This is a genomic window from Gardnerella sp. Marseille-Q9691 (genome assembly GCF_046507715.1).
Taxonomy (GTDB): domain Bacteria; phylum Actinomycetota; class Actinomycetes; order Actinomycetales; family Bifidobacteriaceae; genus Bifidobacterium; species Bifidobacterium greenwoodii.
Window position 1 is genome coordinate 71,150 of sequence record NZ_JBKFXI010000001.1, and the last position, 57,671, is coordinate 128,820.

55 protein-coding genes (1 of these 55 cut by a window edge) are annotated in these 57,671 nt (G+C 38.1%); 41 read left to right on the forward strand and 14 right to left on the reverse strand.

Annotated features, from left to right (window positions below; genetic code table 11):
• The 4 genes from ACLD6A_RS00425 to ACLD6A_RS00440 form a co-directional block, all read left to right on the forward strand.
• Nucleotides 1-1,939 (forward strand): BspA family leucine-rich repeat surface protein (locus ACLD6A_RS00425; protein WP_410313272.1); only part of this gene is annotated, 1,939 nt, incomplete at its 5' end.
• Nucleotides 1,940-2,568: 629 nt separating this feature from the next.
• On the forward strand, nt 2,569-5,202 hold the full coding sequence (locus ACLD6A_RS00430) for a hypothetical protein (RefSeq protein ID WP_410313273.1): 2,634 nt from the start codon (nt 2,569-2,571) through the stop codon (nt 5,200-5,202).
• A 244-nt stretch (nt 5,203-5,446) separates the two neighbouring features.
• A complete protein-coding gene (locus tag ACLD6A_RS00435) occupies nt 5,447-7,375 on the forward strand; it encodes a SpaH/EbpB family LPXTG-anchored major pilin (protein WP_410313274.1) in 1,929 nt (642 codons plus the stop codon).
• 480 nt (nt 7,376-7,855) lie between these two features.
• A complete protein-coding gene (locus ACLD6A_RS00440) occupies nt 7,856-8,755 on the forward strand; it encodes a class C sortase (RefSeq protein ID WP_410313275.1) in 900 nt (299 codons plus the stop codon).
• Between the two features lie 363 nt (nt 8,756-9,118).
• Here ACLD6A_RS00440 and ACLD6A_RS00445 read toward each other — a convergent pair whose 3' ends face one another.
• From ACLD6A_RS00445 to ACLD6A_RS00455, 3 genes are read right to left on the reverse strand one after another with little or no spacing between them, the layout of a single operon-like run.
• On the reverse strand, nt 9,119-9,883 hold the full coding sequence (locus tag ACLD6A_RS00445; protein WP_410313601.1) for an ABC transporter permease: 765 nt from the start codon (nt 9,881-9,883) through the stop codon (nt 9,119-9,121).
• A gap of 13 nt (nt 9,884-9,896) precedes the next feature.
• Nucleotides 9,897-10,622 carry an ABC transporter permease gene (locus ACLD6A_RS00450; RefSeq protein WP_102155501.1) on the reverse strand — a complete coding sequence of 242 codons (726 nt, stop codon included), beginning with the start codon at nt 10,620-10,622 and terminating at the stop codon, nt 9,897-9,899.
• Nucleotides 10,619-11,383: an ABC transporter ATP-binding protein gene (locus ACLD6A_RS00455; RefSeq protein WP_004138603.1), complete on the reverse strand. Its 765-nt coding sequence runs from the start codon at nt 11,381-11,383 to the stop codon at nt 10,619-10,621. Before ACLD6A_RS00455 ends, ACLD6A_RS00450 begins: the two co-directional genes overlap by 4 nt.
• Nucleotides 11,384-11,523: 140 nt before the next feature.
• Between ACLD6A_RS00455 and ACLD6A_RS00460 the strand changes: the two genes are divergently transcribed.
• The 7 genes from ACLD6A_RS00460 to ACLD6A_RS00490 all read left to right on the forward strand — a co-directional run bounded on the left by ACLD6A_RS00460 (nt 11,524) and on the right by ACLD6A_RS00490 (nt 17,654).
• Nucleotides 11,524-12,225, forward strand: a complete 702-nt coding sequence (locus ACLD6A_RS00460; protein WP_165847560.1) for a response regulator transcription factor — start codon at nt 11,524-11,526, stop codon at nt 12,223-12,225.
• A 6-nt stretch (nt 12,226-12,231) separates the two neighbouring features.
• The gene (locus ACLD6A_RS00465; RefSeq protein WP_410313276.1) at nt 12,232-13,635 is read left to right on the forward strand and encodes a sensor histidine kinase; all 1,404 of its coding nucleotides are present in this window, start codon (nt 12,232-12,234) and stop codon (nt 13,633-13,635) included.
• Between the two features lie 504 nt (nt 13,636-14,139).
• Entirely contained in the window at nt 14,140-14,280 is a 141-nt protein-coding gene (locus ACLD6A_RS00470; protein ID WP_196218478.1) for a hypothetical protein, read from the forward strand.
• Nucleotides 14,281-14,520: 240 nt separating this feature from the next.
• Nucleotides 14,521-14,952 carry a hypothetical protein gene (locus tag ACLD6A_RS00475; RefSeq protein WP_032837822.1) on the forward strand — a complete coding sequence of 144 codons (432 nt, stop codon included), beginning with the start codon at nt 14,521-14,523 and terminating at the stop codon, nt 14,950-14,952.
• Nucleotides 14,953-15,082: 130 nt separating this feature from the next.
• Nucleotides 15,083-15,379 carry a type II toxin-antitoxin system RelB/DinJ family antitoxin gene (locus ACLD6A_RS00480; protein WP_410313277.1) on the forward strand — a complete coding sequence of 99 codons (297 nt, stop codon included), beginning with the start codon at nt 15,083-15,085 and terminating at the stop codon, nt 15,377-15,379.
• Between the two features lie 13 nt (nt 15,380-15,392).
• Complete coding sequence (locus ACLD6A_RS00485; RefSeq protein WP_410313278.1) at nt 15,393-16,661, forward strand: YcxB family protein; 1,269 nt, start codon at nt 15,393-15,395, stop codon at nt 16,659-16,661.
• Between the two features lie 348 nt (nt 16,662-17,009).
• Complete coding sequence (locus ACLD6A_RS00490) at nt 17,010-17,654, forward strand: helix-turn-helix transcriptional regulator (protein WP_004134776.1); 645 nt, start codon at nt 17,010-17,012, stop codon at nt 17,652-17,654.
• A 23-nt stretch (nt 17,655-17,677) separates the two neighbouring features.
• On the opposite strand, the gene ACLD6A_RS00495 is transcribed toward ACLD6A_RS00490, so the two are convergent.
• Both ACLD6A_RS00495 and ACLD6A_RS00500 read right to left on the reverse strand, forming a co-directional pair.
• Entirely contained in the window at nt 17,678-18,079 is a 402-nt protein-coding gene (locus ACLD6A_RS00495; RefSeq protein WP_004134774.1) for a hypothetical protein, read from the reverse strand.
• On the reverse strand, nt 18,076-18,279 hold the full coding sequence (locus ACLD6A_RS00500) for a helix-turn-helix transcriptional regulator (protein WP_004134772.1): 204 nt from the start codon (nt 18,277-18,279) through the stop codon (nt 18,076-18,078). Before ACLD6A_RS00500 ends, ACLD6A_RS00495 begins: the two co-directional genes overlap by 4 nt.
• A 209-nt stretch (nt 18,280-18,488) precedes the next feature.
• Between ACLD6A_RS00500 and ACLD6A_RS00505 the strand changes: the two genes are divergently transcribed.
• Nucleotides 18,489-18,794, forward strand: a complete 306-nt coding sequence (locus tag ACLD6A_RS00505) for a type II toxin-antitoxin system RelB/DinJ family antitoxin (protein WP_004134770.1) — start codon at nt 18,489-18,491, stop codon at nt 18,792-18,794.
• Complete coding sequence (locus ACLD6A_RS00510; RefSeq protein WP_410313279.1) at nt 18,791-19,111, forward strand: type II toxin-antitoxin system RelE/ParE family toxin; 321 nt, start codon at nt 18,791-18,793, stop codon at nt 19,109-19,111. Before ACLD6A_RS00505 ends, ACLD6A_RS00510 begins: the two co-directional genes overlap by 4 nt.
• Before the next feature lie 225 nt (nt 19,112-19,336).
• Here ACLD6A_RS00510 and ACLD6A_RS00515 read toward each other — a convergent pair whose 3' ends face one another.
• Nucleotides 19,337-19,672, reverse strand: coding sequence for a DUF4143 domain-containing protein (locus ACLD6A_RS00515; protein WP_080576773.1), 336 nt, complete (start codon nt 19,670-19,672; stop codon nt 19,337-19,339).
• Between the two features lie 268 nt (nt 19,673-19,940).
• On the opposite strand from ACLD6A_RS00515, the gene ACLD6A_RS00520 reads away from it, so the two are divergent.
• From ACLD6A_RS00520 to ACLD6A_RS00530, 3 genes are all read left to right on the forward strand, one after another.
• Complete coding sequence (locus ACLD6A_RS00520; RefSeq protein ID WP_004134762.1) at nt 19,941-20,927, forward strand: helix-turn-helix domain-containing protein; 987 nt, start codon at nt 19,941-19,943, stop codon at nt 20,925-20,927.
• A 373-nt stretch (nt 20,928-21,300) separates the two neighbouring features.
• The gene (locus tag ACLD6A_RS00525) at nt 21,301-21,786 is read left to right on the forward strand and encodes an NUDIX hydrolase (RefSeq protein ID WP_410313280.1); all 486 of its coding nucleotides are present in this window, start codon (nt 21,301-21,303) and stop codon (nt 21,784-21,786) included.
• Nucleotides 21,773-21,919: a hypothetical protein gene (locus ACLD6A_RS00530; protein WP_246904811.1), complete on the forward strand. Its 147-nt coding sequence runs from the start codon at nt 21,773-21,775 to the stop codon at nt 21,917-21,919. Before ACLD6A_RS00525 ends, ACLD6A_RS00530 begins: the two co-directional genes overlap by 14 nt.
• 238 nt (nt 21,920-22,157) lie before the next feature.
• Here ACLD6A_RS00530 and ACLD6A_RS00535 read toward each other — a convergent pair whose 3' ends face one another.
• Entirely contained in the window at nt 22,158-22,409 is a 252-nt protein-coding gene (locus tag ACLD6A_RS00535) for a type II toxin-antitoxin system Phd/YefM family antitoxin (RefSeq protein WP_004134757.1), read from the reverse strand.
• A 560-nt stretch (nt 22,410-22,969) separates the two neighbouring features.
• Between ACLD6A_RS00535 and ACLD6A_RS00540 the strand changes: the two genes are divergently transcribed.
• The 6 genes from ACLD6A_RS00540 to ACLD6A_RS00565 all read left to right on the forward strand — a co-directional run bounded on the left by ACLD6A_RS00540 (nt 22,970) and on the right by ACLD6A_RS00565 (nt 28,727).
• Nucleotides 22,970-23,476: a GNAT family N-acetyltransferase gene (locus tag ACLD6A_RS00540; protein ID WP_004134756.1), complete on the forward strand. Its 507-nt coding sequence runs from the start codon at nt 22,970-22,972 to the stop codon at nt 23,474-23,476.
• 10 nt (nt 23,477-23,486) lie between these two features.
• Nucleotides 23,487-24,440 (forward strand): hypothetical protein, encoded by a 954-nt coding sequence (locus ACLD6A_RS00545; RefSeq protein ID WP_019260915.1) that lies wholly within the window; start codon nt 23,487-23,489, stop codon nt 24,438-24,440.
• Between the two features lie 309 nt (nt 24,441-24,749).
• Entirely contained in the window at nt 24,750-25,160 is a 411-nt protein-coding gene (locus ACLD6A_RS00550; protein WP_004134752.1) for a hypothetical protein, read from the forward strand.
• Nucleotides 25,161-25,182: 22 nt separating this feature from the next.
• A complete protein-coding gene (locus ACLD6A_RS00555) occupies nt 25,183-26,178 on the forward strand; it encodes a type II toxin-antitoxin system antitoxin SocA domain-containing protein (protein WP_375168975.1) in 996 nt (331 codons plus the stop codon).
• Nucleotides 26,179-26,190: 12 nt separating this feature from the next.
• Nucleotides 26,191-26,424, forward strand: coding sequence for a DUF2188 domain-containing protein (locus ACLD6A_RS00560; protein WP_375168974.1), 234 nt, complete (start codon nt 26,191-26,193; stop codon nt 26,422-26,424).
• A gap of 443 nt (nt 26,425-26,867) precedes the next feature.
• Entirely contained in the window at nt 26,868-28,727 is a 1,860-nt protein-coding gene (locus ACLD6A_RS00565) for a DUF262 domain-containing protein (RefSeq protein WP_410313281.1), read from the forward strand.
• Between the two features lie 385 nt (nt 28,728-29,112).
• Here ACLD6A_RS00565 and ACLD6A_RS00570 read toward each other — a convergent pair whose 3' ends face one another.
• Nucleotides 29,113-29,388 carry a type II toxin-antitoxin system RelB/DinJ family antitoxin gene (locus tag ACLD6A_RS00570; RefSeq protein WP_375168972.1) on the reverse strand — a complete coding sequence of 92 codons (276 nt, stop codon included), beginning with the start codon at nt 29,386-29,388 and terminating at the stop codon, nt 29,113-29,115.
• A 478-nt stretch (nt 29,389-29,866) separates the two neighbouring features.
• On the opposite strand from ACLD6A_RS00570, the gene ACLD6A_RS00575 reads away from it, so the two are divergent.
• The 6 genes from ACLD6A_RS00575 (at nt 29,867) to sstT (ending at nt 36,718) form a co-directional block, all read left to right on the forward strand.
• Nucleotides 29,867-30,973: an ABC transporter ATP-binding protein gene (locus ACLD6A_RS00575; RefSeq protein ID WP_375168971.1), complete on the forward strand. Its 1,107-nt coding sequence runs from the start codon at nt 29,867-29,869 to the stop codon at nt 30,971-30,973.
• A gap of 10 nt (nt 30,974-30,983) precedes the next feature.
• The gene (locus tag ACLD6A_RS00580) at nt 30,984-31,763 is read left to right on the forward strand and encodes an ABC transporter (protein WP_375168970.1); all 780 of its coding nucleotides are present in this window, start codon (nt 30,984-30,986) and stop codon (nt 31,761-31,763) included.
• Nucleotides 31,760-32,698: an ABC transporter permease gene (locus tag ACLD6A_RS00585; protein WP_375168969.1), complete on the forward strand. Its 939-nt coding sequence runs from the start codon at nt 31,760-31,762 to the stop codon at nt 32,696-32,698. Before ACLD6A_RS00580 ends, ACLD6A_RS00585 begins: the two co-directional genes overlap by 4 nt.
• Nucleotides 32,699-33,123: 425 nt before the next feature.
• Nucleotides 33,124-33,711, forward strand: coding sequence for a hypothetical protein (locus ACLD6A_RS00590; protein WP_375168968.1), 588 nt, complete (start codon nt 33,124-33,126; stop codon nt 33,709-33,711).
• Nucleotides 33,712-34,021: 310 nt separating this feature from the next.
• Nucleotides 34,022-35,326 carry an MFS transporter gene (locus ACLD6A_RS00595; protein WP_375169570.1) on the forward strand — a complete coding sequence of 435 codons (1,305 nt, stop codon included), beginning with the start codon at nt 34,022-34,024 and terminating at the stop codon, nt 35,324-35,326.
• Between the two features lie 135 nt (nt 35,327-35,461).
• On the forward strand, nt 35,462-36,718 hold the full coding sequence (gene sstT, locus ACLD6A_RS00600; RefSeq protein ID WP_375168967.1) for a serine/threonine transporter SstT: 1,257 nt from the start codon (nt 35,462-35,464) through the stop codon (nt 36,716-36,718).
• Between the two features lie 177 nt (nt 36,719-36,895).
• On the opposite strand, the gene epsC is transcribed toward sstT, so the two are convergent.
• Nucleotides 36,896-37,735: a serine O-acetyltransferase EpsC gene (gene epsC / locus ACLD6A_RS00605; RefSeq protein WP_410313282.1), complete on the reverse strand. Its 840-nt coding sequence runs from the start codon at nt 37,733-37,735 to the stop codon at nt 36,896-36,898.
• 115 nt (nt 37,736-37,850) lie between these two features.
• Complete coding sequence (gene cysK, locus ACLD6A_RS00610; protein ID WP_410313283.1) at nt 37,851-38,783, reverse strand: cysteine synthase A; 933 nt, start codon at nt 38,781-38,783, stop codon at nt 37,851-37,853.
• A 627-nt stretch (nt 38,784-39,410) separates the two neighbouring features.
• On the opposite strand from cysK, the gene ACLD6A_RS00615 reads away from it, so the two are divergent.
• From ACLD6A_RS00615 to ACLD6A_RS00635, 5 genes are all read left to right on the forward strand, one after another.
• The gene (locus tag ACLD6A_RS00615; protein WP_410313284.1) at nt 39,411-39,830 is read left to right on the forward strand and encodes a GNAT family N-acetyltransferase; all 420 of its coding nucleotides are present in this window, start codon (nt 39,411-39,413) and stop codon (nt 39,828-39,830) included.
• A gap of 1 nt (nt 39,831) precedes the next feature.
• Nucleotides 39,832-40,818 (forward strand): DUF3137 domain-containing protein, encoded by a 987-nt coding sequence (locus tag ACLD6A_RS00620; RefSeq protein ID WP_410313285.1) that lies wholly within the window; start codon nt 39,832-39,834, stop codon nt 40,816-40,818.
• 126 nt (nt 40,819-40,944) lie between these two features.
• A complete protein-coding gene (locus ACLD6A_RS00625) occupies nt 40,945-41,511 on the forward strand; it encodes a LemA family protein (RefSeq protein WP_410313286.1) in 567 nt (188 codons plus the stop codon).
• Nucleotides 41,512-41,893: 382 nt separating this feature from the next.
• On the forward strand, nt 41,894-43,660 hold the full coding sequence (locus ACLD6A_RS00630) for an ABC transporter ATP-binding protein (RefSeq protein ID WP_410313287.1): 1,767 nt from the start codon (nt 41,894-41,896) through the stop codon (nt 43,658-43,660).
• 61 nt (nt 43,661-43,721) lie between these two features.
• A complete protein-coding gene (locus ACLD6A_RS00635) occupies nt 43,722-43,889 on the forward strand; it encodes a hypothetical protein (protein WP_410313288.1) in 168 nt (55 codons plus the stop codon).
• A 42-nt stretch (nt 43,890-43,931) separates the two neighbouring features.
• On the opposite strand, the gene ACLD6A_RS00640 is transcribed toward ACLD6A_RS00635, so the two are convergent.
• Complete coding sequence (locus ACLD6A_RS00640) at nt 43,932-44,258, reverse strand: type II toxin-antitoxin system RelE/ParE family toxin (protein ID WP_410310488.1); 327 nt, start codon at nt 44,256-44,258, stop codon at nt 43,932-43,934.
• Complete coding sequence (locus ACLD6A_RS00645; protein WP_410313289.1) at nt 44,245-44,517, reverse strand: type II toxin-antitoxin system Phd/YefM family antitoxin; 273 nt, start codon at nt 44,515-44,517, stop codon at nt 44,245-44,247. The genes ACLD6A_RS00640 and ACLD6A_RS00645 overlap by 14 nt, the downstream gene beginning before the upstream one ends.
• A gap of 593 nt (nt 44,518-45,110) precedes the next feature.
• Between ACLD6A_RS00645 and ACLD6A_RS00650 the strand changes: the two genes are divergently transcribed.
• The 6 genes from ACLD6A_RS00650 to ACLD6A_RS00675 all read left to right on the forward strand — a co-directional run bounded on the left by ACLD6A_RS00650 (nt 45,111) and on the right by ACLD6A_RS00675 (nt 51,672).
• Nucleotides 45,111-46,097, forward strand: coding sequence for a DUF3137 domain-containing protein (locus ACLD6A_RS00650; RefSeq protein ID WP_410313290.1), 987 nt, complete (start codon nt 45,111-45,113; stop codon nt 46,095-46,097).
• Nucleotides 46,098-46,154: 57 nt separating this feature from the next.
• Nucleotides 46,155-46,721: a LemA family protein gene (locus ACLD6A_RS00655; protein ID WP_116793912.1), complete on the forward strand. Its 567-nt coding sequence runs from the start codon at nt 46,155-46,157 to the stop codon at nt 46,719-46,721.
• 284 nt (nt 46,722-47,005) lie between these two features.
• On the forward strand, nt 47,006-49,078 hold the full coding sequence (locus ACLD6A_RS00660; protein WP_410313291.1) for a hypothetical protein: 2,073 nt from the start codon (nt 47,006-47,008) through the stop codon (nt 49,076-49,078).
• Nucleotides 49,079-49,261: 183 nt separating this feature from the next.
• Nucleotides 49,262-50,071 carry a nucleoside phosphorylase gene (locus ACLD6A_RS00665; protein WP_410313292.1) on the forward strand — a complete coding sequence of 270 codons (810 nt, stop codon included), beginning with the start codon at nt 49,262-49,264 and terminating at the stop codon, nt 50,069-50,071.
• 155 nt (nt 50,072-50,226) lie between these two features.
• Entirely contained in the window at nt 50,227-50,832 is a 606-nt protein-coding gene (locus ACLD6A_RS00670) for an abortive phage infection protein (RefSeq protein WP_410313293.1), read from the forward strand.
• Complete coding sequence (locus tag ACLD6A_RS00675; protein ID WP_004136406.1) at nt 50,833-51,672, forward strand: nucleotidyl transferase AbiEii/AbiGii toxin family protein; 840 nt, start codon at nt 50,833-50,835, stop codon at nt 51,670-51,672.
• A 200-nt stretch (nt 51,673-51,872) separates the two neighbouring features.
• Here the strand turns inward: ACLD6A_RS00675 and ACLD6A_RS00680 are convergent, their stop codons facing one another.
• Together ACLD6A_RS00680 and ACLD6A_RS00685 are read right to left on the reverse strand one after the other, a co-directional pair.
• Nucleotides 51,873-54,389, reverse strand: a complete 2,517-nt coding sequence (locus ACLD6A_RS00680) for a hypothetical protein (RefSeq protein WP_410313294.1) — start codon at nt 54,387-54,389, stop codon at nt 51,873-51,875.
• 625 nt (nt 54,390-55,014) lie between these two features.
• Nucleotides 55,015-56,355, reverse strand: a complete 1,341-nt coding sequence (locus tag ACLD6A_RS00685) for a Na+/H+ antiporter NhaC family protein (RefSeq protein ID WP_410313295.1) — start codon at nt 56,353-56,355, stop codon at nt 55,015-55,017.
• A 547-nt stretch (nt 56,356-56,902) separates the two neighbouring features.
• On the opposite strand from ACLD6A_RS00685, the gene ACLD6A_RS00690 reads away from it, so the two are divergent.
• The gene (locus tag ACLD6A_RS00690) at nt 56,903-57,670 is read left to right on the forward strand and encodes an ATP-binding cassette domain-containing protein (RefSeq protein ID WP_410313296.1); all 768 of its coding nucleotides are present in this window, start codon (nt 56,903-56,905) and stop codon (nt 57,668-57,670) included.
• Nucleotides 57,660-57,671, forward strand: partial view of a YhgE/Pip family protein gene (locus tag ACLD6A_RS00695; protein ID WP_410313602.1) — the beginning only. It continues 2,067 nt past the right edge of the window; only the first 12 of its 2,079 coding nucleotides appear in the window; the start codon lies at nt 57,660-57,662; its stop codon lies off the right edge, out of view. The genes ACLD6A_RS00690 and ACLD6A_RS00695 overlap by 11 nt, the downstream gene beginning before the upstream one ends.

Below are 57,671 nucleotides of genomic sequence, written 5' to 3' on the forward strand. Positions count from 1 at the left end.
TTGGGCAGCAAAGGTCGGCAATGTTACGAACATGTCTAGCTTGTTTAGTGGTTGTGAATTGTTGGTGAACATTAGTGATTTGAAAGATTGGAATGTTGGCAATGTTACGGATATGAATAACATGTTCAACGGTTGTAAGAGCTTAAGTAGCCTTTCAGATTTAAAAGACTGGAATGTTGGCAATGTTACGAACATGTCTGGCATGTTTGCGGATTGTAAAAAGCTTACTAGTGCAGAGAAGTTGAGTAATTGGGCAGCAAAGGTCGGCAATGTTACGAACATGTCTAGCTTGTTTAGTGGTTGTGAATTGTTGGTGAACATTAGTGATTTGAAAGATTGGAATGTTGGCAATGTTACGGATATGAATAACATGTTCGGCTGGTGCAAGAGTTTAAGTAGCCTTTCAGATTTGAAAGGTTGGAAGGTTAACAATGTTACTGATATGCATAGCATGTTCGAGGAGTGCATTGGATTAAGTAATCTTTCAGGTCTAGAAAACTGGAATGTTGGCAATGTTACGAATATGCGTGATATGTTCAGCCACAGCTTTGTTGAAGGTACCGATAAGTTGACTGATATAAGTGCATTGAGTGGCTGGAATGTTAGCAATGTTAATGACATGTCTAGCATGTTTGCGGATTGCAAATCGCTTACTGGCACTGCTGATTTAAGCAAGTGGGATATTTTAAAAGTTACGAATCTTAGTTTAATGTTTTCCAATGCAGGAGCAGAAAGTGGCGACAACTTCGTATTAGATTTCAGCAATAAGACTTTTACAAAATCGAAGACACTTGTGGCTAATGCTGACCCTGATGATCCGAGCAAGCATTACTTTTCTGTTGATGGTATGTTCGATGGTTTTAAAGGAACATTGATTGCGAATAACTTGCGGTCTAGTAGTTTTGAGAATAATCCTGATGATGATCCTATCGCAAAACATTTTGCTATTGGTGACATATTCTCCCTCGATGAGAATGGTCACAGCAATAATATAGTCGTAACTAATAATGTTACGATTTTAGATACAATTTCAAACAATGATGATCTTAAAAATATTGCATACTACATTCCTGTTAAAGCCAAGCTAATGGAGCCTGGAGAGATGGGTTCGTGTAAGTGTGGTAGTAGCGGTGACTCGGGTGGTACTACTTATACGTACTATGTTCATGCACTGTATAATTCGAGTAATTTAGAGAAGAAACAGGATGAAAAATCGCAGGATTATGCGTACAGAATTGTAAAAAATAGTTTCGCTTCAAAGTTTAGAAGTGCTATAGATTCTCAATCGGGCAAGGAACCTAGTGAAGAAACTAGTGAAGAAACTAGTGAAGAAACTGATTCTGACACGCGAATTGCAAAGTTGAAATCGCGTGTAAAGAAATTGCAATCCGCAAGAGAATCGCGATCTGTAAGTGATGGCAGTGATGAAGAAAGCGGAGAACCTGGAGGTACCGAAGGACAGGGCAGTACTTATAAAATCTTGTTTAAGAAGTCAAGCGGAAGTACTTGCACTTGGACAGAACTTGGCGATAAAGATGGTGCTGTGCCTGTTAGTGATCCAAAGTCGCCTTTAGTGTTCTTCACTACAATGTACTATTTGGAGACCTTTGTTCAGCCAGTGCCTTTGCCGCATACTGGCGGCCAGTCGGCTGTTATGTTTACGTTCTTGTCTATTGGACTGTTCTCAATGTTCGCTGTTGCTGGCGCGTTCGGTCGTCATGGATGGGTCGCGTCTGTGCTTCCAAGCACCGCTTTGGCTGGGTTTGCAAAAGTTTTTAGCGGCGGTGCGCTCGATGTTGCCTCTGGTGCTAAACACTGCTTTGCACATTCTGTTGTAAGTGGTTCTATGCTTAAAACCGCTGTAAGTGCAGCAATCGGCTTCTTTGCTCGGTTCCGAGGCGACGGATCCACCTTCTGCAAGCATGCTAAGCAGCTTTAATATCGCTGCGCTCCTACCTGCTTGAGAGCGCAGAGCACAAGAGCGTAGCGCGCGCGAAAGCAACTCGTAGCGCTGAGCTTGCTCAAAGTTGATGAAAGCGCAGTGTGCTTTTAACGCGAGTGAGGTCTGCCTTCGTCTCGATTGATGCAGGCAGTGATAGTGGTAGTTGGTGGTACTGGTATTGGTAGGGGTAGTGGTACTGGTAGTGCTAAAACGAGTGTACATTTGTCTGCTTGTAATACTAACCAGCATATATTGTGGTTATGTTTATTTTAATTGACTGTATTTAGTAGTTTGTGACACGCCCGAAGTTTATAGAACTAAAATCGTCCACGGTAAAATATTCTAAAAACATGTGTTATTTTGAATATTTTTTAACGTATTTTGCGATTATTTTCATAGAAAATAGTGATTTTCAAAAAGATTGTCAAATTCATGGATTTTGCTTGAAATCCAGCATGGGGGGGGGGGTATACTCACAGCTGTACATTACATGGAGGTTTTTGATCGTACTGTTTAACAGTTTTCATGGCTGTGCTTGCAGTAAAGACAATTACCTTTAGCCTTTATTTATTGTGCAATGCGAGGGAGCGTATATATAGCAGTTAAAGGAATATTAAGGAATATTTATGAATATTCAGAAGGTTTTATTAAAAGTTTGGCGGGCGATTAGAGATTTTGTTGCTCGCTGCATTGACTCTAGCGTTGCGAGAGAGTCTAAAAAGGCTTCTTGCGCCGCTTTGCGCTCAAACGCGTCTAAAAACGCGTTCGTAAAATCATCCAAAAATGCGTCTCAAAAAGCGTGTGGTTCGTGCACGCGTCGAGCGTTACTTTCGTTATTGGTAGCATCTGCAACGTTGCTTGCTACTTTTGTGATTGCTCCAACTTCTGCTTTAAGTGCTGGTGAGAGTGCTGGTGAGAAAGTTGGTACTGAGAAGGCTGAGGGTGCGCAGTCTGGTTCTGCTAAAAATGATGATGAGAAGAAGCAGCAGACTAAGCAGAGTGAACCTAATAATACTGAGCCTGATAAGAAAAATACTGGCTCTTCAAGTACTTTAACGAATAATAATAATAAGGAATCGAATCCTGTTGAAAAGCAGAACCCTGATAGTAACAAGGTTGATGATAAGGCTAAGGCTGATGAGGCTGCTGTAAAGAAAAACGCTAAAGATGCTAAAAATAAAGCTGCTGATTCTGCGAAAGCTGTTAAAGGCACTGACAGAGGCGCTAATGATGAGCCTCAGCTTCCGGAAGCGTGCAAGAGTAATATGAAGGAATTTGGTACTTTAGCAACATGTTACGCTATTAATTACAGTAGAGCAAAACTTGGAAAAAATTATACTCAGGTTAATCATATTCTTACTCCAACAATAAAAGTTGCTGGTAAATCGCAGAAAAAATTTGCATTACCTGGTGGCGCGTGGCTTGAAATAGGTCATAAAGATAAAGCGGACGAAGATGGTAAGGATGGATACGATTTAGCTTTTTTCAAGGATAAGGATGGTAACTACATTACTAAATCTACGAAGAATATAGATAGTAGTGATGGTTCTATACGTTTTTTTGCAAACAAATGGCTTGTAGCTGGGAAATATAAGTTTACAGTTGCAATACATTATACAAATGGTTCCGAATCCAAAGCCAAGAAAATTACAGTAGAACTTAATGAAAAGTATTTACCTAAGGTTAAGCCTGGTGATTTAACGCTGAGTGTATACGATTTTGTGAAAGAGCAGGATGGTGTTGCGGTAAGTGGTAATAAAATTACTATAAAGCCAAAGTCTAGTAGTCAAGGTGCTAGCGGAGGTACTACTGGCAGTACTGATAAGAAAGACGTTTACGATTCTATTAATAATAAGCTTTTTATTGAATCGCAATCGAAAGATAAGGTTGGTTTTATCTATCATCATATGATTTGCAAAACTGGTAGTGGTAATAATGCCAGTTACACGGTAGATAGTGTTAATGGTTTGAGCTTAGGTGCGCAGACTCAGTTCGAGCATAAGGAAAATCTGATTCGTCCAAAGGATGGCACTGCAAAAGATTCTGCTGTATATGAGAATGATCCTTATACTGAGCGCTCTCAAAGTTGGATTACTGGTAAGCCACAAAATGATGGAACTTTTGAGTGCAAAGTGTTTGCTGTTAAAGATGTTGAGCTAAAACGTAAATTTGTTGGTAGTGGTGGCCCTAAAGATGTAAAATATGAATACTCTACTGTGTCGAAAGAATTTAATAGTAGAGTCGAAGCTGATAAGCAATCCCTATTTGATAATCCAGAACAAAACATTGTTGAAGATAAGTGGACTAATAAAGCGTCTATTAAGCAAGGCGTTGACTGGGATTATAAGTCAGTTACGATTGAGGTAAAGTCGAGTAAGCCTCAAAAGCCGGAGCCTCCAAAAATTGGTGATAATGATCTTACGCTGAAAGTGTATCCGTTTAATGGTAGTCCTACGGAATTGTCTGACAAGAATCCTGGCAAGAATAACAGTATTTCTGCAATGCTCGGTATGGAGCTTAAGCCTTATATTGAAGCCACTTCTTCTGCGGATAGCACGAAGAAGATTACGTTGCGCGTGCTGTGCTCTAATGGCGAGAAGAAGAAGGATAATGCTGCCGGCGGTAGTGGTGCTTCGACCGGAGGTGCTGGCTCGAGTGGAAGTGATTCTGCTGTAAGTGGCTCAAATGGCGCTAATACTGGCACTGGCTCGCAACCTGGGAAACCTTCTGGTTCGTCGCAATCTGCGGAGGATTTTGAATACAAGACTTGGAGTAGTAATCTTGCCGAGCTTGGGCTGAGTGTGCCTGAGGATACGAAGCAAACTAGATGCAATGAAGCAGGGAATGGTGATAAAAAATGTACTGCAGCGAATGTTGCGTCGCAAGCTTCTATGGAAGTGACCTTGAAGCCGACTGAGGTTGGCGATTATCAGTGCGTTGTGTTTGCGTTAAAGCCTAAGGCACTCGAAACGTTTGATGGTCTAAAAGGCAGCTTAACGCCTACGTCGATAAGCTCTACGCTAACCACTGCTCCAGCATCTTTTAAAGAACATAAGGATTTTGCTGCTTTTACGTTCAATATTCACTTGGTGAGTAATTTTACTTTGCCGCACACGGGTGGGCAGAGTTGGAATTTGCAGCTGGGTATTCTTGCAGCGCTATTGGTGAATCTGCTGGCTGCTGGCTTTGTGGTAAGTCAAAGTGAGCGCGGTCGCAAATTAATTTTGGGAAGGTGGCGAGGCTTATGCAATCACGTATAAAGCAGTTGTATATGCATTTACTCGCCGTGCTGCGCATAAGGCGACTGCGTACGCATTTGCGCATAAAGCCTTCCTGTTTCGCGCATTGTTTTATTGCGTATTGTTTTATTGCGCAATCTTTCGGGATTTGGGAGCGTGATAACACAAGGTAAATGCTAAAAATTTTAAAACTTTACTCGTATGAGCATTATTAATGCAAACTAATTCTCTAGTTGCCGTAAAACGGCAAATGAAAGGAGTGAACATGAAAAAGTTCACTAATAAATTCGTGGCGGCGGTGGCGTCGCTTGCGATGGCTGGCACGCTGTGCGTCGCCGGCGCTGTAACCGTATCCGGAGTTGCGTGGGCTGCTGGTCCTAAGCGAGATCCTAACGCGCATACTGCACCTGCTGCGCCAGCTCCGTGGGAGCAGGGTGCTCCAAAGAATGGCACTATAACCATCCTTAAGTGTGTGGAGAAAAAGAAGGATGGTAAAGCTACTTCTTCTTCTAATACACCAACAGGTCCTCAATGCAAAGCTGGTTACGAGCCACTTAACGATGCTACTTTCAAATTGACTAAAGTCACTTCTGTTAAGGAAGGCAGCCAGTATGTTACTTTGGATCTTAGCAAATTTGAGTCTTGGCAGAAGATTGCGAAGCTTGTTACTAAGCTGAACGATCACACTATTACAGATACTGGCGCTGATGCAGAAGTCAAGCTTGATACTAATAACGTTATTGGTCCGAAGAACACTGATAAAGATGGTATAGCCAAGTTTGGTACTAATGATTCTCCTATTGATCTTGGCTTGTACAAGGTTGAGGAAACTAACGCGCCTAAGGGCTATGGTGTTTCTGATCTGCAATCCTTCTATATGACTCTTCCTTTGCCAGAGTACACTACGACGAAAGTCGAGAATAGTAACGAAACCAAGACGACTGTGGCTTATAACTATAATCCTACTGTTAAGCCGAAGAATAAGGATCTCTCGACTACTATTCAGAAGGTTTACGATAAGACTAAGTTCGCTAGCGTTAAGGATAAAGTGCCTTTCACGATTACTGCCGGAGTGAACATAGCTAAGCGTGATGACAGGAATTTGACTGCTAACGATCTTCAGGGATATAAGGTCTTCGATGATGCTCCAACCGCTGCATTCAAGACTATTGATGCAAGTGTTGTGAAGAAAGTTAAGATTAACGGCAAAGATGTGACTAATGACACTACGACTACTTATTACAAGGTAGAAGATCCTGTTGTGAACAGTACTCAAACAGACAAAGCGAATGATGATGCTACTGAAAATCAGAGAGGTCTTGCTGCTGGTCACACTCGTATTTCTGTTAAGTTCGAAAAAGCAGGTCTTGACAAGATTGCTGAAGAAATAAACGGTTGTAAAAAAGCAGGAGACACTATTGATGTTGAAGTAGATCTTGAGTTTGAGCTTAATTCTGATTACCAGACTGGCACTGCTCCAACCGAATCTAAGCCAATGTCTGAGGATGATAAGAAGAAGGATGAGATTGTAAACAAGTCCGGCTTCTTCCCAGCACATCAGAAGGATACTAGTGCTTTGCCGCCAATCATTCCTGAGAATAAGAAGGCTCAAGCGACTATTGACTTTGGTTTCCTTAATGTCCATAAGTACTACATGAAGGACGGCAAGCAAGAACCGCTTAAAGATGCTGAGTTCAGGATTTTTGCTGATGAGAAAAAGGCAAATGCTTGCGCTCAAGGTCTGAAGGAAAATAAGGAACTTAGCGCTATTGAAGATTGCAAGGTTGCGTCAACTATTAATGATGCTACTGCAAATGCTGGTTCTCAACCTGCTGGCGCTGCTACTACTGATGTGCAGACTGCTAAAACAAATGATAAAGGTAACTTCGCGAAGGCATACAAGACTCGCGCTAGTGTTCCTGTTTATCTTGTTGAGGTTAAAGCTCCTAAGGGTTATGCGATTTCTCCTGTAGTTCATGCTGTGACTGTTACTAAGGATCAGACTAAGACTGAGGAGTTTGAGGACTTCCCACTTAAGGGTGGCGAAGACGGCAAGAGCTTCTGGTTCAATCTTCCTGCAACTGGTGCTGCTGGCGTGATTCTGTTTGCGCTTGCTGGCATGGGCTTGATTGCGGCAAGCGTGTTCCTCTACATGCGCAATCGCAAGGAAGAAGAACAGCAGCAGAACGCTTGATCAATGCGTTAGCCGATGTTGATTAGATGACGTTCGGCTTAGCGTTCAAAAGATTTAGGCACTTTGTACCAGGACACGCCAGCGTAGAAACAAAATGCTAAATGCATTTTGTTTTAAACGCTGCGGCGTGTCTTCTGGTACAAAGTGCTCTAATCTTTTGCGCACTACATAGGTTGAATGCATTACGCCAAGTGTGGCAGAGATTCGAGATTTTTCGCCGCGAACGAGGTGAGCCTCAGCATCGCTAGATGGTGACTCGCCGAGAGAGCAAGAAAAATCAAGAATCTCGGTGATGAAAGATACGCAAAAGTTTTAGATATTCAGAAGGTTTGATGTATTTCTATACGAGCAATAAAAGAGGAGCGTAGCGACGGGACTTGCGAGGAGAGAAATACTCAAACCCCGCGCAACACCAAGTAAGAAAACCGCGCACTACACAAATCTGCATTAAAACATTTGCATCCGCACATTGGAGTAGGAATGAAGCCTAATAAGAAGGAAAAGCAAGTAAAACGCAAGAAATCGCATTTGCGCCGTATTTTAGAGCCAATCGTTCTCGCGCTTGCAGCAATTTTGTGCTTCACGTATCCAGTTGCGTCAACGTTGTGGAATAACAAGGTGTCGAAGGAGATTTCTGTTGCTTATGATCGGTTGAGTCGTAAGCAGACTGCGGGCGCTAGAGAGAAGATTTTGAACGCGGCTCGTCGTTATAATGCGCGCCACAAGTCGATTATTACTGCTGATCCGTACGATGGTACGACGGATTATATGAAGACGCCGGAGTATAAGGATTATGCGAAGCAGTTGGATGAGCCGATGGGGATTATGGGTATCGTAAAAATCCCGAAGATTGGCGTTAAGCTGCCGATTTACCACGGTAGTTCGCAGGAGGTTTTAGCGTATGGTGCTGGGCACTTGTATGGCACGGATTTGCCGGTTGGTGGTAAAACTCGTCACGCGGTTGTGACGGCGCATACTGGTTTGCCTAATGCGACTATGTTTGATGATTTAGTGGAGTTGAAGAAGGGTGATTTCTTTTATTTTGACGTGCAGGGGGAGACGCTGCGTTACAAGGTGTTCCGCATTAGCGTGGTCGATCCGCATGATATTAGGTTGCTTCAACGCGAGAAGGGGCGCGACTTGGCGACGCTGCTTACATGTACGCCGTATGGTGTGAATACGCAGAGGCTGCTGGTTGCGGGGTATCGCGTGCTACCGGATCCGGTTTCCGCGCCGGGCGATAAGTTGCAGTGGCCGCTTTGGATGACGATGTTCGTGCTCGCGCTTATAGGGTGTTTCGTGATTCTTGCCACGATGATTATTGCCGCGGTTCGCAGGCATCGTAAGAATATTGCGCCGCATGGAAGGCATTTAAACTAACGCTAGCTATAGCGCGGTTGTGTGCACTTTGAGCGCATTGTGATGCGGTTTGTTTTGCGCGATTGCGTTTGCTTGCGAGCGTGAAAATGATTGGTGTTAATAGAATGGATATCATGCTTAAAATCAAGCTATCAAGCCAATCTAAATTTTTTGCGATAGTACCTTCTTATCGTTAAAAAGTGCACCCACTATCCATAGTGTTCACTCAAAAAAGTGTATAAATACTACGAGTGCTCTCAATGTAGATTGAGAGCACTGTAAATGATGCCAAGCGCAGATTAGCTGGGTGCGCTTCTAATCACGTCTATATTTGTTATCTCGTTTCATTTGTTATCTCACTGCATTGTTATTTAGTACCCCTTGTTATCTCATCTCTTTTTTGCCAAATTGTGTTATTGCAATCAAAAATACAAACACAGATATTGCAATTGCACATGGCAAAAATGGTATAAGATTAAATCCGTTTCCTAATCCTGTTGATGTAACTGCATGTAGAGAGCGGGAAACCATATATCCGCTGTAACAATAAGGATAAACTACCCAAAGTGGAGTATTTGCTATTAATACGCCAGGAATCACAAGAAGTATATTTAATCCAACGGATAACATTGACTTTTCAAAAAGCACAGTAATCGCCCACATGACCATTACGCTTGGAATCATAGTCAAAAACAGATCTAAACACCATTTTAGTAGATACATAATTGGGAGCGTTTCTGTAACTCCTGTGCTACTGGTTGCAAACAATCCTGCTATAACGAATACAGCAAAAAATACAACCATTTCCATAAGCAAATAAAATAACAGTACGCAAAATTTTGCAGCAGAAATCGCGTATCTGCTAACAGGCAGTGCCAGCATTTTTAGTATTCCGTTATTGCTTGTTTCTCGTCCTGCGATCATCACGCAAATAACAATCATACTAAGAGGAAGCAAATAGTATGAATAGACTAATGCGCTTTGAATAAACATAGCAGCCCATGCGTGTGTATATTCTGGAGTGAAGTAGCTATGAAGGCTTGCTACACCAGATCCAACCACAAGTAATGGCGCAATAAAAATCAAAGGAATAATTTTACTACGCTTTACTTTCTTAAATTCGATTCTAAAAAGTTCAAAAAATCTCATTTTCATAATCTCCTTATTCATAGTGCAGGTTCTTAGCCGCCCACAATCCAGAACATAAAAACAGAAGTGTTTCAACTATGGATACGATTACGACCGTAGTATTAGGTTGCGCGCTCATGGCAACTGCTGGTTTTAACATAACGATAAAAGGTGATGCCATAAAAAGCACTATGTCTGAAGAAGCCAATGCCATGCCGCTTAAAAATCCTGCTACACCAATTCCAAGCGTTACCCACATGTTTTCAAATCGTGATGATACAAAAATCATAAAGGACAATACAGGCATTGACGTAATAAATGAATATGCAGCAAAAGATATAAGAGTACTTACATTAAACGTGCCTTGTGGCAAATCTGTTACACCGATTTTTGCAAGTGCTAAATTTTGTATGCAAATAGCGATTAGTAATAGAACAGTCAGCAGCATAAATTTGCATAGGTACATAGCAGGCACACTCATAGGCAGCATATGCATCTTTTTTACTGCATTTCCCTTAAATTCCATGTTGTAGATAATGCATGCGGCGACTATTATGCCGAACATGTTTAACACCATAATCATGCCGTAAAGCTGTGTAAGAAGAATATCCATAGGAGCTAAAGGCAGATTTAATAATGTATTTTTTCGTACAATAAAATTCACAAAAGCGTACGCTGCTCCCATAACGCCAATAGCAATCATAAGAGCTATAAAACCAGTTCTCTTGCATTTTTTTAGTTCGATTACAAGCGTTTTCATAGTCTTGCACTCTGCTTCCTGATCTTATTGTCTTCATCAATCATGGATAGGAACATATCTTCCAAATTGTCGGAAGCAAAACCAGATTGTAATGCATGCTGTCGTAGTTCATCTAAACTACCTTCAAATAACAAGTGTCCGTGATTAAGTATTCCAATATCATCTGCAATAAGCTCAATTTCGGATAGCATATGAGAAGAAATAAGAATCGTGCAATCGTAAAGATCTGGCAGCGACTTAATCAGATTTCGGATTTCGTGTATGCCAGATGGATCGAGTCCATTTGTTGGCTCATCTAAAATCAAAATAGGTGGCCTACCAAGCAATGCTCCAGCAAGACCAAGCCTTTGCTTCATGCCAAGCGAATATTTTTTTGCAAGACGGTCTCCAAACTCAGAAAGACCCACTAATTCTAATGCGTCATCAACTGCACTCTTAGGTAGCGCTAAAATGCGACGTATAATGTCAAGATTTTCTCTACCTGTTAGATTTGCATAAAAAGATGGTGATTCAATAAATGAGCCTATTTCTTTCAAAATAGGTATGCGATCGGCAGGAAACTGTTTTCCGTCGATTGTAAATACACCTTTTGTTGGAGCCGTAAGCCCTAGGAGCATTTTCATTGTTGTAGATTTTCCAGCTCCATTTGGCCCAAGAAAGCCGTAAATGCTACCTTTGCGAATATGAAGTGAAACATCATTAACAGCAATAAATGACTTATATTTTTTTGTTAAATGTTCTGTTGTAACAATATTGTTCATGGCAATATCTCCTTTCAGGATTTATGATATTGCGTCAACCTTTCTACAACATTCTCTTCACCTTACATCTACCTTACATTTTTATGCGAGGTCAAAAAATGAATATTCACATGGCATAATATATGTTAGGGGGGCTCTCCATGAATCTGAATGATTATTTATTGAACAAGCATCTGCTGCTTGTTGATGATGAGCAGGAACTTCTAGATATGGTTGTGTCCATATTAAACGAATACGGTTTTTATAATATAACGACTGCAAAAAGTATAAAAGATGCCGTAGAAGCAACACAAAAATTACGTCCAGAATTAGCAATCCTTGATGTTATGCTCCCCGACGGTAATGGATTTGAGCTAATGAAGCAGATAAAACAATATAGTGATTGTCCTATTTTATTCCTTACTGCTTGCGGTGAAGATGAAGATAAGTTTAAGGGATTTGACTTAGGAGCAGACGATTATATTGTAAAGCCGTTTCTTCCAAAAGAGCTAACGTTTCGCATTATGGCAATTTTAAGACGAAGCTACAAGAACGAAAATCCCATTGTTAAACTGAAAAATAGTCAGATTGATTTTTCTTCTGCCCAAGTAATAAAAAATAACGAACATATTCAACTCACAGCCAAAGAATATGATTTACTTTCTGCACTTTATAGAAATGCTGGATGCATTGTAACAATTGACGCGTTATGTGAAGCTACATGGGGAGCTAATCCTTTTGGATATGAAAATTCTTTAATGGCACATATACGTCGTATCAGAGAAAAAATAGAACTCAATCCATCGCAGCCTGTTTCTTTAATAACAGTTAAAGGCTTAGGATATAAGCTGATTGTGGAGTAAAGCAGAATGAAAAGCATACCAAAACTAATACAACGCTTTATAAGTATTTTTCTACTAAGCTCTGTGCTTATAGTATTAATGAATATTATTGCGTTTATTGTACTTATAGGAAATTACGCTCCCGATAAAGAGATGTCTCCTTATAGCATAGCAAAGGAGACGGGAGAAGCATTACAATTATCCGCAAGTGGGGATTATGCATTATCAAAAAATATGTCTTCCAAATTGACAAATTCTGGCGCATGGGCAATTTTGATTGATAATAATACGTTGAAAGTCGTATGGAAAACAGAAAATGTCCCTGCAGGTATTCCAAACAACTATACTTTGTCTGATATAGCTAATTTGAGCGTTGGTTACATTGATGGTTATCCAACTTACACTGGCAAAAATAAGGATGGAGTTGTTGTAGTCGGATTTCCGCACAACAGCTTTTGGAAACATACGCGACCAAGTTGGAACTACAGTTTAATCTCAAATTTTCCGCAGATTGTTTTAAGCGTATTATTTATCAACATTTTGCTGATTCTTGGAATTTATTTAATAGCTAATATAAAACTACTAAAATCAATTAATCCGATTACAAAAGGGATACAACGTTTATCTAGTGGAGAAAGCGTGCATATTCCAGAAACAGGAGCACTTTCAGAAATTTCATCTAATATAAATTCTGCTTCCGATATTTTGCAAATACAAAAAGAACAATTGAGGAAAAGAGAGACTGCAAGAGCGAATTGGATAGCTGGGGTTTCGCATGATATTCGTACGCCGTTATCTATGGTTATGGGATATGCGGGACAGTTAGAAAATTCTCTCCATATTTTGGAAGAAGATCGTAAAAAAGCAACGATGATTATTAAGCAAAGTGTCAGAATGAAAAATTTGATTAATGACCTTAATCTGGCTTCAAAACTTGAATACAATATGCAACCAATTATGAAAAAAGAAGAAAATGTTGTTGCTGTTGTTAGGCAAGTTGTTGTGGATTTTATGAATATGGGTATGCAAGATGAGTTTTCGATTAAATGGGAAACGGACGAAGAATTAACTGTTTACAATATTAATGTAGACAAAGATTTATTAAAACGAGCAATATCTAATCTTATTCAGAACAGCATATCTCATAATGAAAATGGGTGTACGATTTATGTATCCGTTGCTGCAAATAATAATAATTGTATTATTTGTGTTGAAGATAACGGTATAGGTGTTTCAGATGAAAAAATCGAAAAGCTTAATCATGCACCGCACTATATGATTTGCGATACAAGTACTGCAGAGCAACGGCATGGTTTGGGTTTGCTGATTGTTCAGCAGATTATTGGTGCTCATAATGGAACAGTTGATATAAGTAAAAGCAAACATGGTGGGCTTAAGGTCTCTCTAACGATACCGCAGACTTACATATGAATCAATCTTGTGCAGCATGCATGAACGACCGTTTAATTAAATATTAATATATCGCCTTTTACATTTCCTTGATAGAAGCGCGGAATTGAACCATTTATCAGCAGTAGCAGCGTTGTTTTTTTTTTTACTAGCCAAACCCTTAAACTGTTGGATATAAGCAAACAGTTTGCGGTATGTGTTCATTAGATCTCCTTTTTGGAATTAGCCCTTTTGGGTGGCAAACTTCGCCGCCTAGAGAATCTGCAAAAATGCGCAAATCTCTGACGCAAATTGTCTCGAATAGAAAGCCGATGGGAACTTTCATTCCGACGATTGGCTTTGTTTAGAAATATGGCTGTAAGGACTAAATGTTAAAAGGTTTAGTGTGTGGTGGATTTAAGCTCACTTCTCGAGATTCTAGATGTGATTTTTTGCTATTCTTCTGTCGAGTGGTTGTGCGCTCTAGTTGCTTATATTTTGGGGAACAAATCGGTGTAAAAATTGTAAAAAAGTTCCCTACACTGTTTGATTTCTCATGGTAGGGGCTTGTTGGTTATTCCAGAAAATAATGTTCCTGAGTTTAAGAAGTTGCTTGTTGAGTATTATGAGGGTGAAGATTTGCAGGTGATTGCTTCGTTTATGAGGGAATATTGTTGGAGGTGTTAAACGTGCGCTATTATGTTGGTTCTTCTGGCTTTGTGAACCTTGCTGTTTATGAAAGAGTATAGTTTGCTAGTAAATGAAGAAATTAGTGTCGATAGTCTAGACAAATTAATAAAAAAAAATAGGATATTTATTAAGATTATTACAGTAATCAGAGCGAATAGGAGATCTTGTTTACTTAATAGTCTGTTTTATAATCATTTGATACAAAGTCGTGTTAACGAAAAGGAGGCTAGTAGTGTTATGAGGAGTAAAACTATTTTTTGTAAAAACATTTTTCAAAGTTGTCTTGTTATGCTTCTGCTGCTAGGTTCTATCTTTTCTCTTGCGGGATGTGCTGATGATGAGAAGGCGGAGCTTGCGTCGTATCATTGGGAAACAGTAGAGGTATCTCAGAAAGAATATCGCCTACCAGACGATTACATGAATAAAGGTGAACTGTATCTCTTTGTGTCACGAGACGTTCTTGATTCTCATTATGATTTGTCTAAAGTCACTCTTGGAGATAAGCCCATCAAATTAGTTGACTCACAGTTTAATTTGCCTAGTTCAGGGTATAAAGCTCTATTTTTAGTTGGTAAATTTGATTTAAAAGACAAGCCAAGTTCTGATGTTCTTAAAGTACCAGGACTTAATAAAACAGGTAATGTTGCTGTAGGTTATAAGAAGAAATAGTAGTATTTTGCACTAAATGCTTAGTGTGAATGTTGAAAGTGTTTATATCAGTCGAGGAATCCTATTCATGTAAATTGTGTTGCAATATGCGATACAATAATTTGTGATGTGTGTATGGAGGTTGATCGATATGGCAGTTACTAAAACAGCGAATGTGAATGTGAGAATACAAGAAAATATTAAGCAGCAGGCGGAGCAGATTTTGGAAACTATTGGAATTACTAGGGCTACTGCTATTGACATGTTTTATCGTCAAATCATTCTTAATAAGGGTATTCCGTTTTCGCTTACTATTCCGAAGTCGCTTCCGGCGCAAGATGATATGGATGAGAAAACGTTTAACGCGTTTATGGCTAAAGGTTATGATCAGGCGGTTCATGGTGATAGTTATCCGATAGATGATGTTTTTGAAGAGCTTGAACGATGATTGGAACAGAAAAATGTCAGATTCATCGATGAAAGAGAAGGAAAAGCAGGAACATACTCCCAGAGAGGAGAAAAATCCACTATATTGTGAATCACATGAGCAAATATGTGAGAACCTTAACAGTGCAAATAAGGAATTGCCCAAGTATAAGGTTTTACAATTGAGTGCGGAAATCTTTTCCATCTTAATTATTGTTGGAACTGCTTTTATGGCGTCCAATAAGCTACAGCTTTTTGGATGGATCACTTATTGTTTTGCAATTCTGCTTCTTGTTGTAGTTTCTCTTATTTGGGTTATTTGTGTTATTTGGCAGCGCAATATACATAGTCGTTTTAGGAGTGCAAATGTAGAGCGTAACAAATCTTTTCTTAGCTATGGCAAGCAACGGTGGAAGGGTAGAATCTCGCTGATTCTTTGTTGCTTTTTTGTGTTAAGTGGTATTCTAACTGCATTCTTTGGAATAACTGCGGTACGTCTTCCAAATCAGTGGCTTTTGCAGACTTGGGTATATGTTATATGCGCTGCAATGCCAGTTGTTTGGATGATTACGATTGCTCTTGTATGTGTCTTCTATAATCTCTATCTTATTTCGCGTGTACGGAAGATAGGTATAAGAATTGTACTTCGTTGTCTACATGTTATGCTTTGTGTATTGATTATCTTAGGTCTTGGATTTTTTGACGTTTTGTTTATTGTTGGCAGATATTCTGTGAAACAAAATCATAATGGTACATACACAGAGCACGTGGATGACATGTATGCTCCTTTTGAGTATTATCTTTATAAGTCTGAAGGCCCATTTTTCCTTAAGTATCTTCGACCAATGAAAGATTCAACTGATACTGATCCAAAAATAAGTGAATCTGAGTGGTATCGCAGAATTGATCGTAATAACAGGAAAGATACAAGATTAAAGGTTGAAGAGCCAGATAAAAATTCCGATTTGCATGATTCCGCTGAGCATGATTTAGAATCAAAGAAGGAAAGAAATGCAGCGCTTAAGATATTTGATAAGTATTTTGCGGCACAAGGATTTACGTTCAAGGAGAACTATACTGCCAAGGGGAATATGTATTTTGTTTTGAATGAAAGCCGTTCGGACATTACTTATCTGCAGTATAACAGGGACTCTCAGGATGGAAAATGTGGTCTTTATATTCTGTTTAAGGCTTCAAAATCTTCAAATGGAAGCTGGTCGCCGAGTGATGCTGATATGCAGAGCACCTATACTTATGAATATAGCACTGGGCTAATTGCAAAGAGCAGTAGGGCATATTGGTAGTAGGGCAGATTGGTTGTATGTCAGAATCGTTGGATGCCAAAATCGAAGAGTATCTGAAGATTGCCAGATAGTGATTGCCAGATAGTAGAATCCATATTTGCGTGCTCTAGTTGCTTGTGTTTTTGGGGAACAAATCGGTGGAATAATCGTAGAAAAGTTCCCTACATTATTTGCATTCTTATACTGTTACAGTTGGTAACTATAGTGTTTCACCTTGTTTCTTTTTCCGCTGTAAATTATTTGTTAGTTTGTAATTAGGCGGTATCTAAATCAAATGTTTCAATACTAATTTGGTTTCCGTCAAGTAATTTCATGATGTGTAATAACTGATTTGAAAGGAGTTGTGTCATGAGTAGTGTTATATCTTTGGGAGAAAAAATTAGAAAGGCTCGTCTGGAAGCTGGGTTGACGCAGGAGGAGCTTTCGGAATTATTGATGGTATCTCGTGCTGCTGTAGCAAAATGGGAAACGAATCGGGGTTTGCCAGATATAGAGAATCTGAAATTTATTGCATCTGCTCTAAGCGTGAGTGTTGATTATCTTTTGGATGAGAACAATAGCGTTGATTTTTCTATTACTAAGAAGCCTATTAATCTCAATAAATATGGTTTCGACGGTAGGTTGAGCAGTTTTAAGAAGCTGAAAATTAAAGAGCAGATTGTATTAGATGAATATCCTGACTCAGAAATCAATATGCTAACTGTTGTTAAGACTTATAACAGTTCATCTGAGAAAATGGTGGATAATTTTGTTGGATGGTTTTCTACTCTCCTTGGAGGATTGCCATTGTTTGGCATATATGATTTCAGTAAAGCTGTTGCCACTCTTGTGGCTGATCAGTATTATTTGGTGGATAAAAAAGATAAGCAGTATTTCGTGCTTATAACTGATGAGTATATTATTAGCAGAATTATGGGAGTGGCGTTTAATAGTAAAAAGTTCCGTATTGGAGATAAAGAATTTATGAAAGTTGGTTTGCTTCGTAATAAGTAGTAAATGGGTGGGTGGGTCTGGTTTTAATATTTTTTCTCATAATATTTGTTGATAAAAAACATGATTAATGGAGAAAAGGCGACTGAAATAGCTAAAAGAGCAGCTGGAAAATATGCTTTTGTGATAAATGCAATTATGGCAATTATTCCCATTAGGTGCATCAGTATGAATGCCATTGTTGCATTTACTTTATCTTTTATTTTCTCGTTTCTTTCATCGTTCACATTTATTTTGTAGTTGTGGTCTTTTTCCATCATCTTATAGTGCATGATTTTTACGTGTGAAAGTGAGATAATTGCAACAAAAACAACTGACAGTACAATTTCTACGGATTCGTTCAGTTTAAGAGTCAGTGCAAGAATTAGTCCGCAAATTCCTATTACATATCCTATGTACCAAAAATTCTGGGTTTTCTGTTTTTTCATTTTTTATCTTCCTCGTAGATAAATATTTCTTCGATTGTTAAATCAAAGTACTTAGCAATTTTGTATGCCAATATGATTGACGGGTTGTATCTTCCATTTTCCAAAGAACCGACTGTTTGTCTTGATACTTCGAGTGCGTCGGCAAGTTCTTCTTGGGTTATGCCTTTTTCTTTTCTAATTTGTTCAAGTCTATTTTTCACATTACATTCTCCTTCCTAACGGAAAGCTAGCTTTACATATAAGATAATCGTTTCGAGAGTAAATGTCAAGGTGACTTTCCATTGTATTGAATAAAGATGTGGTGAGCACTTGTCGTGAGTTTTACTTTGCTTGTGCTGATGTTAATGCAGTGCCATTGCAATGCAAATGCAATGTTGTATAATTGCCGTAAGGAATAAGGGGTGATTGTATGGCGAAAACAGCTAACTTGTATACTCGTATTGATCCGGAGTTAAAAGAGCAGGCAGAGTATATATTGAATTCTTTGGGTCTTCCTCCTTCGAGTGCTATTACTATGTTTTATAAGCAGGTTGTTTTACAGCAGGGGCTTCCTTTTGATGTGAAATTGGGTTATAGAGAGCCGCGTGATGTGAGTTCTATGACTCAAGGTGAGTTGAATGATGAGTTGGAAAAGGGTTATAAGTCAGTTTTATCTGGTGATGTGAAGCCTGCGGATAAGGTTTTTGCGTCCTTGCATAGGGAATTTGATTTATGATTTACACGGTGCACATTTCGCGTGAGGCTGAAGAAGACTTGCGTGGTATTTATGCTTATATTGCGTTTAATTTACTGTCTTTGAAAAACGCGCAGGGGCAGATAAATAGGTTGGAGGAAGCAATATTGAGTCTTGATGAGTTTCCTCTTGCGCATCGTTTAGTTAGTTTTGAGCCATGGAGGAGTAGAGGTTTAAGGTTCATGGCGTGTGATAATTTTCTTATTTTTTATTTTGTTTTTGAAGAAAAGTATGAAGTCGTGGTTTCTCGTGTGCTTTATGGGAAAAGAGATATTGAGAAAGTTATAAATGGCAATTAAAGTTTTAATGATATCTTTTTCTATCGTTAAAAGGTGCACCCAATATCCATAGTGTGCACTCAAAAAAGTGTATAAATACTACGAGTGCTCTCAATGTAGATTTAGAGCACTGTAAATGATGTCAAAGGCTGATTAGGTGGGTGCAAGTTTGCCTTTGTGTAGCAGGGATTAGTGAGGGCTATCGTTAAAAGGTTTAATGCGTTGTTGTCAGAGCAAGGCTTCCTATTAGTTTTTTAAGCAGCCAATAGGAACCACGTAAACACCGTCTTTACGGCAATACGCAAAGTCACCTGTTCCAGTTAAAACCATAAGGAAAGATGGCGCGTTCATTTTATCGGTGTCGATTTTATCTTTCATCGCTTTAAGACTTTTTGCACCATCTTCAATGAGTTTGCTGCCTCCGAGTTTAATTTCAATAAGACTGTATTTACCATTTCTTAAATGAATAACCGCATCGCATTCCTGTCCGTCTTTATCTCTGTAGTGATAAACCTCGCTGCCCAGAGAATCTGCAAAAATACGCAAATCTCTGACGCAAAGTGTCTCGAATAGAAATCCGATGGTGAACTTTCATTCCGACGATTGGCGGGTTTTCGTTCCGATGATTGGCGAACTTTCATTCCGACGATTGGCGGCATCAGTGAAGATGGTTGGAAAGTGCGGTGCAAACATGAGAGAAAACGAATTGGCGGTCGGTTGCGCTCATTTGTCGGCAGAAATTGCGCTTTTAAAGGCAATTGCCAACCGTACTTGCTACTACGCAACTGCTGTTTCAGATATAATTTCACCATGATTATGATGAATTCGAGTTTGGAATGGAGATGTTTTTATGATTTTAGCAGATAAAATATTGGAATTGCGTAAACAAAACGGTTGGTCGCAGGAAGAATTGGCGGACAAATTGGGCGTCAGTCGCCAAGCTGTTTCCAAATGGGAAGGCGCACAAAGTATCCCAGATATGGAACGGATAATTGCATTGAGCCGTTTGTTTGGTGTTAGTACAGATCTTCTGGTAAAAGATGAAATTGATGTTATGGGGAAGAACGTCAACGCAGATGAAAATGCCTGCCAGGAAGAAGCCGGCGTTCGCATGCGGGTAATTGAGCTGGAAGAAGCCTCCGCTTATATTGCTCACAGAATATCATTTGCCGCCTATGTTGCTCTAGGCGTTCTTCTTTGTGTTCTGGCGGCAATCCCGTTGGTTGGCAGTGATCTTTTGCTTTCTCACACAGTAAATGCGCAAGTCGGTAAAACTATGGGCTTAGCATTCAGTGTTGCGATTATTACTGTAGCTGTAGCTATTTTTATTATTCAGAATTTCCGCGGAAAGCGTTATCAATATTTGGAAAAAGAGGACTTTGAAACGGCTTACGGCGTTGACAGTGTGCTCAAAGAACGCTTGGAACGTTTCATGCCGTCGTATGTGTTGCGGACGGTCAGTGGTGTCGTTTTATGTATGGTTGCCTTTATTTTTCTTATAATTTCGGATATAGCGCCGGAATTTTATCAACTTTCATCCGGCTTTTTTGTAGTTATCGCTATTGCTCTGGTGGCAGCAGCTGTTTATTTATTCGTACAGGCGAATATTGTCCGCTCGTCCTATTGCCGTTTGCTGCAACCGAAGAAAAAAACTGTCTATCCTGCAAAGATTAGCCTATTCCTCCAAGCTTACTGGCTTATAATTGTCTGCATTTATTTAGCCTACAGTTTCATCACGTCCGATTGGGGAAAAAGTTGGATTGTTTGGCCGTTGGCCGCATTGACTTACGGAGTAATAGAAGTAGTGCTCAAAGCGTGGAGGCTCGGAAAGAAATAAGTGACTTTCAGAGCCGATTTTGTGGCGAATAACAGGTGTTATCCAGACGAAATATGGTATGCTTGCGCTTATATTACCCCCAAGGAGTGAAAGTATGATTAAAAATGTCGTACATATAGGCTTTACCGTCGTGGGTGCGGACATTTTTTAGACAGCCACACCCAGCCTTCTTCTGTTCTCGATAAGATTTATTCCTCCAAGTTATCAAGTTGCTTATTTGCTGACTGGTGAAGAGACTCGTAGTAGGGAATTTGGTGTTTATCGATTGGTTAAGGATAATTGTCCTAAATATGTTTTATCGATGGACGCAATAAATTTTTCACAAGAAGGGATTATACACAAATATTTACCAGATTTTCTAAAGGAGTAAACTATGGAACATAATTGCGGATTTATTAACGATAAAAAAGCATTTAGATATAGAGCAGCAGCCATCATAGTCGAAGAAGGTTGTGTGCTATTTGCAAGAAATGATGAGGACGACTATTACTACTCAGTTGGCGGAGCGGTTCACATGGGCGAGACGTCAGAAGAAGCCGTTAAGAGAGAAGTATTTGAAGAGACAGGTCTTAATTACGAAGTAGATCACCTTGCCGTCATACACGAGAACTTCTTCATCGGCAGCTCTGGCTTAAAAGGAGTAGACTTCCATGAGCTGACATTCTACTACTTGATGAAGCCCATGGGCAAAAGAGATTTTACGAGCAAAAGCACTACAGAGTCAGGTGCTAAAGAGACAATGCATTGGTTACCTATAGATGAGCTTGATAAGTGCAAGGCTTACCCGACATTTATGAAAGAATATCTTAAATCGGAGCATAGTGGAATAGAGCATATAATTTCAGATGAAAGATATTAATGAATCCCGCTATTATGGCAAGAGATCGTTACGTGGAAAATTTGATTTAAAAGACAAGCCAGTATCTGATGTTCTTAAAGTACAAGGTATTGATAAAGCAGGTAATGTTGCTGTAGGCTATAAGGAAAAGTAGTAATATTTTCACTCAAGAATCAAGCTATCAAGCCAATCTTAAACCTTTAACGATAGCTTTTTTAATAACCGTTAGCATAATAATGATTGTTATTAGGGATGGTTATTCCAGTAGTGCGTCAATATTTCGTTTTGAGTATAGAAGTCTTCGCACTTCCATAGTGTCGTCGATGACAACGTAAAAAACAGAAAAGTTGCGTACGTTAATCCTGTAGTAAGGGTGTTCTTGTGTTTTTTGATTAATTACTTCTTGCGCTATCAAAGACGTCGTCTTTAGAAAGACGCGTAGAAGTGTTTGCGGCAAAAGTATCTGCTTCGTCGAGTTTTCTTTCAATGTCGTCAGTGAGAGTGGAGTATTGTTTGATGCTCATGAGAACCATAGTTCCATAACCGTTTTTTGTAAGGAATACTGGTGTATTTGAATTTATAACTGTTTCTTCTACTTCTGGGAATTTGTTTCTTAAATCGGAAACTGGACGAATATTAATCATAGTATCAACCTCCTTTTATCAAAAAAGTATCATAATCTTATCAAGATTACAATAGTTATCGCGCTATCGAACTTTTATTCTGACGTTTGGCGAGATATTGGTACGACGATTGGCTTTGTTTAGAAATGTGGTTGTAAAGACTAAATGTTAAAAGGTTTAGCATGCGGTGGATTTAAGCTCACTTCTCGAGATTCTAGATGCAATTTTGCTATTTTGTCAGTTATAACTTATAAATTATCGATTTTGGCATTAAATTTCACTTATAATTTATAAGCGCGGTGAAAATTCCTGGTTCTGGTTCTAGTTTTGGTTCTGTTTTTGTTTTACTTCTGTTTCTTACATTTGTTCGGATCATACATTTTTTATAGTAAAAGCTGTGATTTATGGAAGAGAAAAATTTTATGGATGCGAAAAGCCTGTACTAATTGAAAAAATTAAATTTTTTCTTTAATAAAGCTTGTATGTGTGGTTTTTTTTTTAATATTAATGCTATGAAAGCTAAACAGACTATTATGGATTCTAATTTTAATAGAATTACATATTGGGAATAAGGAGCACGTATGCGACTAATTAGACCAGATAAGAAATATATCCAAGGTTATATAGAAGCAAATGAAGAAGATGAAATTTTTAGGCCGAATGCTGAAAGACGTTTTAGAAATTATGAGACAATTGTAGAGAGTTCTTATAACTATGAACATGGTATAAATTTACCTGAAAATTATGTTAGAGCCACTACATTTTGGCTGATAGATAATGAAAAATTTATTGGTGAAATCAATATTAGGCATGAATTAAATTCTTTTTTAATTAACTATGGTGGTCACATAGGGTACGAAGTTAGGCAATCTGAATGTATGAAGGGCTATGGAACAAAAATGCTTTCTATGGCACTTACATATTGTAAAGAGACTTTGAATCTACATAAAGTTTTGATTACGTGCGATGATGACAATATCGGCTCAATAAAAGTTATAGAAAATAATGGTGGAATTTTAGAAAACAAAGTGAAAAATAGCCTATCAAGGGGAAATGTTACAACAAGAAGGTATTGGATTAATATATAGAGGAAAGATGATGAGTGAGACGAATGTAAGGCCAGTGCTTTTCAAGCATGCTTTTTGGGATAATGTGATTATAGAAACTGTTGCTGGCATTTGCACTCTTATTATTTCGCTTCTTGTACAGCAGTTCGTAGGGCACCACGTACTAGGTTGGGAAACTGTGGTCATACTCGCGCTGAGTGTTGTGGTGTTTTCGCTGCTAAGTGCAGCGTATCTGCAGTGGTATAGGCATCGTAGACCGGATGACGGGTATTTGCTTATTGGAATCATCGATTTTGTGCTCAGGCTTCTGGTGACTTCTGGTATTGCTTTATTGCTTGTTTCCAATATCACGTTGCTAAGCATTATTATTGGCGCAGCGATTACCAGTGTGTTGCTGTTTGTTTTTGAAAAGCCTTGGCAGCCAGGTATGACGGATGCGCAATTACAGGAAGCTTCAAAGAAATCGGCTGAGCTTGGCGTTCAAATGCTTGAAGAAGAACGCGTAAAGCGCGCCGAGGTGAGAAACAAGATTGCATTACAGCATGCGAGCGCAGGTAAAACAGACACTTCTAGAGGTGTGTCTCTAACATTCTCCTCGTTAATCGTTGCAAATATGCTGATGGAATCAGTATGCGATGTTGTCACATTTTTGCTTGCATTGATGCTGCAATGGTGGATGCTTGGTGCTATCGCTGGATGGCGAACGCTACTCGTCATGTTCTTGGGCAATATGCTATTTTCTTGCGCGGCTGCTGCGGTTATGGTTCTGATGGGCGCATTGAAGGCTGATCAACAGAAATGCCTAACAAAAAGTTGGCCTTTCTTGGTTATTGTTGTACTGCTTCGACTGCTGATTTTCGGTGTTCTCGCTTGGCTGCTTACACCGAGCTTAGTATGGGTAAGCGTAGTCGTTGGTATTGTGCTTACCGATATTGTTCTCGTTATCAAGCAGCACCCATGGAGAAGAACCGCAGTAGCAGCATAAGATTTTATAAGACTGTTTTCTTCTCTTTTGAGCAAAAGGCTCTACGTGCGTGTGGACTATAGTGTTGATGTCAAGGTCTGATTAGATGGGTGCAAGTTTGCTCTTGTGTAGCAAGGCTTGGTGAGGGCTATCGTTAAAAGGTTTAGCGTGCGGTGGATTTAAGCCATTTCCTCGCGATTATTTACGTTAGAATGAGTCGCGCTAATCAACTGTAACAATTCTAATATCACAATGTACTAATTAGTACAAACCCCCTTGATTCCTGAACAACTTTTAGTACAATAGTACATGAAGGGGTTAGGGGGAAGTATGAATCCGCATTATAATCAAAATTACACTAGAAAGCAGATTGAAGATGTTCTTTCGATGATAAAAGAATGTATTGATGCTGGTCGTTTTAATATCGCAATGAATGAAAATCGTCAGGAGAATATAGATTTCATCAACGAATACAACATTTATCCAAGGAAGCGAAAAGAAATCTTAATGCAAATTTCAGTTGATGATTTTTGTCATAGTCTACAAAATATGAAGATAGGATATGAGCGCGAAGTTCTTTATGTTTTCGTTCCTAGAATAACATTGGCTAATGCGTTGGGAAAACAAGAGTTGGTAGACATATATACGAAGTTTAACGTGATTAAAGGTAAGAATGGAAGAAGAACAATTGTGATCTCTTTCCATAAGCTTAATAAGCCTATTAGTTATTTGTTTAGATAGAGAGTTTAAAGGAGAAATTATTATGAGTGTAAGAGTTGTATTTTGTGAAGAATGTAGAGATGAAGTTTCATATACTGTTGAAGAAAAGGAGATGACTGGAACTATTCGTGGTGTTCAGTATCACTATGTTGGCAGGGAAGCAAAGTGCGCTAATTGTGGAGCATATGTAGATGTTGAAGAAATTGGTGAATCTAATTTGAAAGCGCTTTATGATGTTTACCGAAAAGAGAATGGTATCGTTTCTCTTGAAAAGATTCGAGCAATTCCTGAACGTTATGATATTGGTAAGCGTCCACTGTCAATACTTTTGGGATGGGGGGAACACACGCTTACTCGTTATGCAGATGGTGATATACCGACTCGGCAATATTCTGAAACTTTGAATCGACTATTTGATGATCCTGCTTATTATCTGAGTATTTTGGAGGAAAATAAGGGTCGATTGATGTCTCAGCAGACTTACGAGAAAAGTTATAAAGCTGTTTCGGCTTTGATTGGTAATAATGGCATGCTTGATGGCAAAATAAGTGAAGTTGTTGCATATCTTTTAAATCAGTGCGAGGATATCACGCCATTAGCGTTGCAGAAGAGTCTTTATTATATCCAGGGATTCTTCTATGCATTTTTCAAAAAGTACATTTTTGTTGAGGATTGTGAAGCTTGGGCGCATGGGCCTGTTTACAGGGATATTTATGCGAGGTATTCGGATTATCATTTTGATCCGATTTCAAAGGTTGAATCATTTGATTCTTCTATATTTACTGCTCAGGAGAAGGCTATTTTAGATAGTGTGATCCGAAATATTTGTTGTTATAGTGGAAAGATTTTGGAAGACTTCACGCACAGTGAGTCTCCGTGGATTAATACTAGGGGGGATCTTCCAGATGGTGCTTCTTCAAATAAGATTATTGATAAACAGATGATTGGGGATTATTTTATGAAAATTAAAGAGCAGTATGGTATGAATTCTCCTAGAGATATTCAGTTGTATACGAAAGATGTGTTTGCTAGCTTGTAAGGAGGCTTTTATATGGGACGAAGTGAACACCATGTAGTTCATAACCCGAATGGTGGATGGTATGTAAAACGAAATGATTCACAACGCGCAAGCATTCACACTGCAACAAAAGTTGAAGCATTAAAAGCTGGCAGAATAATCAGCAGAAATCAGGGTACTGAATTTATTGTTCATGGTATGGATGGCAGAATTCAGAATTCTGATAGTCATGGGAATGACCCATGCCCTCCTCGTGATAGGAAATAATTTTATTATATTTGTTAATTATCTTCAAAAATATAATATATTAGTTTTTAAGACCTTGAGGTTTATACTTCTGGGTCTTTATTATTGTGTTATAGGCTGAAGGTAAATGCCAATATCAACTGAAGCCATCCGGTTTTTGCTATTTGTAGAAATGAAGAATAGCTTATATACAATCAACGTTTAATGACTATGACGTTATGTTTTACAAGATATTTTTGATAAATTTATATTTGCATTTTGTTTGAGTATATAACACTTAGAAGACGTAGATTTGAATACATAAGAACACGAACAAATATGAGCTTACTTCATGCATGTTTTTTAACTTATGATTCTATGTCAAAATCGAAATATAAACTTACGAGTGGTGTAATGCTATACCTATAAAGTAATAATCGAATATTTACTTTGATATATACAATTTTTCAAGGACGTGATTTTGTATGAGTTTCTCACCGTCTAAGTTAACTGTTAGAAAAATTTTTGATGAGAATAGAACATATAATATTCCAAATTTTCAGAGGGATTTCTCTTGGGATAATGATAATTTCGATGATTTTTTCTATGATCTATTTAGATCAAGCGATTTAGATTTTGATAATTTAGAAGTTGATGAAAAAAGTAAGTATTTTTTAGGAATAATTTTATTAATAGGTGATGAAAATCATCCAAATGAGTTAAAACCTTATGAAGTCATAGATGGTCAACAGAGATTAACTACAATTACTTTATTCTTTGCTGCTATTAGAGATTTGATTAAAAAAATTGATAAAAATTATAAGACTGATTTTGATGTAAGGTTACAAGCGAAGATTGCCAGGAGTGGCAAAGGTGTTTATTGCCCAAGAATAGTAAATAGTGCATTGAATCCTATCCTCCCTGTAGAGATACTTGATATAAATGATAGGAAAAGTAATGGGGCTTGTGTAACGCCTTCATCAAGGTCTCAAGAAGATCTTATTAAACATTATGAATACATTAAAACTAAGTTACTATGTAAGTCGAATGTGCTATCTGCAATAAATGATAAATGTAAAGTACATAAAAATTTATCAGAATTTAGTGATGATGATTATATTAGAATACTAGAGAATTTTGGTAAGCACCTATCAAATTCTGTGATTATATGTATTTTTAGTGATGAGAAAGAGGAAGCATATACACTATTTAGGAATCTAAATTATAGGGGAAAGCATTTAAGTCAATCAGATTTGATTAAGAATGAGATTTACTCTTTAATTGCTAAAGGTGACTGTGATGAATATGTATATACTAAATGGAAAAATATAGAAAATAATATATATAGTGCAGAAGAAAGTATAGAAAAATTTATTTATCACTACATGTGTGGTAGATATGCAGGTATTATTACTACAAAACTTTTTGAAAAATTCTCTAGTAAAGTTCATGAGAAGGATTGCACTGAATTTTTAGAATCGCTTGAACGTTCTTCTGAATATTACAAGGTGTTCACAAAACCTAATGATAACGATACTGTATTCGACATACATAACTACTTTAAAACTGATAATAATCAAGAACTGAAAAGATACTTTGAATTCTTTAAAAATATTGGTATATCTCAGCTAAGGATTTTGCTAATTAGTTTATTTGAATGCAGAAAATATGAATACATAAGTAATAGTACTTTTGCTAAATTTATTAAGATTTTAGCTCTGCATCAGTGTCTGCATGTTCTTGTTAAATCTCCTGCGAATAAGTTAAATTCCGTATACTCTAAATGTTCGCGAAAATTATTAAATCTTAAGGAAGCAGAAGATCAAAAAGCAAAAGATAGTAAAGCCATAGAAATTCTTAATAGCAAAGCCGCAGAAATCCTTAAAGATTTTTCAAAAGATTTAAATGCGAAGATTCCTGATAAAAATATAGTAATTCATGCTGATCTGGAATATGATTGCAGGCCATGCAAAGAAAATAGTTTTTCTAAGAATAAAAATCGTGAGATTATTCGTTTTATTCTTTCTGAACTTTCAGAAAAAGAACAAACTAAAGATACAAATAGAGCTAATGATGGATTAGGATTTATTCATAATTCTACTTTGGAGCATATTATTGATAGACAATCAGGAGAAAAGAATATATATAGTATTGGTAACATACTTCTACTAGAGAGAGACATTCATAAAAATGTATGCGAAAGTAGAAAGAAAGAAATGTATGAGAAGTCAAGGATTACTTTAACTCGTGGATTCTTTGATGACTATAAAGATTTCGATTCTGAAAAGATTCTTTATAGGAAAGAGCGTTTACTCGAAGATTATTACAATCTTGTGAAAGAGTAAATACAAATTTATTTACAATTTATAATTGTTTACAAGGCGTTGAGTACTTGTGATAGTTTCGCTGCTCTTCGCCTTGTTTTTTAATACATTCTTACGTTACGTGTTAGCGCGTAATGTGTACTTCTGTAAAGTTTAATTTGCTTAATAAATATATTCAAATGTTGCTGTATGAGAGATTATAATCCAAAAATTATGTAAATTAAGTTGGTGAAAATTTTGAAATATAAATCGTAGGATTATTTTTTAGCGGATGTCAAACTACAAATCGTATGCAACAACTTTTTGTACATTTATTACGTTTACATATCAAATAAATCTGCGTGACTACCAGTATTGATAAGCGTTAGGTTGAGAATATAAGCATTCGTGAACTTAACGTTGTACATCAGTCTTGCAACAGCGCTTTCTTAAGGTCTTCCATAGAGGAATACGATGGTACGTTAGGGTCTCTGGAAATTCTTCTAGCTTCTTGCATGGCCGCCAGTGTTTCAGCATTGAACTTTGGGATTTCTACTTTAAAAGGAAGTCCTCCATGCAAAACGCATTGGCGTAAGAAGATGTTTACGGCACTTGACATATCAATGCCAAGTTCACTAAACAGTTCATTTGCTTCTGTTTTGACATTACTATCGATACGAATTTGAGTAGGACTTGTTGCCATAGTATTAGCTCCTTTTAAGACGATTATGATACGAACGGTATACGTTGTCAAGTATAAAGAAGAAATAGTAATATTTTGCAAATGTTAAACAAATGTTTTGTGGTTGCTTATATTTGAGTTTTTTGCGGAATGCTCATATAATTTTCCACGTAAAGCACATTTAAGTTTATGAGGTGTTGCGCTATGACTGCCCAAATGATCGCTAGTCTTAAGAACGGTTTGAAAGGCATATAAAAGCACATAAAACAGCTTAAGATACATATTCTTTAGCAGTATTAAACACGCATTGCACATGATGTTTGTCATTATGTTTGCACGTGCGCGTTGGTTTTTACACGTTTTTTGCATGTTTTTGCGCGTTCTTATCGTTCTTGTAAGCAAGCGTTATCTTTTTTATCTAACTGATTTTCATTGTTGAAATTTATTCAATAACAGTAAGAATGAAACTTTAATAACAAGTAAGAACGAAGCAATAATAATGAATAATAATATAGAAAACGCAACTGATAGTCGCGATAACAATAATAAGCAGTCGACTAACAACTTAATATTGCGTATTGATAATGTAACAAGATCTTATTCTCGTGGATTTGGTCATAAGAAGACAACTCGCCAAGTTTTACATAACGTATCTTTTGATATTCATTCTGGTGAAATATTTTGCTTGCTTGGTCCGAATGGTGCAGGTAAAACAACTACTGTAAAAATTGTTGGTACGTTGTTAGCTCCTGATAGTGGTAGTGTTCGTATTGCTAGTATTGATGCTGTGAGTAATCCTCGAGAAGCACGTAAGCACGTGTCGTTACTTCTTGGAGGTGAGCGAGGATTTTATCAAAGGCTAAGTGCATTAGATAATCTTCGTTATTTTGCGGATCTTTCTGCTGTTCCATATAGGGAGCAAGGTAAGCGTATTCACGATGCTCTTGAGCAAGTTGATTTACTTGATAAAGCTCATGATGTTGTTCAAACTTTTTCAAGGGGAATGTGGCAGCGATTGCATATTGCTCGATCGCTGGTTGCTAGAACGGATCTTATGCTTTTAGATGAGCCTACTATTGGTTTGGATCCTGAAAATGCTAGGAAAGTACGTGAAATTATTCATGCTTTACGAGATCAAGGAATAGCGATTTTGTTAACTACGCATGAGATGAGTGAGGCTGAGAAATTAGCTGATACTGTTGCTGTAATAAATCACGGTAATATTATTGCTCAGGGAAGTGTTCAGCAGTTGGCTTCTTTGCAGCATATTGATCATGTAACAATGTATGCGTATGACGGTGAACTATCAAGTGGAACTCCTAGTGTTAAGGAAGAATTGCAAAAACTTGATGGAGTGTTGTGGTGTGATGTTTTTGAATCGCATGGAGTGTTAAATATTACTATCGCGTGGAGTAAAATATTATCTCAAGAACGAAATATTAAAATTCCTGTTGATGGGATTACACGTTTAGGTGATCGCGCTGCAAGTTTGGAAGAAACGTATCTTGCTATTGTGCAAAATGATAATATTTCTGCATCAAATATTTCTACTTCTTCTGCTGCTACGCCGTCTTCTTCGCCGTCCTTACTCCCATTAAGTAAGTAGGAGGTTTAATATGAATACTTCTACTCGTTCATACGCTTTTGTGATTCGTGGCTTGTGGTTTCAGCTTAAAAGTTTAGCGAAAACAACGTTTTTCTTGCAAAATGCGATACTTGCTCCAGTATGTTTTGCGTTGATGAAAATTGTTGCATACTATGGTTTTTCTCATGATTGCGCTAATTGTCTTAATAATATTTGGGTTGATTCTTCTATAGCTGGATTATGGTCTGCTACGACTACTGCTGTTGGAATTATTGGATACCAGCGTTATTTAGGAACATTGCAATATTTAACTTTAAGTGTTATCTCACCTTCTGCAGTGTTTCTTCCTATTGTAGGATCCGCAGCTTTACTTGGTTGTATTGGTATGCCGCTTGCGATTATTACCGTTGCTGTTTTCTGCCATGGGTTCTTTATGATAACATTCACGCAGTTAGTTGGATACTTACTTTCTATGCTCGCTTGCGTAGCTTCTGCTGCATTATTATCTGGAATTTTTGTATTATGCCGTAAAGCTACAGTTTATGAAGGTTTGATTTTAATTCCTGTATGGATGCTTTGTGGAATAGTGATTCCTGTAGAATCAATGCCATTGCCAGCTCGCGTTATTGCGTTTATTCATCCGCTCACGTCTGCAGTGTGGGTGGCTCATGCGCAAGCGTTTAATGCTACTACTGTGTTAGCGATTGTGTTATGTGTTGTATTATCCAGCGTTTTGCTTGTTATTGCAGGTTTTATGTTACGTCATGCTATTCGACTTGCAACGCTTAATGGAAGTTTGAACATAATATGATACGAAATAATAATAAGGTTGAAACTATGCGAAATAAAATTATTCAAAATAATAAGTACGCTGAATTGCATCAATATAATCAATATTCTCAGTATGGTCACGTAAGTGTTTTATCTAGTATACGAACTGGTGCAAGAGTGAGTATACAGAGTATACCTAGCTTAAATAGTTGGAATACTGCTGTTATCCGTATGATTGTTGAGCCTCTTTTATCCACGTTCTTATACGTTTTTCTAGCTGGAGCTGTAATCGGAGGCTTCAATGGAGCAGCTAGTTATGCGACTAGCGCGGGTTTTAATCATAGTTTGATTGCATCAACTCTTGCTGCTGTTATGGGTGCGTGTTCTATTTCCACAAGTATGACTGTGTCAGAAGCACTAGCATGGGACCGTTTTGAAGGCACAACACCATTCGTGCTTACAAGCGCAAAAGTTGCATTACCATTATGGTTCGGTCGTATTATTGCGCTCGTGACTATTTCTTTGGTGAGTGATGCTGTGACTTTGTTTATAACAATGCTTGTAGTAAGCCCGAGTGCTTTCTTTGTGATTAATATGAGTGCGTTGATGCTGTTGTTCCTTATTGTTCCTGTTGCTTCTACGGGATTTGGTATTGCTATAGCTGCTATAAGCATGATGATGAATGATGTTTATACTATTTCTAACGCGCTTAGTGCAATACTTCCTATTGTTTGTGGTGTGATTGCTCCAATTAGCGTATTTCCTAAGATGATGCAATACGTGTTATATGTGATTCCAGTAACTCATGTTACGCAAGTATCGCGTAGTATAGTTGATGGTTCTGTAAATGTTGGCGTATCGCTACTTGTGATTCTTATTGTTGGTGCGTTGTGGGCAATTGTTGGTGTGATCATATGGAATGTTGGTGTGGCGATTCAACGACGTAAAGGTACTTTAACAAATATAGGATTTTAGGTAATAAATATGTGAATTTAGTTAATTAAATAAGGATTTTATTATCGGGTATAGGGGTGGGTAATACTAAAAGCATATTGATTATTGAGTAAGGTTGTTTAGTTATCTTAAACCTTTAACGATAGCTCGCTTCTATTGCTAAAAAGTGCACCCACTTTGCCCACATATCTGTTTATGTATGGAAATAAAATCTTGTGGATTATCGTATGATTTTGAGTTACAATCACTTTATAGTCTGCATATCTGCATTCTTGTCCATAATTTACATCCCGTCAGTTTTATTAAACTCAAAGATGATTTGTACTCCGAGATGAATAAATATTTGGCGGATGATAGTGAAGCATGATAGTGAAGAGCAGAGTGAAGATTGAGCATGAGAATCGTAGCCGCAATTAGGTAAAGATTAAGTTGTAGAGGAGGCGTAAATGAAGCATATTAAGCATTATGCTTTTTTGACTGTGGTAGTTTGCCTTATGTCACTTATTTCAGGTTGTAAGAATCAGAGTAATTTTAGCGATAATAATAGAGAAGTAAAGACAGAAAATCAAAAGTCTGCAAGGAATGAAAAGCACTCAGAAAATAATGAAGATGTTGACTGGAAAGAGGTAAGTAAAAAAGGTGTTGATGAAACTCTGCTCATAAAAAACATAGATGAAAAGGTTCTCACATATGTGGCTAAACAGCTACAAAATCTATGCGACGAGATTGGTGAAAAGGGGGTCAAAGATAAATACTATCGGCTGACAGGATGGTATAACGATGTAGTATATTCTAAGCAATACAAGAGTGTTGTGTCGTTGGGTAAAAAAGCAATGAAACCATTGTTCCTAATAATATATAAAAGCAAAGAGGCTGGAATGTATGAATGGGTTTGTAGTAAAGCGTTAGATGAAATATCTGGTTTTGATTTCTCGGGATTAAACAATGGTGCAGGATGGAGTAATTCTAGAGAATTTTTAAAGGCATTTACCGATAAAATTATTGAACAAAAAATTAGCAAACAAAAAAATTAGCAACTCTCTGTTTACAACTGTCTTGGACGCTTACTGGCAAGGTGAGACTGAGTATTACCAAATCTCTTATTTGATGGCTAGTGAAGAGACTTGTAATAGTTTTAGGATGGTTTCTCGCGGTTTTAGATGCAAATTTTGCTTTTCTTTTAAACAAGAGTATTGTGTTATTAAATTTGTCAAATAAGCTATTTGATTTGTGTAGTTTGTAATGAATTATTTAAGTTAGATAGCGATTTGAAGGTAGTTATGCGAGTTTGCATGTAAGCAGCTATGCAAGTTTGCGTTATTTTGCAAGAGTTTTGTGGGAGAGATGGTTGCTGTGAAGTCAATTTTTAGCAAGAATAATATTTTTATTCGTATGAGATCTATTAGTCCTGCATTGCGATGGGCGCTGGTTGGCTTCTGTTTTTCTATGCTTGGCAATCAAGCGTATGAAGGATCGGTTTTGCCTTCGATTATTATTGTGGGTTTGCCGGCTTGGGTGATTGGTTTTCGTAAGACTTTTATGACGGTTGCCGATTTTCTTTCCCCATGCTCTGGTTGGATAGTTGATAAGCTTGGCGGTTTTCGCGCTCTTGCAATGACTGAAGGCGTAGAAGGCGTTCTCAGTTTACTGCCGCTTCTTATGTTTGGCTCTCCTGCGTGGAAGTGGTCGCTGGTGGCTCTTTCTTGCGCATTGTTGATTACAGGTCAAGTGATTGATATTGCTAGCGAAGTTTTCGAAGTTGATGCTGCAGGCGGCGATGACAGCATGATTGTAAACTACAGCGGCATTGTGAGTATTTTGGCGAGTATCACAGGAACTTTACTGGGCTCTCCATTAGGATCTTGGATTGCAAGCTGGTCTATTCCTGCGGTTTTGATTTTCTCGTCCGTAACTTCTTTTGCGGCTTGTGCTACGCGATTTATTATGAAACAAGACATTGCGCAAGCGTCTTGCGTAGAAGAGGAAGCGTCGCAAGATGTAGAGAATGAATCGTCAGAATCGCAAGAATCGCAAGAATCGCAAGAAAATCAAGCAAATGATGTGTCTAACAAGTCTACATCTAAGCAATCTGCGAATCCATTACTCAAGAGTAAAATCATGCTTCTTGCTGGATCGCTTTTGGTTGCATTTATTCCTGCATGTTCTGTTTCTTATATTCTTCTCGGTATCGGTAAGCAATATAGCTCTCAATCTTTAACAATACTGTATATTTTCACTGGTGTAGGAAGCGTACTCGCGTCAGTTTTGTATGCGCACTCTTCTCAAAAACTCGGTTTAAGAAAAGTTGCGATTTTGGGAATTGCTGTGAGTGCGGTTGCTTATTGCTTTATGTTTATTAATCTTTTGCCAATGATGTGCTTCGCATTCTTCCTTCAAGCGATTGGTGGAATGCTACTAGTAGAGCCGATTATTGTTGCGCGTCAGATTCTGTTTAAAGGAAGTACTCTCGCTAAGTTTTCTGGTTGGGCGCGTCTTGCGTTTGCGATTGGTGCTACTAGCGGATCTTGGATTGGATTTGCATTCTCGTCTACGTTCCAATGGCAGCTTTTGCCTATACTTGCGCTGATTTTCACAGCAGGATTGCTTGTTGTTTTGCCGCAGCTGCCAAACACGAGCTACGCAGATTAGACGATTTGCATATATATGCACACTTATGTATAATCTGTAAAAAATAAAAAATAAAAAATAAAAAATCTTGCGAGTATGAAATACAAATAAAAGAGTATAAAATATTCTGCACAAATCACAATACAGGAGACTCTCATGCACAAGATTATTCAAAAGTGGAATAGCATTGACCTTATTTTGCGTATTGTCATTGGTCTTTTTCTTGGCGCTGCGCTTGGTATTTTTGTGCCAGCTCACGTTTACTTGCTAGATCTTATTGGGAAGCTGTTTGTGAGCGCACTTAAATCTGTTGCGCCGATTTTGGTGTTTTGCTTGGTGATTGGAGCGCTTGCAAAGGCAAAAAGTGTTGGCAACATGAAGCTAGTAATCGTGTTGTACGCACTTTCTACGTTTACTGCAAGCCTTGTAGCTGTATGCGCGGCTATGATTTTCCCTGTTAACTTCACTTTTGCGCATGTTGAAGCAGCGTCTTCGCCGTCTCCTCAAGGAATTGGTGAAGTTCTTAATTCTCTTGTGTTAAATATTGTGGTCAATCCTGTAGATGCTCTTGCTAAGGGAAACTTTATTGGCATTCTTTTCTGGGCAATTGCTTTCGGTGTTGCTCTTCGCTTAGCTGAACCTTCTACCAAAGCATTCTTCGATAATGTTTCGTCTGCTATTGGAAAAATTGTTCACTGGATTATTAATGCAGCACCTTTTGGCATCATGGGTCTTGTTTATACAACGGTTGCAAGTAACGGTCTTCGCATTTTTAGTGAGTATGGTTCCGTTATTGCCTTGTTAGTTTGCACTATGGCTGTTGTTGCTTTGATTGTAAATCCTATTTTGGTTTTCGTCCTTACTGGCAAGAATCCATATCCTCTTGTTTTTAGAACTTTGCGCGATTCGGGTGTTACAGCGTTCTTTATGCGTTCTTCTGCTGCAAATATTCCTGTGAATATGAATTTGTGCGAAAAGCTTGGATTTAACAAAGACAATTACTCTGTTTCTATACCGCTCGGTTCAACTATTAATATGAGTGGTGCTGCTATAACTATTTCTATTATGGCTTTGTGTGCTGCTCATACGCTTGGTATTTACGTTGATATTCCAACAGCTGTGATTTTGTCTGCGCTCTCTGCAGTTAGCGCTGCAGGCGCATCTGGAGTGGCTGGTGGTTCGCTTTTGCTTATACCTCTTGCGTGCTCGTCGTTTGGTATTTCAAATGATATTGCTATGCAAGTAGTTGCTATTGGCCTTATTATTGGCGTTATTCAGGATTCTTGCGAAACTGCACTTAACTCTTCCACAGATGTTCTCTTTACTGCAGTTGGCGAGTATCGTATGTGGCAGCGTGCGGGTCTTAAGTTTAAGATGGGCAAAGACCACGAACCAGTGCAACTTAAAAAGTAGCTGTTGTAGCTGTTGTAGCGGTTGCATCTGTTATTAAGTATTATTATTAGTGCGCGTTCTTACGTTCTTACGTTTTAGATCGCGCACTTTTGCTATGTTTTGCGAGGTGTTATTGTAAATGAATCTAGCAGATGTTCAAATAAAAGAGTAGAAGTGCAATTAGTACTTTATTGTGTATTAGGCTTTAGGGAAGTGGTAGGTTGTGTTTGCAGGAATGCTGCGGTTAATCCAAGCATTTGCTGCGATTATACTTCCGCTTCCTATTGTGGTTTCTCCGCCTAAGATTGTTGCGTTTGCGTAAATTACAACATTATTTCCAATATTTGGATGCCGCTTTCCGCCTTTTACAGGATTCCCATCCTCGTCTAGCGCAAAACTTTTTGCACCCAGCGTTACGCCTTGGTAAAGCTTAACATGCTCGCCGATTACAGTTGTTTCGCCGATTACAATGCCAGTTCCGTGATCAATGCAAAAATATGCGCCAATTTTTGCTCCTGGATGAATGTCAATTCCAGTTTTTCTGTGTGCATATTCGCTCATAAGTCTAGGAATTAGCGGTACGTTAAGTTCGTAGAGTGCGTGAGCTGTGCGGTGAATAAGCATTGCATAAAAACCAGGGTATGCAAGTGTGACTTCTACTTTGCTTGTGCAAGCAGGATCGCCTTCATACATGGCTTGAATATCTGTTAAAAGTAACTTTTTAATTGTAGGAAGAGCATTTATAAATTGATTGCAAGTTTCTCGAATTTTAATTGTGTTGCTTGTGTAGCATTGAAGTTCGTGAAATATAATGCGTTCAATAGTGTCCAAAGCGTTTGAAGTAACAGTATTCAAACTAATATTGAGTTGCGTAGTATCGTTGCTTAAATTGCGCACATGCAACTCAGGCAAAAGCAGCGCCTGAGTCGCATGTATGAGTGCAATAATATTGCGGTAATTAGGTATGAATGTAGCTTGCCTTATGTCTGAATCGTGAATTGAGTTGAGTTTGCTTATAAGGTCAAGGTGATCATTCATACATTTCTCCTATTATTCTCTTGCTTGCTTTATTCGAGTGTTAGAAAGTGCGCTTGTAAATCTACTAAAAACGCACTTTCAAAACATCATTTATTATTATCATTATTGCATAGCATTATTCTGCAAACAAAGGCGTTGACAAGTAGCGATCTCCGGAATCTGGAAGTATTGCAACAATGGTTTTGCCAGAGTTTTCTTCTCTTTTTGCTTCTTGAATTGCTGTCCAAACTGCTGCTCCGGAAGAAATACCTACGAGCACACCTTCTTTTTTGCTTATAAGCTTGCCGTTTTCGATTGCGTCTTCATTCGTTACGTGAACAATGCGATCATAAATATTCTGGTTGAGGACGTCCGGCACGAATCCTGCGCCGATTCCTTGAATCTTGTGTGCTCCTGGCTTGCCTCCTGCGAGCACAGGGGAGTCTGCTGGTTCTACTGCGATTACTTCCAGATGCGGATTTTGTTCCTTTAAATAAGTGCCAGTACCAGTGATTGTGCCGCCTGTTCCAACGCCAGCAATGAGAATATCCACGTTTCCGTCAGTGTCTTGCCAAATTTCTGGACCGGTTGTGTTGTAGTGCGCGTGCACGTTTGCTTGATTAGTAAACTGTCCTGGAGTCCACGCGTTTGGCGTGTTTTCAACGATTTCCTTTGCTTTGGCGATTGCGCCTTTCATTCCTTCTGCAGCAGGGGTGAGCACGAGTTTGGAGCCGTATGCTTTCATAAGTTTTCGGCGTTCAATAGACATGCTTTCTGGCATAACTATAATGCTTTTGTATCCTTTTGTTTGAGCAATCATTGAAAGACCAATGCCAGTATTTCCAGAGGTTGGCTCAACGATTACTGAGCCTGGTTTAAGCGTGCCTGCGTTTTCTGCTTCTTCGATCATCTGCTTTGCAATGCGGTCTTTTACGGAGCCTGCTGGGTTGAAGTATTCGAGTTTTACAAGTATTTTTGCTGCTAGATTGTACTCTTTTTCAATGTGAGTAAGCTCCAGAAGTGGAGTGTGGCCTACGAGTTCTTGCACGGACTTGTAGATGTTAGACATAATATTTCCCCTTACTTGTTTGTTTGTTTTACTTGTTTTTTTGTTTTGTTTAATTTGATTTGTTTTTAATTTTTAAAAACAATTTTTATTAGTAAAGCGACTACCGTTTTATTAGTTGTTTCTAGATATGCCATTTATCTGTTTAATATTTAATCAGTATTAGATTGTTATCTTTTTAAGATTTTATATTCGAATTTTGGCATAAAAAAAGAAACAGCGCGCTGTTTCTTGAATCGTAATTTGCTGTGTTTTAACGTAAATGCTTTTAACACATGCTAGATGTTATGCATACTTAGTGCTTGCAAACATCATTTCGATTAAGAAATGCGCAACAGCATACGTTACAACAACAATTTGTCATCATATTTGTATGATACATGTGCACTCCTTTACTCGTCGAAATGGTGATAAGTGAAGACTATAGCGAATGGATTTGTGTTTGTCAAACTTTGATTTGTACTACTTTTTCTGCGCGAGTGTCTTATTCTGGCTGTTTTGGGACACTGGTGCAGTTGGCGCATTAAAGTCCTATGTTAAAGAGATAGGCGACTTGATATACTGAGTTATTACGCTAGAAAATTTAGGGTTTCAACGTTGATTTCACAGTATTCGGAGGCGTTGTTGTAAATGAATTTAACAGACGTGCAAATAAAAGAGTACAAAAAGTATAATAGCAAAGATATTCCAAAGCTGTATGATTCCGTTGGCTGGTCTGCGTACACAGATGATTTAGTTGCTTTGGAAAATGGTTTTAACAATTCGCTCAAGATTTTAGCTGCTTATAAAAATGATGAGCTAGTTGGCATTATTAGGGCTGTTGGTGACGGGTACACGGTTGTTTTTATTCAAGATATTCTCGTTTTGCCTGAGTACCAAAGGCAGGGGATAGGGTCTGCTTTGTTAAAAGCGATTGTGGATTATTATCCTAACGTTCGTCAAATTCAATTGACCACGGATTGCACTGAAAAAACTATTGCTTTTTATAAGTCAGCTGGTTTTATTGAGTTTTCAGAAATTGATTGCTGCGGTTTTATAAAAGGGAGATGACATGAATGTAAAATATGGTAGCGTATTTACAAATCCAGAAGTTTTAAACAGACTCGCGCGAATAGAACAATCTCCCCAAATACAAGGAAAATTAAGCGCTTTAAAAGAAGGCGTAAAAAATAATTCTTTTGATCCAGTTCGTCTAATTCCATTAATACCGGTAGTAATGGTTTTAGGCGCTTTGTATAACTATTTTCCAAATATTGATTACTCTCGTTACAAATATTATTTGCTAATAGTAGTTGTTTTTGTTGTTTGCTTTGCAGGTAAGTTTTTTGTAAATAATAAGGTTGATGTAGATGCCCTATATTCGGATAATGTTTTAACGCCGATTTTGAATGCGATTCTGCCTGGAACAGTATTAAACAATTCCGAAGGAATGGACAGTAGTATTTTTAATAATCTTCTGCCAATATCTAGTAGGTATTATTCAAGTAAACACATAATTTTTGGTGATGAATTTAAAACTGAATTTTCAAATATGCAAGCAATCCACTTTTCTAGAAGTGAAAGTGGAAAAAGTGTTAAAAAAACGGATTTTTTTGGGCAAGTCTTATTAATAAACTCAAAAACCAACATAAATGGCCACATTAGAATCGTCCCCGTTACTGGAAAGAGCTTTATGGGGCAAAAACTAAATGGATACTATGGTAGAAAAACAAAAGAGGAGAGCGAAGTTCAAACAGAATCCATTGAATTTAACAACTCGTATTCAATCTTTTCTACAGACGATTTTTATACAAAACTGGTATTAGATCCAAGTTTTATAGAAATATTGAATAATTTGCAAAAAAGAATGCGAGTTTGCTTATACCTAGATGGTGAGCATATTATTGCGGCTTTTGACTCTGGTTGGTATTTATTCGGTGCTCCAGGAGAATCTGGAGTAGAAAACTTATCTTTAATAAGAGAATATGAAAGATTTAGAGATGTTTTGGCTGAGTATTACGAAATAATTAACTTAATTAGAGAGAAATTACAAAAGTAAAAATTGCAAAAGTAGAAATTACAAAAGTAGAAACTAGTAAATTGCAATACTAACGAATTGAAAAAGTAGAAATTGCAATACTAGCGAATTGAAAAATTAGAAAATACTAGAACTAAAGGAGACATTATGGGTGACTTTATGGATAAGAACACTGTGCTAATTTGTGTTGCAATAGTGCTTGTAGTGCTTATTGTCTGGTTTATTGGCACGTTAAATAGGCTAAGAAAATATAGGGTGATTATAGAAGAGTCGCAGAAAAACGTTGATATTGCGCTCGCCAAAAGATACGATACGATTTGCCAAATGCTTAAAGTTGCGCAGTCGTTTGCAAAGTATGAAAAAACGACATTAGTTGATTTGGTTAGTTTAAGAGAGGGATTGGGTTCAGCGGATTCTAGTTCGGTAATCAAAAATCAGAATCATGCAATAGGGAAGATTTTTGCTTTGGCGGAAGCTTATCCGGAATTAAAGTCTTCTGAACAATTTTTGAACTTGCAGGAAGAAATAAACGACGAAAATGAGCAGCTTGCGGCGGCAAAAAGAATCGTCAATAGTAATATCAGCACGCTTAATCAAAATATTGTTACATTCCCAGTTTCGCTTATTACAAACTTAAGCGGAATAAAGCAGATGGATTTTCTTAGCGAGGATGATTTAAACGATAAGAAGAATATTGACAGCATATTGAGCTAGATGGAATATTGAGCTTGGTAGTGTATGAAGTGGCCAATCGTTGTAAATTTGCAGCGATTGGCCACTTTGTTGTTAGTTTGCGCATTTGATACGTTTATGCTGATATTACATATCAAATCAGCGATTTGATTTTTTTTTTTAACTCTATGCTTATTATTTCTAGCAAGCATTACGTATAAGTGTGTTTAAGCATTTATAGGTGTTATCAAGCAGATAAGCATGACCAATCAGGATAAGTATGATAGTGTAGCTTTCAATGCTTTGTAGCGAGCGAATCGGCAAAATGGAAACGAAAATGCTAGCTGCGAAAATGCTATTAGCGAAAAATAGTAAAAATAGCAAGAATAGCAAATAGATATAAAGGAAGTGAGAGGTAGCGAGAATGAACAAAACTGACAATACAGCAAATCAGCAATCGCCCGCGAATCAGCAATCATCCAAACTACATCCAGACGTAAAAAATTACGTAAAACTATTTTTCAAGGAAAACAAACTTGTAGCTTTTCTTTCTATGATAGTTTTTATTGCCTTGTCTATGATTTACACTGCTATTTCTTGGATTTTGCAAATTATTTTCGACTATATGGCAGGCAAAGGATCCTTCTCTTTAACTACTATTTTGCTGCTTGTCGTTTCATTTATGCTTTCAATCTCCCTGATTTTCGCGTTGAAGCGCAGTGCGTATCCTCGCTTTCTTGAAAAAGCAATGAATCAGTATAAAGAGTCTGTTATTAAAAAGCTTTTAAAGAAGAGTTATAGTGATTTTTCGCTTGCGAATTCCGGCACGTATCTTTCTGTGCTTACTAATGATTGCGAGCGTATTCAAGAAAAGTATTTGAAGAAGATTTTTGACTTTGTTCAAGACGTTCTTATGCTTGTAAGTTCTCTGGCCCTTATGATTTATTATAGTCCATTGCTCACTGTTATTGCTCTTATTATTTCTGTGCTTCCAATGGCTTGCTCGATTCTTACAGCTAACGGAATTGCCACTCGCGAGGAGCAGGTTTCTAAGTCGAATGAGTCTTATACGGCCCTGACGAAGGATGTTTTGAACGGCGTTTCGGTTATTAAGAGTTTTAAGGCGGAGCAAGAGGTTATTAACCGTTATCAGAATCAGTCTATGGAGCTTGAGCATACTAAGAATCTTCGCGAAAAAACGATGACTACTGTTTCTGCTCTTGGCACAATTTCCAGCCTTGGAACTCAGCTTGGCGTGATGCTTGTTGGTGCTTGGATGGTTAACGCTCATGTTGGTGTTATTACTGCTGGAATGGTGTTAGCTTTCACTAATTTGATGAATGGTGTACTTCAGCCTATTGCAAGTCTTCCGCAAATGCTTGGTGAGATGAAGGGCGCTAAGAAGCTTATTAGCAAGATGGCTGATTATATGAGTAACGCTAAGGAAGATTCTGGCGAGATCATTGATGATTCTATTAAAAGCGTTGTTTTGCGCGATGTTTCGTACGCTTATGATGCGGATCATAAAGTCTTGAAAAATGTAAATCTAACTTTGCAAGCTGGAAAATCTTACGCGATAGTAGGACCTTCTGGTGCTGGTAAGAGTAGTTTGATTAATCTGCTTATGGGCTACTACAAGGATTATGAGGGTAGTGTGCAGCTGAATAATCACGAGCTTAGCAATGTGAGTAAGAGTTCGCTCTACGATAAGACGACTCTTATGCAGCAGTCTGTGTTTATGTTTGATGCTTCGATTTTAGATAATATTACGCTTTTTAAGCCGTTCCCGGATTCGGAAGTTAATCGAGTGATTCATTTGGCTGGTTTGGATGATTTTATTGCTGCTAAAGGCAAGGATTATCAGTGCGGCGAGAACGGCGGTCATCTTTCTGGCGGCGAAAAGCAGCGTATTGCTATTGCGCGAAGCTTGCTAAAAAAGTCTGAGATTCTGCTGGTTGATGAGGCAACGAGCGCGTTAGATAACGAGACGAGCATGAACGTAACGCAGTCTATTTTGGATTTGCAAGGAATTCTTCGACTTGTTGTAACTCACCGCTTGGATGCTAATTCGCTTAAGCAATATGATGAGATCCTTGTGATGAAAAGCGGCGAGCTTATTGAGCGCGGAAGCTTTGAGGAGCTTATGAATCAGAAGGCTTACTTCTACTCGCTTTACACTGTGTCTATGTGAGGCTGTGGAGCTGGTTTGCTTTCAATGCGCTGTGCAATTTAGCGCAATAGATTCTGAGCCAGTGTTAGTGGCCATTAAGTGCGAATTTGCAGTAGTTGGCTACTTTGTTGGTTTAGGCATTTGCAGCGATTGTCTGATTTTGGGTTGGCCATTTGTGTCGGTGAAGAAAATTGCCGCAAACGGCAAAAATCTTCACTGGCGTTTATTAAATGCGTATCTCGATAAATAGGTATATTCCCAAGTAACAGGCTCGTATTCCAATAACTTTAACTTACAATATGTCAACCCAGTTTTGTCTAGCATGAAGTATTCTATGCACCATAACTGTTTTGTTCTCTTCGCAAATTTTATAGAAGATTACATATTTTTTAACGAAGCATCTCCTAAAGTTTTTGCTACTCAGATAATCATCGTTCACCAATCGGTATCGATATGGCATTGTAGATAGGCTTGAAACAGTGGCTTCTACGTTATCGAGGAATTCGGATGCTGTAATTGGGGAGTCTAAATTGTGCGCAATGTAATGGACTATGTCTTGCAAATCTTTATGGTAACTTTGCGAAACGATTATTGCGTATTTTGGGTTATTTTGCGCCATCGTTGAGTTCTTCTCTTAAGTTTCGCATTGATTCTTCAAAAGATAATGTGCGATTGTTGTTAAAATCAGACTCGCTTTGATCAAGTAAGCTGTATAGTTCATATTTGCTCATGAACTTGTTGAATAAGTCAATGCTCATTACTGCTAAGTCTCCGCGACCGTTTTTTGTAATGAAAACTGGTTCTTTTGTTTCGTGGCAGAATGTTGATATCTCGTTGTAGTTATTGCGTAAATCTGTGCTTGACTTAATAGTTGGCATCGTGCAAGTCCTTTGAGATGATTGTTATTTTATTGCTTTGGTGGTTGTCTATTTTTATTATTTTTTTTTTGAATTATCTTATCTAGTTTTGTTTTATGTGCATAAATAAATTATTAAATCAGTCTAATGTATTCTAAAGATATTATATTATTATTTCTTTAGATTGTTGACTTTATAGTTTCGATTTTTGTAATTCTAGTAGCCATTAGGTGCGAATTTGCATTGATTGGCCACTTTTTCATCAATGCAACCTGCTTTCGCGTTACATTTTAAGGAATTACGCTGTTACTTGCAGTGCTTTTTATTTTAAAATTTAGCAAAATAAATTTTATGCATAATCTGTTTTTATTTAATGATTTTGTGTAATTTAGATTGTATAGAGTTAGAGAAAAGGCATGTATGGAACAGTTTAATCAGTATGACTCGAATGAACAGAGTAACTATGATTCAAATAATCAAAATAACTATTACTCTAGTAGTCAGAATCAGCCAATCCCAAACAGCGATACTGTAAATTAAAATCCTACAACGTTGTACATAGTGATTCGCAAAATATGTCAAAAATGCCGAGTGATTTATAAAAGGGAGATGACATGAATGTAAAATATGGTAGCGTATTTACAAATCCAGAAGTTTTAAACAGACTCGCGCGAATAGAACAATCTCCCCAAATACAAGGAAAATTAAATGAGTTAAAAGAAGGCATAAAAAATAATTCTTTTGATCCAATTCGTTTAATTCCATTCATACCGGTAGTAATGGTTTTAGGCGTTTTGTATAACTACTTTCCAAATATTGATTACTCTCGTTACAAATATTATTTGCTAATAGTAGGTGTTTTTGTTGTTTGCTTTGCAGGTAAGTTTTTTGTAAATAATAAAGTTGATGTAGATTCTTTATATTCGGATAATGTTCTAATGCCGATTTTGAATGCGATTCTGCCAGGAACGGTATTAGAAAATTCTGAAGGAATTGATAGCAGCATTTTTAATAATCTTTTGCCAGTATCTAGTAAGTATTATTCAAGTAAACACATAATTTTTGGCGATGAATTCAGAACAGAATTTTCAAATATGCAAGCAATACACTTTTCTAGAAGTGAAAGTGGAAAAAGTGTTAAAAAAACGGATTTTGTTGGGCAAGTCTTATTAATAAACACAAAAACCAATATAAATGGTCATATTAGAATCGTTCCAGTTACTGGAAAGAACTTTATGGGGAAAAAATTAAATGGATACTATGGTAGAAAAACAAAAGAGGAGAGCGAAGTCCAAACAGAATCCATTGAATTTAACAACTCGTATTCAATCTTTTCCACAGACGATTTTTATACAAAGCTTGTATTAGATCCAAGTTTTATAGAAGCATTGAATAATTTGCAAAAAAGAATGAGAGTTTGCATATATCTAGATAGCGAGCATATTATTGCAGCTTTTGATTCTGGTAGGTATATATTAGGAAATCCTGGAAAATCTGGAATAGAAAACCTATCTTTAACAAGAGAATATGCAAGATTTAGAGATGTTTTGGCTGAATATTACGAAATAATCAGCGTAATTAGAGAAAAATTGAAAAAGTAGAAATTGCAATACTAGTGAATTGCAAAATTAGAAAATACTAGAACTAAAGGAGACGTTATGAGTGACGTTATGGATAAGAACACTGTGCTAATTTGTGTTGCAATAGTGCTTATAGCGCTTATTGCTTGGTTTATTGGCACGTTAAATAGGCTAAGAAAATATAGGGTGATTATAGAAGAGTCGCGGAAAAACGTTGATATTGCGCTCGCTAAAAGATACGATACGATTTGCCAAATGCTTAAAGTTGCGCAGTCGTTTGCAAAGTACGAAAAAACAACCTTAGTGGATTTAGTGAGTTTAAGAGAAGGATTGGGATCAGCGGATTCTAGTTCGGTAATCAAAAATCAGAATCATGCAATAGGGAAGATTTTTGCTTTGGCGGAAGCTTATCCGGAATTAAAGTCTTCTGAACAGTTTTTGAATTTGCAAGAGGAAATAAACGATGAAAATGAGCAGCTTGCGGCAGCAAAAAGAATCGTAAATAGTAACATTAGTACTCTTAATCAAAATATCGTTACCTTCCCAGTGTCGCTTATTGCAAGCTTAAGCGGAATAAAGCAGATGGCTTTTCTTGACGAAGATGATCTAATCAATAAGAAGAATATTGATAGCATACTGAGCTAGTGAAAATGTTTAGCTAGTGAAAATGTTTAGCTAGTGAAAATGTTTAGCTAGTGAAAATGTTTAGCTAGACGGTATATCTAATGTAGCCAATCGCCCGCGAATTTGCAGCGATTGGCCACTTTTCTTCAATGAGACCTGCTTTTGCGTTACATTTTAAGGAATTGCGTTGTTGCTTGCAGTGTTTTCTTTGCTTTAAAATTTTGCAGAATAAATCTTAGAAAAATCTATATTTATTTAATGATTTTGTGTAGTCTAGATTGTATAGAGTTAGAGAAAAGGCATGTATGGAACAGTTTAATCAGTATGATTCGAATGACCAGAGTAACTATGATTCGAGTAATCAGAATCAGTCAATCTCGAACAATGATAATGGCTTATCTAATCGAGGTAAATCGTTTGCTGTAAATAATAGTGCAAATAATAACGTTAATAGTAGCAATGCCAATGACCAGTGTCAGCAGAATCAGCCATTTCAGAATCAACAGTATCAGTACCAACAATCTCAGTATGCTCAGAATCAAAATTGGTATGTACAATATCCTAGCCAATATCAAAATTCACAAAATTATAATAATAAAGAATATGTGAACAATCAGTATAATCAAAATACCAATAATCTTGCTGCGCAATATCCAGACAATGATACTATAAATTCGAATGCTGAAGGTACATATTCTGACGATTATGTAAAACGGTATGTTCAATATAATGCAATGAATACGGACAGTTCATATTCATCGGATTCGACTTCAGTTAAAGCAAGTTCTTCGAATTTTAATTTTAAAAGTTTATTAACTAAACGAAACAAAATTATTGCAGCAGTAGTTTGTGTAGCAATATTATTGTGCGTAGTAGTGGCTTTATGTGTTCCTAAAAAACATGATAATGGTAAGCAATCTGCTACTGCCAGTTCGCAGTCCGACTCTCATAAGAGTTCAAGCACAGATGTGAATACGGAGCCAAAGCGTCATGCGAGCCCTGAAGCAGTTGACGCCGGAGGCCCAGCCGACTACTCTGCTTTGCCGCTCAACCAGATTTATGACCAAAATTGGTACAAGGTGGGTAGTGAATTGGTGGCTACTCCGGGGTACACTACTAAACACAATGTCGTTGGAATGGATGTCGACGCTCCAGTAAATGACCACGATGGCTTTTATAATTTCTACAACGCTCGCTACCAAATTGATTCAGACGCTGAGAAGGGCCAAATCGGCAAGGTGATTCGCAGTGAAGTTTCTAATAGTGCAGCCGACGATACCGCCATGGCTATTTATTACGGCATAAAGAGTGACAGAAGTGGTAATAGTGATAACTCTAAGGAACCTAAATTAACTGATGCGCAGCGTAATTATTTTGAGCGGCTGAAGTCTGTTGTTGGCGGCGACTTTAAGACGTACACGCGCAATACTATGTATGCTAATCGTGTTAGCTATATTTTACATAGTGGCTATTCTTTCAATACCACATACAACCTCCGCCATCCGGGCTCTATAGGTTACGCCGATATGTATCAAAGCAACGCAGAAGAGCTTAACGTGCCATACGTAGACGAAAACGGCAACAGCATCGGGCTTGACAAGTCTGCCCACTACGATAGCCTAATGAGCGTGGTGCACTGGATGCTATACGACCAAGGGTTTTACAATGTCGCCGTCAGTCCGGCTGGTGTTTGGGGTACTTGTCGCCTAGATAACCGTGGTTATATGGAAGCCGTGCAAATTGTTTTGCCATCACAGGACAATCCAGAAAAGTTTGATGTGTTTGTTAGCGTATTGGATGACATCTATTATAATCGAGTATTGACAAGTGACGTAAATTATACTGTGGCGGACTATAGCGGTACGAACGATTATGCACTTTATGCCTCAGTGCTCCGCCAAAGCAACAAGAGTACCGGCATTTTGCCATTCCGTGCTATTTTACATAATGTTGACCGCCCGCTGCGCGCGAAGGATAATGAGCTGTCGCGTGTCATGCAAAAGTTTGGTGTTGATGACAGAAAAATGGCTTCAATCGTCGGTAGTAGCTTTGCCACGTTGGCAGGTAGCAATATGTTTGTTGGAAATGAGGTTAAGGGTGTAGGTTATGGTGGATTTATCCATCGTGGCGATGTGGAGCAATTGCCGCATTATAACCAGTATGTAGGGAGCGGAAGTTTGACGGTTTATCTTAACGGTCTTAATGCTCACGGAGATGAAAACCATGACGATGTGGAACGTTACCGAGCGTTTATGCTGAAGGCGGCGCCGACGAGCCGTCAGTGGTATAGTGAGCCTAATAAACGTATTGATTACAATAAAGGGATGCTTAATTACGACGAGTTCGTGAAGCTTGATCGCGCAGCGTTTGGTAATTAGCAAAGGAGCTCTCGATGGAATATGCGCCAATTGTCCATTTTGACGCTGTGAAGAAATTGCCGCAAACAACAAAATCTTCATTTCGATTGGCTACTTTGGGATTTTTGTGCGATAATGCGCATACTGGTATATAGGATTGAGTTGCTTGTAGGATGGGGATGATTGTATGAAGGAGCTGATTGTATGGCAGAATATGATTTGCCGATTTTAGAGTATGATTCCGATAAAAGCGCAGTTTTAATGCCAAATCACGATGATATTTCTGTTCAGCTTCCATCTAAAGCGGTTTTTGCTTTCTTAGGAGATGAAATCGATCAGTATGCTTTAAGTAGAAAAGCTATGATTGTAGCAAATTTTGAATCTGCAACTAAAAAATATCCGATATATGTTTTGGAAGAAAAAGTAGGAAATGCAGTAAGAGAAAATGCAGGCAGCGAAGTAGAAGAAGAAACGCAAAAAATCTGTTTAGTACAGGCTCCAGTTGGCGCTCCTGCCGCTGTTCAGATATTAGATTGGTTGATTTCTTACGGCGTTAGTGAAGTTGTTAGTGCTGGTTCTTGCGGATCGCTAGTTGATTATGCGGAAAACGTTTTTCTGGTTCCGTATAAAGCTTTAAGAGATGAGGGGACTTCTTATCATTATTTGCCTCCAAGTCGTTATGTTGACGTTTCAGAGCGCTCGAGACGTGCTATTTTACAAACTTTGCAAGCGCACAATTTGCCTTATCATGAAGTTAAAACGTGGACTACGGATGGGTTTTTCCGTGAAACTAAGACGAAAGTTGCTAATCGTAAGCAAGAGGGATGCGCGGTTGTGGAGATGGAGTGTTCTGCTTTAGCGGCTTGCGCGCAAATGCGTGGGATTGTTTGGGGTGAGATTCTTTACACTGCAGATACTTTGCACGATGTTGAAAATTATGATGAGCGCAATTGGGGTGGAGACTCTAAAGCGTATGCGCTTGAGCTTTGTATTGAAGCAGCGTTGCGCATTTGATACGTTTATGCTGATATTACATATGAAATCAGCGTAAACGTATAATTAGGTATTGCTGTGAGGTAATGCAGAATCCTATTGGCGTAATAGTTATAGTAGTAGTGATAGTGAAATTTATATAATTCATCCAATCGTGCTAATATAAATTACAATATATGCACGAAAGGACGGTGAGTGTTATCTCTACATTATTAAATGCCAATGGCAGCAATATGCTTACTTTAAAAGAAGCAAAATCTTGCGGACTGTCAAAATATAAGTTTTATAAATTTGTTAAAGATAATGAACTAGAACAGTTAAGCGGTGGAATATACGCTTCTAAAGACTCGTGGGTAGACGAGTTGCTTCTTATTCATAAGCGTTCGCCGCACGCTGTTTTTTCTCACGACGAAGCTTTCTTTTATCATGGATTAGTTGATATGGAGCCAATTACTCACACTATTACTGTTTATAGTGGTTTTAATGCTCACAGGCTTAAAGCATCGTGCAATGTGAAAGTTTATAGCGTAAAAAAGGAATTGCTTGAAGTTGGAAAGATTTTAGTCACGGATAATCTCGGCAACAAAGTGCCAATGTATAATCTCGAAAGAACTGTCTGTGACGCGTTTAGAAGCAGAAATTTAATTGAGATTCAGGAATTTAATACAATCTTGAAATCCTATATTGCTAGACCAGACAAAGATCTCAATTTGTTAATGGAATATGCGAAACTTTTTAGAGTAAACAATGTTGTTCGCAAGTATTTTGAGGTGTTACTATAAGTGAATTTAACTGATGCGCAAATAAGGGGTAGAATTAAAAACCTCGCCGAACAAAATAACGCAGATCCTCGTGTGTTAATGCGTCTTTACATGATGGAACGCTACTTAGAGCGTGTGTCAGTTTCAAAATATCACAACAATTTCATTGTAAAAGGCGGTGTTCTAGTAACATCTTTGCTTGGTATTTCTATGCGATCCACTATGGATATAGATACGACTATTCAAAATTATGATTTGTCTCTTGAGAATACGAAAAAAATGATTGAGGATATATCTAGCATAGATATAGACGATGGAGTTGATTTTACTATTAAAAGCGTAATGAAAATTATGGATGATATGGAATATCCAGGTATTCGTTTTGCGCTTGACTCGCGTATTGGAAGAATGGTAACACCAATAAAAATTGATGTTTCTACTGGAGCTACGATTACACCACGCGCAATTGAGTATGACTATAAGTTGATGTTGGAAGATCGTTCTATTTCTATTCTTTCTTACAATATTGAAACAGTGTTTGCGGAAAAGCTACAAACTATTTTATCACGCGGAATTCTTAATACTCGTATGAGAGATTTTTATGATGTTCACGTGCTATTTGTTTTGCATAAAAGAGGTGTAGATAGGGAAATTCTTAAGCGTGCTTTTCATGCAACTTGCAAAAATCGTAAAACTGAAAATATTATAGATAATCTTAAATCTATTTATGAAAGTATTACTTGTGATGAAAGACTTTCTTTATTGTGGTTGTCATATCAGCGTAAATATTCTTATGCTAAAGACATTGATTTTTGCAGTGTGCTATTGAGTTTGGATGCATTATTGAAATTGCTTGAATAGAATTTTGCATTAAAATACTTGAAGTGATTGCTGGCTTTTCTAAATCAGTGGGAGACGTGCGATAGTAGCCAATCGCCCGCGAATTTGCAGCGATTGGCTACTTTGCGATTGGTTGATTGGTGGTTAAAAATAAACGCCAGGGAGTTTATTTAACTCGTCTGGCGTTTATTAGTTAACTGTGTTATTCGCTAGTTGCGTTTTTACTTGCCGTGTTTGCCAATGCGCGTGCGTTTAAGCGAAAGTGCGCCGAAAGCGGACAGCAAGAACGCTAATCCAGCACTTGCAATGGTTGATGTTTCAGAGCCTGTGCGTGCAAGAGGTTCAGGCTTTTGCGGAGCTGGTGCTTCTTCAGCAGTCTCTTCTTGCGCTGGCTTTGGTTCTTGTTCTGGTTCCGGTTCCGAAATTATAGGCACTGGGATAGGCTCAGGCTTCGGCTCTGGAGTTGTAACAGGAGTTGGTTCTGGTTCCGGTTTTGGTGTTGGTGGAACAACAGGTGGTTTTGGAGGTTCCGGCTTCGGTGGTTCCGGTTTTGGTGGTTCCGGTTTTGGTGGTTCCGGCTTCGGCTTCGTAACCCTGAACAATGCGTTTATAAACACTACGTGGCTCGGTTTACCCTTCTCATGCAGCGTTATACCGTCCTCATATGTGTACGTTGGTGTCATCGTTGGATCAAGAACGATTGGTAAATTGTCAAGCTTCGAGCCATTTGTATTATAAGAATCTCCATCTTGAGCGTCTGCGTCCGCTGTAAATGTGATTGAATAATCCCTATGCAACGTATATGCCGTCTTCATCTCAACCACAGTTGTCTTACTGTTACGGACAAGCATAACTTTATTTAAGCTTACTTCTTTTGGCTCTTGATCCAGTACCTTCATAAACTCGTCGGTAATTTCATTGCCTATACTATAATCTGCGTTCAACAGATAGAACCTAAGCTTGATAGTCTTTTTTTCGCCCGGCTTGAAATAAGCAGGTATCCCATAAATACCGTCGTTATATTCACCTATTACTGTCTTGCTGACGTTATCATCACCAAGATCGCTAAACCTATATGGCTGACCTGTTCTAGGATTGGTTGCAATCGTACTGGAAGTGGTGGATTGGGTGGTCGGTTGCACAAGTTTCTCATTTACTTCTGTGCCTTCGTTATTTGTGTTCTTTACAATTGTAATAGAGTTAGTTGCAACATATAAAAACATATTTCCGTTTAGGCTCTTATATGTTGCAACATATATAGGATACGTGCGGCTAGTTTCGTCTTTTTTCCAATCGGTAATCTTAGCTGTACCTGAAAAAGTGCCACTCTCTGAATTAAACTTAACGCCGTTTGGCAAATCTCCAGCCACAATGTAATTCAATGAACCTGACGCAGAGCTTACAGCTACATTACCGATGCGCTTACTCTTATTTGAAATAACCAGTACCTTTTTGTGACTATCCTCGTCTTTGTAGATGAAAACAGGTGTTTTCTTATATTTTGTTGTGCGACCATTGGTATCAATAGTTTCCAGAGTAAGATTGCTTACTCGTGCAGTAACATTTGGATCGGTGGATAAGTCTTCATAGAACAGTGCGTCGAAACGCCTTGTAGCAGAATTGTACTTAACTTTGCTTTTATCAATGCCCTTCGGCAGATCGTCGCTTAAAATACGCCAACGCAACTTTTTATCCGTCGACAATCCAGTTGATACAACATTGTCAGGAGTGTCGCTAAAGAGTTGAGCTTCGCCAGGTTTAGGCTGAGGTTTTGGCTTACCTGCGATATAGCTGGTATATGGTTTTAAAGTAAGGTAATCTACCGTGTCATACATTGTGACTTGAGCGAGATATAGCGGGTATTCACGCATAGTCTCGTTTTCTTGCCAATCGTTAATTTCTGGATTTCCTTCGAAAGTTTTTTTACTAAGATTGTAATTAACACCCTTTGGAAGTTTACCGCCTATTAATTGCAATATGCTGTATTGATCATAGTCGTCTTGTTTCGACCATACCTTGTTATGCAATGCATTCTCGAAAGCAGCTTTTTCTTTTGCATCTTTAAAGAACCAAGGAGTATTTTCAACATTTTGAGTTACTGGAACTGTATCGTTCATGCCCATTGTTTGAAGCGTAATTCCTATGAAACGTTTTGCAACAACGCTTGGAGCTCTATTGTTTATTGGTGGTACAGTATTATCAATGATTTTAGTTTTGAGTAGGTGTGTATCAGGATCGTAGTCGAGGAACTTGCTGCAGTATTCTTGCTCATCTTCTGATGGTGAGTCGTTGTTGCTTAATACTCTCCAGCGAACGTAATTACCGCTTTTTTCGGTTGCAAGGCCTGCTGATAATTCGTTCCTGTCAAACGCAAATGGCTTTGGCTCAGGCTTATGATTCTCCGCGCCTGCAGTCTTAAATGTTGGGATAACTTCTTCTTTAAGTTGCTGCCCGTTCTTGCTGTACATACGAAGTCCCGTAACGCGAATGGTAGCGTTTGGATGTTCGCGCGCTGCGCTCGTGCGCCATTTGAACGTGTAGCTATAATCTGCTGCGCGCGTTACCCAGGAATCATACGCAAGTTCATATTTATCGCCGTTTTTATACTCGACGTGTATGGCCTCCATGTAGTCCTTACAATCGCCGTACTTGGTCGATTGAGCCAATGTGATCTCTTTGCCGCCGCGCATGAACTTTGGCTTAATGGTAACTGCTACACCTGGCTCCACCTCTGTCATTTGTGGATATGAAACAGTTTCTTCTTTAGACGCTACGTTTTCTGTGGTAGCTGCTCTTTCTGTGGTAGCTTCGATATCTGTAGTTTTAGTAGTTGTGGTAGATGAAGCTATAGTGAGGTGTTCTGTGGCGATAGTTTCATTTTTGTTAGCTTTATTATTGCTGGCTTTGGTGCTATTTTCTAAATCATTTTGATTAGTGAGATTGGCAGGGGGGGGGGGTAGTTGTTTTTATGTTATTTGTATCAGTACTAGCAGCGTAAGCGGTTTGGCCCATGCATACTGCGCAAGCTGCTGTGGCAATACCCATCATGGTTGAAGTCAGAATTATTTTCGCTGCCTTATTCATAAAACACCCAACTCTCTAATCAACTACCTAATCAGCTATCTAACTAGATACCTAAATAAATTTATTTTATTTTATTTCGAAATATACAATAAATATATTGTAAATTCGAAATTTGCATGTTACATTATAATGTTTTTGATAAAAAATAAAAGTGTTTATCGATAATTTTATCAATAAACACTTTTGCGTTTCGAAATACTTAATCTCTATTAAATATTCAACTAAATATTTAGCTAAATAATATGAGATATTTAGTATCTAATCTTAAGAAATAATCTGCTAAATAAACTGCGATATTACAATGCCTGCAACCATAAGTGGAATATTGAAAATAAGGAATGTTGGAACGCAAGTATCCCAAATATGACTGTGCTGACCATCCGCATTTAAGCCGGCAGTAGGCCCGAGCGTGGTGTCGGAAGCAGGGGAGCCTGCGTCTCCAAGAGCTGCAGCGGAAGACATAAGAAGAATCGTTGCAGGAGTGCTAAAACCAATGCTCTGGCAAAGAGGCACGAACAAAACCGCAAGAATAGGAACCGTACCAAACGAAGTACCAATGCCCATGGTAACAAGCAAACCAATAATCGTAATCACAAATGCGGCAATAATTTTGTTCTGTCCCATAGCTGCAACACCCAAGTGCACAAGCTCCTCAACTCCGCCTGTTGCTTGAATAACGTTAGCGTAGCCGCCAGCAATAAGCATAACGAAAGCAATAAGACCCATGAGTTTTACACCGCCGGCAAGCTGCTTATCAATATCCTTCCATGCAACTGCTCCAAAAATAATCATAGTTGCAAGACCTGCAAGAGAAGAAAGCGAAAGATCCTTACTAATAACTTGCACTACTACAACAACAATAATTGCAAGAATGGTTACGTAGTGGCGTTTGTTAAGAGGTCCAACAACAGCGTCTGCGGCTTTAGTATCTGCCTCAGTAGTTTCATATTCGCGAGGCTTTCTGTATAGAACAAAAACTGCAAATAGTAGTGCTGCGAGCATTGCAGCGCCTAAATACCAGTTCACGGCGCTAACGTCTGCAACGCTAACCTTCATACCGTTTTTAGAAAGATTCGTAGCAATAACAGTTTGGAAAATTAAGCCAAATCCAAACGGAATGGCAATGTACGGAACTTCAAGACCAAAAGCAGTACAGCATGCAGCTGCTCGTCGGTCAATCTTAAGTTCGTTCATAATTCGTAAAATCGGCGGAATAAGAATAGGAATGTAAGCAATGTGAACTGGCACAATATTTTGAGACATGCACGCAATTAGAGTTAGTACTGCAAGTAGAGCGTACTTTTTCATGCCAATAATTTTGCTAATTTTTTTAGAAATAATTTGAGCCAAACCGGTTGCTGTAATTGCCTCCGCAAAAGTACCAAGCAAAATGTAGGCGAGCGCAGTTTGTGCGTTGGTGGAGAAACCGTCGCAAAGCAACGCCATAATTGTGTGATTTCCATCTCCAAAAAGCGGAAGATGACCGGCAATGCCACCTGCAACGCAAGCTACTATCATTGATAGCAAAACATTAAGTTTTGCAAGACTAAGTGCGCATAGCACTACAACCGACACAATAACCGGATTAAATATAATATTTAAAATTTGCAAACTTAGCATGCCGTTCACCCCTTTAAATGCTTGAATTTAATATATTGTTTGAAGCAATACGTTTTATTTCGTATCGCCTACGTCTGTATTTTTTGCATACGTATTCTTACATATGTATTTCTTACATTTAGTAATTAAAGACAATATAGCATGGAAGTGTTTACAACTTGTTTCTTAAATAAATATAAAGTATAAACAATTAAATAAAAAAATTAGTGTAACTCAACAATTGTTTGCACAAAAGAGTATTCTAAGTGATTAGTGGTGAAGAATTGATAAATCACCAAATGTTCGGTTTTGCACCGTTTTATTGCAGCATTGCAACGTGAGTTTACCGCTGAAAAATAGCGATAAAGCAATGTGAAAATTAAAAATTGTTTTGCTAATTGCGAAAATCCAAAAATAAACAATAAACAAAAAACTGAAAACTAAAAACTGAAAACTGAAAACTGCAAATAAGTTATTTAGAGTATTTAGAGTAAGGAGGAATGCCTGGCGCTCTAAGCAAAAAAGATACTACGCCATATCTTAATTGCAAGCGTCAAACATACAAATTATGAAAGATAGTAAAACGCTTTTAGAAGCTAAAGAATTAGGTTTACAAAGATTTAGAAGAACACCATTTTGGGATGTGTCATTAAAAGTAGAAGCTCATCAAATCGTTGCAATATCAGGCGAACACGGCTCTGGAAAATCAGCTTTGCTACTTGCACTGTCTGGTTATATGAAATTTACGAACGGAACTCTTACTATTGCGGACGCAACTCTTCCTAACGATTTTAAAGAATCTCGTCAATACGTGGGATTGGGATTATTCAACGGAATTAACGAATTCTACAAAACGCAAACAATAGAAGAAGTTTTGATGAGTGAGCTAAAACTCGCATCATCTTCGCCACTATTTCGCGAACAGTATAAAAATGATGTAAAAAATCGCGAAGCATTGCGCCAATACGCGTACAATCTTCTTGCGCAGTGGAAAGTATTGTCTCCTCGTAAAACAGCAATAGGAGAGTTGACTCCGTTCGAGCGCATGCGCTTGGCAATTGCGTTGGCTTTGCTAAAAAAGCCGTTGCTGCTATTTGTTGATGGAATTGAAACGGAGCTTACTAGCGAGCAAAGCGAATGCTTACTTTCCGATATTCGCGAATACGTTAGCAAAAACTACTGCTCCTGCCTTGTTGGAGTTTTGCAAAGTGAGTTAGAAAAGCAAGCGGATCAAGTATTAAGACTTATGCCAAATAATGAGAAAACAGAAAATTCTCATACTGATTCTCAGCTTGGTGAACGTGAAGCAAATGGTGGTGAAAACAATGCGCGTTAAT

Bases quoted from the DNA above. Each gene is read 5' to 3' on its own strand.
- ACLD6A_RS00495 (WP_004134774.1), bottom strand. From the start codon at position 18,079: ATGAAAAAACAGAAAACCCAGAATTTTTGGTACATAGGATATGTAATA.
- sstT (WP_375168967.1), top strand. From the start codon at position 35,462: ATGCACAAGATTATTCAAAAGTGGAATAGCATTGACCTTATTTTGCGT.
- ACLD6A_RS00490 (WP_004134776.1), top strand. From the start codon at position 17,010: ATGAGTAGTGTTATATCTTTGGGAGAAAAAATTAGAAAGGCTCGTCTG.
- ACLD6A_RS00690 (WP_410313296.1), top strand. From the start codon at position 56,903: ATGAAAGATAGTAAAACGCTTTTAGAAGCTAAAGAATTAGGTTTACAA.
- ACLD6A_RS00430 (WP_410313273.1), top strand. From the start codon at position 2,569: ATGAATATTCAGAAGGTTTTATTAAAAGTTTGGCGGGCGATTAGAGAT.
- ACLD6A_RS00525 (WP_410313280.1), top strand. From the start codon at position 21,301: ATGGAACATAATTGCGGATTTATTAACGATAAAAAAGCATTTAGATAT.
- ACLD6A_RS00680 (WP_410313294.1), bottom strand. From the start codon at position 54,389: ATGACAGAGGTGGAGCCAGGTGTAGCAGTTACCATTAAGCCAAAGTTC.
- cysK (WP_410313283.1), bottom strand. From the start codon at position 38,783: ATGTCTAACATCTACAAGTCCGTGCAAGAACTCGTAGGCCACACTCCA.
- ACLD6A_RS00480 (WP_410313277.1), top strand. From the start codon at position 15,083: ATGGCAGTTACTAAAACAGCGAATGTGAATGTGAGAATACAAGAAAAT.
- ACLD6A_RS00545 (WP_019260915.1), top strand. From the start codon at position 23,487: ATGAGTGAGACGAATGTAAGGCCAGTGCTTTTCAAGCATGCTTTTTGG.
- ACLD6A_RS00575 (WP_375168971.1), top strand. From the start codon at position 29,867: ATGAATAATAATATAGAAAACGCAACTGATAGTCGCGATAACAATAAT.
- ACLD6A_RS00520 (WP_004134762.1), top strand. From the start codon at position 19,941: ATGATTTTAGCAGATAAAATATTGGAATTGCGTAAACAAAACGGTTGG.
- ACLD6A_RS00615 (WP_410313284.1), top strand. From the start codon at position 39,411: ATGAATTTAACAGACGTGCAAATAAAAGAGTACAAAAAGTATAATAGC.
- ACLD6A_RS00585 (WP_375168969.1), top strand. From the start codon at position 31,760: ATGATACGAAATAATAATAAGGTTGAAACTATGCGAAATAAAATTATT.
- ACLD6A_RS00505 (WP_004134770.1), top strand. From the start codon at position 18,489: ATGGCGAAAACAGCTAACTTGTATACTCGTATTGATCCGGAGTTAAAA.
- ACLD6A_RS00620 (WP_410313285.1), top strand. From the start codon at position 39,832: ATGAATGTAAAATATGGTAGCGTATTTACAAATCCAGAAGTTTTAAAC.
- ACLD6A_RS00665 (WP_410313292.1), top strand. From the start codon at position 49,262: ATGGCAGAATATGATTTGCCGATTTTAGAGTATGATTCCGATAAAAGC.
- ACLD6A_RS00670 (WP_410313293.1), top strand. From the start codon at position 50,227: ATGCACGAAAGGACGGTGAGTGTTATCTCTACATTATTAAATGCCAAT.
- epsC (WP_410313282.1), bottom strand. From the start codon at position 37,735: ATGAATGATCACCTTGACCTTATAAGCAAACTCAACTCAATTCACGAT.
- ACLD6A_RS00460 (WP_165847560.1), top strand. From the start codon at position 11,524: ATGAATCTGAATGATTATTTATTGAACAAGCATCTGCTGCTTGTTGAT.
- ACLD6A_RS00455 (WP_004138603.1), bottom strand. From the start codon at position 11,383: ATGAACAATATTGTTACAACAGAACATTTAACAAAAAAATATAAGTCA.
- ACLD6A_RS00550 (WP_004134752.1), top strand. From the start codon at position 24,750: ATGAATCCGCATTATAATCAAAATTACACTAGAAAGCAGATTGAAGAT.
- ACLD6A_RS00660 (WP_410313291.1), top strand. From the start codon at position 47,006: ATGGAACAGTTTAATCAGTATGATTCGAATGACCAGAGTAACTATGAT.
- ACLD6A_RS00535 (WP_004134757.1), bottom strand. From the start codon at position 22,409: ATGATTAATATTCGTCCAGTTTCCGATTTAAGAAACAAATTCCCAGAA.
- ACLD6A_RS00465 (WP_410313276.1), top strand. From the start codon at position 12,232: ATGAAAAGCATACCAAAACTAATACAACGCTTTATAAGTATTTTTCTA.
- ACLD6A_RS00435 (WP_410313274.1), top strand. From the start codon at position 5,447: ATGAAAAAGTTCACTAATAAATTCGTGGCGGCGGTGGCGTCGCTTGCG.
- ACLD6A_RS00640 (WP_410310488.1), bottom strand. From the start codon at position 44,258: ATGGCGCAAAATAACCCAAAATACGCAATAATCGTTTCGCAAAGTTAC.
- ACLD6A_RS00560 (WP_375168974.1), top strand. From the start codon at position 26,191: ATGGGACGAAGTGAACACCATGTAGTTCATAACCCGAATGGTGGATGG.
- ACLD6A_RS00510 (WP_410313279.1), top strand. From the start codon at position 18,791: ATGATTTACACGGTGCACATTTCGCGTGAGGCTGAAGAAGACTTGCGT.
- ACLD6A_RS00580 (WP_375168970.1), top strand. From the start codon at position 30,984: ATGAATACTTCTACTCGTTCATACGCTTTTGTGATTCGTGGCTTGTGG.
- ACLD6A_RS00645 (WP_410313289.1), bottom strand. From the start codon at position 44,517: ATGCCAACTATTAAGTCAAGCACAGATTTACGCAATAACTACAACGAG.
- ACLD6A_RS00440 (WP_410313275.1), top strand. From the start codon at position 7,856: ATGAAGCCTAATAAGAAGGAAAAGCAAGTAAAACGCAAGAAATCGCAT.
- ACLD6A_RS00485 (WP_410313278.1), top strand. From the start codon at position 15,393: ATGTCAGATTCATCGATGAAAGAGAAGGAAAAGCAGGAACATACTCCC.
- ACLD6A_RS00685 (WP_410313295.1), bottom strand. From the start codon at position 56,355: ATGCTAAGTTTGCAAATTTTAAATATTATATTTAATCCGGTTATTGTG.
- ACLD6A_RS00590 (WP_375168968.1), top strand. From the start codon at position 33,124: ATGAAGCATATTAAGCATTATGCTTTTTTGACTGTGGTAGTTTGCCTT.
- ACLD6A_RS00450 (WP_102155501.1), bottom strand. From the start codon at position 10,622: ATGAAAACGCTTGTAATCGAACTAAAAAAATGCAAGAGAACTGGTTTT.
- ACLD6A_RS00530 (WP_246904811.1), top strand. From the start codon at position 21,773: ATGAAAGATATTAATGAATCCCGCTATTATGGCAAGAGATCGTTACGT.
- ACLD6A_RS00445 (WP_410313601.1), bottom strand. From the start codon at position 9,883: ATGAGATTTTTTGAACTTTTTAGAATCGAATTTAAGAAAGTAAAGCGT.
- ACLD6A_RS00655 (WP_116793912.1), top strand. From the start codon at position 46,155: ATGAGTGACGTTATGGATAAGAACACTGTGCTAATTTGTGTTGCAATA.
- ACLD6A_RS00625 (WP_410313286.1), top strand. From the start codon at position 40,945: ATGGGTGACTTTATGGATAAGAACACTGTGCTAATTTGTGTTGCAATA.
- ACLD6A_RS00565 (WP_410313281.1), top strand. From the start codon at position 26,868: ATGAGTTTCTCACCGTCTAAGTTAACTGTTAGAAAAATTTTTGATGAG.
- ACLD6A_RS00595 (WP_375169570.1), top strand. From the start codon at position 34,022: ATGGTTGCTGTGAAGTCAATTTTTAGCAAGAATAATATTTTTATTCGT.
- ACLD6A_RS00630 (WP_410313287.1), top strand. From the start codon at position 41,894: ATGAACAAAACTGACAATACAGCAAATCAGCAATCGCCCGCGAATCAG.
- ACLD6A_RS00650 (WP_410313290.1), top strand. From the start codon at position 45,111: ATGAATGTAAAATATGGTAGCGTATTTACAAATCCAGAAGTTTTAAAC.
- ACLD6A_RS00475 (WP_032837822.1), top strand. From the start codon at position 14,521: ATGAGGAGTAAAACTATTTTTTGTAAAAACATTTTTCAAAGTTGTCTT.
- ACLD6A_RS00555 (WP_375168975.1), top strand. From the start codon at position 25,183: ATGAGTGTAAGAGTTGTATTTTGTGAAGAATGTAGAGATGAAGTTTCA.
- ACLD6A_RS00540 (WP_004134756.1), top strand. From the start codon at position 22,970: ATGCGACTAATTAGACCAGATAAGAAATATATCCAAGGTTATATAGAA.
- ACLD6A_RS00570 (WP_375168972.1), bottom strand. From the start codon at position 29,388: ATGGCAACAAGTCCTACTCAAATTCGTATCGATAGTAATGTCAAAACA.